50 protein-coding genes and 1 riboswitch (2 of these 51 cut by a window edge) are annotated in these 57671 nt (G+C 63.1%); of the genes, 21 read left to right on the top strand and 29 right to left on the bottom strand.

Annotated features, from left to right (window positions below; translation table 11 throughout):
* On the top strand, positions 1-442 hold the 3' portion of the coding sequence (locus tag AMK05_RS25580; RefSeq protein WP_064842236.1) for a methionine ABC transporter ATP-binding protein. The gene continues 647 nt to the left of window position 1, outside the view; the window shows 442 of its 1089 coding nt (coding positions 648-1089); its start codon lies off the left edge, out of view; it ends in the stop codon at positions 440-442.
* Positions 423-1076, top strand: coding sequence for a methionine ABC transporter permease (locus AMK05_RS25575; protein WP_064842233.1), 654 nt, complete (start codon positions 423-425; stop codon positions 1074-1076). Before AMK05_RS25580 ends, AMK05_RS25575 begins: the two co-directional genes overlap by 20 nt.
* A gap of 1 nt (position 1077) precedes the next feature.
* On the opposite strand, the gene AMK05_RS25570 is transcribed toward AMK05_RS25575, so the two are convergent.
* The gene (locus AMK05_RS25570; protein WP_064842231.1) at positions 1078-2436 is read right to left on the bottom strand and encodes an LLM class flavin-dependent oxidoreductase; all 1359 of its coding nucleotides are present in this window, start codon (positions 2434-2436) and stop codon (positions 1078-1080) included.
* Positions 2437-2534: 98 nt separating this feature from the next.
* Here AMK05_RS25570 and scpA point away from each other — a divergent pair, with 98 nt between their 5' ends.
* Positions 2535-4673, top strand: a complete 2139-nt coding sequence (gene scpA / locus AMK05_RS25565) for a methylmalonyl-CoA mutase (RefSeq protein ID WP_064842229.1) — start codon at positions 2535-2537, stop codon at positions 4671-4673.
* A gap of 62 nt (positions 4674-4735) precedes the next feature.
* On the opposite strand, the gene AMK05_RS25560 is transcribed toward scpA, so the two are convergent.
* A complete protein-coding gene (locus AMK05_RS25560; protein ID WP_064842226.1) occupies positions 4736-5896 on the bottom strand; it encodes a fumarylacetoacetate hydrolase family protein in 1161 nt (386 codons plus the stop codon).
* A 364-nt stretch (positions 5897-6260) separates the two neighbouring features.
* On the opposite strand from AMK05_RS25560, the gene AMK05_RS25555 reads away from it, so the two are divergent.
* From AMK05_RS25555 to AMK05_RS25545, 3 genes are read left to right on the top strand one after another with little or no spacing between them, the layout of a single operon-like run.
* Positions 6261-7271, top strand: a complete 1011-nt coding sequence (locus AMK05_RS25555; protein WP_064842224.1) for a Gfo/Idh/MocA family protein — start codon at positions 6261-6263, stop codon at positions 7269-7271.
* A 10-nt stretch (positions 7272-7281) separates the two neighbouring features.
* On the top strand, positions 7282-8376 hold the full coding sequence (locus tag AMK05_RS25550; RefSeq protein WP_064842222.1) for a Gfo/Idh/MocA family protein: 1095 nt from the start codon (positions 7282-7284) through the stop codon (positions 8374-8376).
* Between the two features lie 16 nt (positions 8377-8392).
* Entirely contained in the window at positions 8393-8788 is a 396-nt protein-coding gene (locus AMK05_RS25545) for a VOC family protein (protein ID WP_064842219.1), read from the top strand.
* Positions 8789-8898: 110 nt separating this feature from the next.
* On the opposite strand, the gene atzF is transcribed toward AMK05_RS25545, so the two are convergent.
* The 8 genes from atzF to AMK05_RS25505 all read right to left on the bottom strand — a co-directional run bounded on the left by atzF (position 8899) and on the right by AMK05_RS25505 (position 19813).
* Positions 8899-10704 (bottom strand): allophanate hydrolase, encoded by a 1806-nt coding sequence (gene atzF, locus AMK05_RS25540; RefSeq protein WP_064842217.1) that lies wholly within the window; start codon positions 10702-10704, stop codon positions 8899-8901.
* A 1-nt stretch (position 10705) separates the two neighbouring features.
* Complete coding sequence (gene uca, locus AMK05_RS25535) at positions 10706-14245, bottom strand: urea carboxylase (protein ID WP_064842215.1); 3540 nt, start codon at positions 14243-14245, stop codon at positions 10706-10708.
* A gap of 3 nt (positions 14246-14248) precedes the next feature.
* Entirely contained in the window at positions 14249-14899 is a 651-nt protein-coding gene (locus AMK05_RS25530; RefSeq protein WP_064842333.1) for an urea amidolyase associated protein UAAP2, read from the bottom strand.
* A 12-nt stretch (positions 14900-14911) separates the two neighbouring features.
* A complete protein-coding gene (locus tag AMK05_RS25525; RefSeq protein WP_064842213.1) occupies positions 14912-15733 on the bottom strand; it encodes an urea amidolyase associated protein UAAP1 in 822 nt (273 codons plus the stop codon).
* Positions 15730-16560: an ABC transporter ATP-binding protein gene (locus AMK05_RS25520; protein ID WP_064842210.1), complete on the bottom strand. Its 831-nt coding sequence runs from the start codon at positions 16558-16560 to the stop codon at positions 15730-15732. The genes AMK05_RS25525 and AMK05_RS25520 overlap by 4 nt, the downstream gene beginning before the upstream one ends.
* Positions 16557-17375: an ABC transporter permease gene (locus AMK05_RS25515; protein WP_064842207.1), complete on the bottom strand. Its 819-nt coding sequence runs from the start codon at positions 17373-17375 to the stop codon at positions 16557-16559. Before AMK05_RS25515 ends, AMK05_RS25520 begins: the two co-directional genes overlap by 4 nt.
* Before the next feature lie 63 nt (positions 17376-17438).
* Positions 17439-18512: a putative urea ABC transporter substrate-binding protein gene (locus tag AMK05_RS25510; protein WP_064842205.1), complete on the bottom strand. Its 1074-nt coding sequence runs from the start codon at positions 18510-18512 to the stop codon at positions 17439-17441.
* A gap of 76 nt (positions 18513-18588) precedes the next feature.
* A riboswitch (guanidine-I (ykkC/yxkD leader) is annotated at positions 18589-18697 on the bottom strand.
* Positions 18698-18892: 195 nt separating this feature from the next.
* Positions 18893-19813: a helix-turn-helix domain-containing protein gene (locus AMK05_RS25505; protein WP_064842202.1), complete on the bottom strand. Its 921-nt coding sequence runs from the start codon at positions 19811-19813 to the stop codon at positions 18893-18895.
* An 86-nt stretch (positions 19814-19899) separates the two neighbouring features.
* Here AMK05_RS25505 and AMK05_RS25500 point away from each other — a divergent pair, with 86 nt between their 5' ends.
* From AMK05_RS25500 to AMK05_RS25480, 5 genes are all read left to right on the top strand, one after another.
* Positions 19900-21174, top strand: a complete 1275-nt coding sequence (locus AMK05_RS25500) for an extracellular solute-binding protein (protein WP_012560129.1) — start codon at positions 19900-19902, stop codon at positions 21172-21174.
* 82 nt (positions 21175-21256) lie between these two features.
* Positions 21257-22117, top strand: coding sequence for a carbohydrate ABC transporter permease (locus AMK05_RS25495; protein WP_064842199.1), 861 nt, complete (start codon positions 21257-21259; stop codon positions 22115-22117).
* A complete protein-coding gene (locus AMK05_RS25490) occupies positions 22114-22950 on the top strand; it encodes a carbohydrate ABC transporter permease (protein ID WP_064842197.1) in 837 nt (278 codons plus the stop codon). Before AMK05_RS25495 ends, AMK05_RS25490 begins: the two co-directional genes overlap by 4 nt.
* 12 nt (positions 22951-22962) lie before the next feature.
* A complete protein-coding gene (locus AMK05_RS25485; RefSeq protein ID WP_064842195.1) occupies positions 22963-24045 on the top strand; it encodes an ABC transporter ATP-binding protein in 1083 nt (360 codons plus the stop codon).
* Between the two features lie 35 nt (positions 24046-24080).
* Positions 24081-26084: an aldo/keto reductase gene (locus AMK05_RS25480; RefSeq protein ID WP_064842192.1), complete on the top strand. Its 2004-nt coding sequence runs from the start codon at positions 24081-24083 to the stop codon at positions 26082-26084.
* Positions 26085-26123: 39 nt separating this feature from the next.
* Here AMK05_RS25480 and cydX read toward each other — a convergent pair whose 3' ends face one another.
* From cydX to AMK05_RS25445, 7 genes are all read right to left on the bottom strand, one after another.
* Positions 26124-26246, bottom strand: coding sequence for a cytochrome bd-I oxidase subunit CydX (cydX, locus tag AMK05_RS25475; protein WP_064842190.1), 123 nt, complete (start codon positions 26244-26246; stop codon positions 26124-26126).
* Between the two features lie 13 nt (positions 26247-26259).
* Positions 26260-27414 (bottom strand): cytochrome d ubiquinol oxidase subunit II, encoded by a 1155-nt coding sequence (gene cydB, locus AMK05_RS25470; protein WP_064842188.1) that lies wholly within the window; start codon positions 27412-27414, stop codon positions 26260-26262.
* A gap of 6 nt (positions 27415-27420) precedes the next feature.
* A complete protein-coding gene (locus tag AMK05_RS25465; protein WP_064842186.1) occupies positions 27421-29001 on the bottom strand; it encodes a cytochrome ubiquinol oxidase subunit I in 1581 nt (526 codons plus the stop codon).
* Positions 29002-29078: 77 nt separating this feature from the next.
* Positions 29079-30770 (bottom strand): amino acid ABC transporter ATP-binding/permease protein, encoded by a 1692-nt coding sequence (locus AMK05_RS25460; protein ID WP_064842183.1) that lies wholly within the window; start codon positions 30768-30770, stop codon positions 29079-29081.
* A complete protein-coding gene (cydD, locus tag AMK05_RS25455) occupies positions 30767-32506 on the bottom strand; it encodes a thiol reductant ABC exporter subunit CydD (RefSeq protein ID WP_064842181.1) in 1740 nt (579 codons plus the stop codon). Before cydD ends, AMK05_RS25460 begins: the two co-directional genes overlap by 4 nt.
* A gap of 4 nt (positions 32507-32510) precedes the next feature.
* Positions 32511-33089: a GbsR/MarR family transcriptional regulator gene (locus tag AMK05_RS25450; RefSeq protein ID WP_064842178.1), complete on the bottom strand. Its 579-nt coding sequence runs from the start codon at positions 33087-33089 to the stop codon at positions 32511-32513.
* Positions 33090-33376: 287 nt separating this feature from the next.
* Entirely contained in the window at positions 33377-33976 is a 600-nt protein-coding gene (locus AMK05_RS25445; RefSeq protein ID WP_064842176.1) for a HupE/UreJ family protein, read from the bottom strand.
* Between the two features lie 290 nt (positions 33977-34266).
* On the opposite strand from AMK05_RS25445, the gene AMK05_RS25440 reads away from it, so the two are divergent.
* On the top strand, positions 34267-35298 hold the full coding sequence (locus tag AMK05_RS25440; protein ID WP_064842174.1) for a hydroxyacid dehydrogenase: 1032 nt from the start codon (positions 34267-34269) through the stop codon (positions 35296-35298).
* A 20-nt stretch (positions 35299-35318) separates the two neighbouring features.
* Here the strand turns inward: AMK05_RS25440 and AMK05_RS25435 are convergent, their stop codons facing one another.
* Entirely contained in the window at positions 35319-36320 is a 1002-nt protein-coding gene (locus AMK05_RS25435; protein ID WP_064842172.1) for a Tim44 domain-containing protein, read from the bottom strand.
* A gap of 83 nt (positions 36321-36403) precedes the next feature.
* Positions 36404-36862 carry a YbaK/EbsC family protein gene (locus tag AMK05_RS25430; protein WP_054184262.1) on the bottom strand — a complete coding sequence of 153 codons (459 nt, stop codon included), beginning with the start codon at positions 36860-36862 and terminating at the stop codon, positions 36404-36406.
* Positions 36863-37108: 246 nt separating this feature from the next.
* Between AMK05_RS25430 and AMK05_RS25425 the strand changes: the two genes are divergently transcribed.
* Genes AMK05_RS25425 through AMK05_RS25395 form a run of 7 tightly spaced genes read left to right on the top strand, consistent with a single transcriptional unit; the run spans position 37109 to position 44293 of the window.
* Positions 37109-38455, top strand: coding sequence for an extracellular solute-binding protein (locus AMK05_RS25425; protein ID WP_064842170.1), 1347 nt, complete (start codon positions 37109-37111; stop codon positions 38453-38455).
* Positions 38456-38515: 60 nt separating this feature from the next.
* The gene (locus AMK05_RS25420) at positions 38516-39817 is read left to right on the top strand and encodes a carbohydrate ABC transporter permease (RefSeq protein WP_064842167.1); all 1302 of its coding nucleotides are present in this window, start codon (positions 38516-38518) and stop codon (positions 39815-39817) included.
* A 2-nt stretch (positions 39818-39819) separates the two neighbouring features.
* On the top strand, positions 39820-40662 hold the full coding sequence (locus AMK05_RS25415) for a carbohydrate ABC transporter permease (RefSeq protein ID WP_064842165.1): 843 nt from the start codon (positions 39820-39822) through the stop codon (positions 40660-40662).
* Positions 40662-41717 (top strand): ABC transporter ATP-binding protein, encoded by a 1056-nt coding sequence (locus AMK05_RS25410; RefSeq protein WP_064842163.1) that lies wholly within the window; start codon positions 40662-40664, stop codon positions 41715-41717. Before AMK05_RS25415 ends, AMK05_RS25410 begins: the two co-directional genes overlap by 1 nt.
* Complete coding sequence (locus AMK05_RS25405) at positions 41717-42496, top strand: glycerophosphodiester phosphodiesterase (RefSeq protein ID WP_064842161.1); 780 nt, start codon at positions 41717-41719, stop codon at positions 42494-42496. Before AMK05_RS25410 ends, AMK05_RS25405 begins: the two co-directional genes overlap by 1 nt.
* On the top strand, positions 42480-43484 hold the full coding sequence (locus tag AMK05_RS25400) for a LacI family DNA-binding transcriptional regulator (protein WP_064842159.1): 1005 nt from the start codon (positions 42480-42482) through the stop codon (positions 43482-43484). Before AMK05_RS25405 ends, AMK05_RS25400 begins: the two co-directional genes overlap by 17 nt.
* A complete protein-coding gene (locus AMK05_RS25395; protein ID WP_064842157.1) occupies positions 43484-44293 on the top strand; it encodes an inositol monophosphatase family protein in 810 nt (269 codons plus the stop codon). Before AMK05_RS25400 ends, AMK05_RS25395 begins: the two co-directional genes overlap by 1 nt.
* 26 nt (positions 44294-44319) lie before the next feature.
* Here AMK05_RS25395 and AMK05_RS25390 read toward each other — a convergent pair whose 3' ends face one another.
* From AMK05_RS25390 to AMK05_RS25380, 3 genes are all read right to left on the bottom strand, one after another.
* Positions 44320-45960 carry a GGDEF domain-containing protein gene (locus AMK05_RS25390; RefSeq protein ID WP_171899856.1) on the bottom strand — a complete coding sequence of 547 codons (1641 nt, stop codon included), beginning with the start codon at positions 45958-45960 and terminating at the stop codon, positions 44320-44322.
* A gap of 209 nt (positions 45961-46169) precedes the next feature.
* Positions 46170-47033: a glycerophosphodiester phosphodiesterase gene (locus AMK05_RS25385; RefSeq protein WP_064842155.1), complete on the bottom strand. Its 864-nt coding sequence runs from the start codon at positions 47031-47033 to the stop codon at positions 46170-46172.
* Positions 47034-47169: 136 nt separating this feature from the next.
* On the bottom strand, positions 47170-47922 hold the full coding sequence (locus tag AMK05_RS25380) for a GntR family transcriptional regulator (RefSeq protein ID WP_064842153.1): 753 nt from the start codon (positions 47920-47922) through the stop codon (positions 47170-47172).
* Positions 47923-48178: 256 nt separating this feature from the next.
* Here AMK05_RS25380 and AMK05_RS25375 point away from each other — a divergent pair, with 256 nt between their 5' ends.
* Both AMK05_RS25375 and ligM read left to right on the top strand, forming a co-directional pair.
* Positions 48179-49057: a methylenetetrahydrofolate reductase gene (locus tag AMK05_RS25375; protein WP_064842150.1), complete on the top strand. Its 879-nt coding sequence runs from the start codon at positions 48179-48181 to the stop codon at positions 49055-49057.
* A 50-nt stretch (positions 49058-49107) separates the two neighbouring features.
* Positions 49108-50511: a vanillate/3-O-methylgallate O-demethylase gene (ligM, locus tag AMK05_RS25370; protein ID WP_064842148.1), complete on the top strand. Its 1404-nt coding sequence runs from the start codon at positions 49108-49110 to the stop codon at positions 50509-50511.
* A 72-nt stretch (positions 50512-50583) separates the two neighbouring features.
* Here the strand turns inward: ligM and AMK05_RS25365 are convergent, their stop codons facing one another.
* The 7 genes from AMK05_RS25365 to AMK05_RS25335 all read right to left on the bottom strand — a co-directional run.
* A complete protein-coding gene (locus AMK05_RS25365; protein WP_064842146.1) occupies positions 50584-51678 on the bottom strand; it encodes an aminotransferase class V-fold PLP-dependent enzyme in 1095 nt (364 codons plus the stop codon).
* An 11-nt stretch (positions 51679-51689) separates the two neighbouring features.
* A complete protein-coding gene (locus tag AMK05_RS25360) occupies positions 51690-52469 on the bottom strand; it encodes an ABC transporter ATP-binding protein (protein ID WP_064842144.1) in 780 nt (259 codons plus the stop codon).
* Positions 52466-53263 (bottom strand): ABC transporter ATP-binding protein, encoded by a 798-nt coding sequence (locus AMK05_RS25355; RefSeq protein ID WP_064842142.1) that lies wholly within the window; start codon positions 53261-53263, stop codon positions 52466-52468. Before AMK05_RS25355 ends, AMK05_RS25360 begins: the two co-directional genes overlap by 4 nt.
* Positions 53260-54093 carry an ABC transporter permease gene (locus AMK05_RS25350; RefSeq protein ID WP_064842139.1) on the bottom strand — a complete coding sequence of 278 codons (834 nt, stop codon included), beginning with the start codon at positions 54091-54093 and terminating at the stop codon, positions 53260-53262. The genes AMK05_RS25355 and AMK05_RS25350 overlap by 4 nt, the downstream gene beginning before the upstream one ends.
* Complete coding sequence (locus tag AMK05_RS25345; RefSeq protein WP_064842137.1) at positions 54090-55079, bottom strand: ABC transporter permease; 990 nt, start codon at positions 55077-55079, stop codon at positions 54090-54092. The genes AMK05_RS25350 and AMK05_RS25345 overlap by 4 nt, the downstream gene beginning before the upstream one ends.
* Before the next feature lie 40 nt (positions 55080-55119).
* Positions 55120-56730, bottom strand: coding sequence for an ABC transporter substrate-binding protein (locus AMK05_RS25340; protein WP_064842135.1), 1611 nt, complete (start codon positions 56728-56730; stop codon positions 55120-55122).
* A gap of 124 nt (positions 56731-56854) precedes the next feature.
* Positions 56855-57671 carry the 3' portion of an LLM class flavin-dependent oxidoreductase gene (locus AMK05_RS25335; RefSeq protein ID WP_064842133.1) on the bottom strand. It continues 581 nt past the right edge of the window, so the window shows 817 of its 1398 coding nt (coding positions 582-1398); its start codon lies off the right edge, out of view — the gene reads right to left on this strand; it ends in the stop codon at positions 56855-56857.

Below are 57671 nucleotides of genomic sequence, written 5' to 3'. Positions count from 1 at the left end.
CGAGATGGAAGTGGTACGCGGCATCGCCGATCGCGTCGCGGTCATCGATGCCGGGCGGATCGTCGAGGAGGGCCAGGTCTGGTCGGTCTTTGCCGATCCGCAGGAAACGATCACAAGGAGCCTGCTCGGCGGCATCCGCCCGCAGCTTCCCGATCATATCGCCGGCCGGCTGTCGGCGACATCAGGCAGCGAGGCGATCCTCAGTGTCGATCTGGCCGGGCCTGAAGCGCAAGGCGCGCTGTTTGCCGAACTCTCGGCGGCGCTGCCACATTCCTTCCGCCTCGTGCATGGCGGCATCGACCATATCCAGAACCAGCCGGTTGCGCGGTTCTTCATCGCCGTTCCCGCACGCGACCCCGCGCTTGCCGGAAAGGTCGAACAATTTCTGACGGCCCGGTCCGCCCGGGTGGAGGTGCTTGGCTATGACACCGATCATGCTTGAACTGCTGATCCGCTCGCTTTGGGAGACGGTTCTGATGACCGTCGCCTCCGGCGTGATCTCCCTCGTCGCCGGCCTGCCGCTCGGTCTTGCCCTTGTCGCCACGGCACGCGGCGGCATCGCTGAAAATCTCTGGATCAACCGTGTGCTCGGCGCTGTTGTCAACGGCTTCCGCTCGGTGCCCTTCATCATCCTGCTGGTGGCGCTGATCCCGCTGACGCGGCTGATCGTCGGCACGGCGCTCGGCACCTGGGCGGCCATCGTGCCGCTCGCCATCGCCGCCACACCCTATTACGCCCGCATCGCCGAAGTGTCGCTGCGGGAGGTCGACCGCGGGCTGATCGATGCCGTGCGCGCCATGGGCGGCAACCGCTGGACTATCATCCGAGAAGTGCTGGTGCCTGAAGCGCTGCCCGGCATCGTCGCCGGTTTCACCGTCACGCTGGTGACGCTGATCGGCGCTTCGGCGATGGCGGGTGCGATCGGCGCCGGCGGCCTCGGCGACCTCGCCATTCGTTACGGCTATCAGCGCTTCGAAACCGCCGTGATGATCGCGGTGGTGGCCGTCCTCATCGTCCTCGTCTGCGGCATCCAATGGTTTGGCGACCGGCTTGTCGCCAAGCTGGATCGGCGATAGTTCAGCGGCGGAAGCGCGCGGCGGGATGGGCGGCGGGCAATCTGCCATTCCCGCCGCCGAAAAGCTTCTGCCGCAACGGTCCTTCGGCATAGTCCGCTTTGAAGAGGCGGCGCTCCTGCAGCACCGGCACCACCAATTCGACGAAATCGCGCAGGCTCTCCGGCGCCACCGTCCGCGCCAGGTTGAAGCCGTCGATACCGCCTTCCTCGATCCATGTCGCAAGATGGTCGGCGATCTGTTCCGGCGAGCCCACCATCGGCTTCATCCGGCTGCCGAGCACCATCTGGTCGACGATCTCCCGCTTCGTCACCGGCTTTGCCGCCTGCTTGGTGATTGCGGCAAGCGCCGATTGATTGGCGTTGGTCGAACTCTGGTCGATGACGTCATCCAACCGGTATTTCGCCAGGTCGATGCCGATGGAGGCGGAGTAATGCGCAAGCGAAGCCTCGACGCTCGCATAGCGGCGATACTCCTCCAGCCTGTCCTGTGCTTGCCTCTCCGTCCGCCCGACGACAACGCTGATCAGGTTCAGGATCTTCAATGCGGCTCCGCCGCGGCCGAACCTCTGCGCCTTCGCCCGAAGCGCGTCGACAGTCGGCCGGGCCGCCCCGGGGTTGGGGCTGGCGATGAAGACACATTCGGCGTGGCGGGCGGCAAAGTCCTGGCCGCGGGCCGAAGCGCCGGCCTGGAAGAGCAGGGGCGTGCGCTGCGGCGAGGGCTCGCAAAGGTGAATGCCCTCCATCCGGTAATATTTGCCGTCATGATGGACGGCCCGCACTTTGGAGGGATCGGCATAGATGCCGCCCGCTTTGTCGCGCAAAACCGCATCGTCGTCCCAGCTGCCCTCCCAGAGCTTGTAGAGGATCTCGAGATAGTCCTCGGCCGCGTCGTAACGCGCATCATGCTCCGGCAGCCTGTCGAAGCCCATGTTGCGGGCGGCGCTGTCGAGATAACCGGTGACGATGTTCCAGCCGATCCGCCCCTTTGTCAGGTGATCGAGCGTCGACATGCGTCGCGCCAACAGGAAGGGCGGCTCGTAGGTGGTGTTGACGGTGACGCCGAAACCCAGATGTGTCGTCACATGGGCCATCGCCGAAATCGGGATCAGGGGGTCGTTGACCGGGATCTGCGCCGCCGTCTCGATCACCGGAGCAGGGCTGCCCTTATAGACGTCATAGACGCCGACGATATCGGCGAGGAAGATGCCGTCGAGCTTGCCTTGCTCGGCGGTCCTGGCGAACTCCGTCCAGTAATCGAGATCGGTATAGCGCATCGATTGGTCACGCGGATGCGTCCATAGGCCGTGGTTGATATGCCCGACGCAATTCATGTCGAAGGCATAGATCTGCATTGTCTTCATGGGACGGCTCCTCAGCCGGGAATAAAAATTCAAGGATTTGTATCGCACGGCGATCCTGTGAAGTGGTAGGCTGCCGATGAAAAAGCCGGAGGAAACGCATGACGAAGAAGACATTGCCGGATTGGACGGAGCTTGCGCAAAAGGAATTGCGCGCCTCGCCCGAGACGCTGACCTGGCAGACGCCTGAGGGTATCGCCGTCAAACCGCTCTACACGGCAGAGGATCTTGAGGGCGCCGAACACCTCGGCTCGCTTCCCGGTTTTTCACCTTTCACCCGCGGCCCGCGCGCGACGATGTATGCCGGCCGGCCCTGGACGATCCGCCAATATGCCGGTTTCTCGACGGCGGAGGCGTCGAACGCCTTTTACCGGAAGAATTTGGCCGCCGGCCAGAAGGGCCTGTCCGTCGCCTTCGATCTGGCCACCCACCGCGGTTATGACAGCGATCATCCACGCGTCGAGGGCGATGTCGGCAAGGCGGGTGTGGCGATCGACAGCGTCGAGGACATGAAGATCCTGTTCGACGGCATTCCGCTTGCCAACATGTCGGTGTCGATGACCATGAACGGCGCCGTCATCCCGATCCTCGCCGCCTTCATCGTCGCCGGCGAGGAGCAGGGCGTTTCGAAGGCCGATCTGTCGGGCACCATCCAGAACGACATCCTCAAGGAGTTCATGGTCCGCAACACCTATATCTATCCGCCGGAACCCTCGATGCGGATCGTTGCCGATATCATCGAATATACGGCAAGGGAGATGCCGAAATTCAACTCGATCTCGATCTCCGGCTATCACATGCAGGAGGCGGGCGCGACGCTCGTCCAGGAACTCGCCTTCACGCTGGCCGACGGCCGCGAATATGTCAGGGCGGCGATCGCCAAGGGCCTCAATGTCGACGATTTCGCCGGAAGGCTGTCCTTCTTTTTCGCGATCGGCATGAACTTCTTCATGGAGGCGGCGAAACTGCGCGCCGCACGGCTGCTCTGGACCCGGATCATGGAGGAGTTCGAGCCGAAGAAGGCATCCTCGCTGATGCTGCGCACCCATTGTCAGACCTCCGGCGTCTCGCTGCAGGAGCAGGACCCCTATAACAACATCATCCGCACCGCCTTCGAGGCGATGTCGGCCGTGCTCGGCGGCACGCAGTCGCTGCACACCAATTCCTTCGACGAGGCGATCGCGCTGCCGACGGAATTTTCCGCCCGCATCGCCCGCAACACGCAACTGATCCTGAGCCACGAGACCGGCGTGACCAAGGTGGTCGATCCCTTGGCAGGCTCCTATTACGTCGAAAGCCTGACGCAGGAACTCGCCGACAAGGCCTGGGCGCTGATCGAGGAGGTCGAGGCCCTTGGCGGCATGACCAAGGCCGTTAACGAGGGCCTGCCGAAGCGGCTGATCGAGGAAGCGGCCGCACGCCGCCAGGCCGCCGTCGACAAGGGCGAAGAGGTCATCGTCGGCGTCAACCGTTACAGGCTCGACAACGAACAGCCGATCGACATTCTGGAGATCGACAACAGCGCGGTGCGCATTGCGCAGATCAAACGCATCGAGGAAACCAAGCGACGGCGCGATGGCAAGGCCGTGCGCGAGACGTTGGCTCTCCTGGCCGAGACGGCGCGCAGCGGCCGCGGCAACCTGCTCGAAGCCGCGATCGAAGCGGCGCGGGCCCGGGCCACCGTCGGCGAAATATCCGACGCCATGCGCGCTGCCTTCGGCGATCATGCCGCAACACCCGAGGTCATCACGGGTGTCTACGGCGAGGCCTATAGTGACGAGCCGGAACTTGCCGTCCTCAAGGAGCGTATGACGGGGGTCACGGAAACGATGGGGCGCCGGCCGAAAATCATGGTCGCCAAGCTCGGCCAGGACGGGCACGACCGGGGCGCCAAGGTGATCGCCTCGGCCTTCGGCGATATCGGCTTCGATGTGCTCGCCGGCCCGCTGTTCCAGACGCCTGACGAGGCCGTCGAAATGGCGCTTGGCGAAAAGGTCAATGTCGTCGGCGTCTCGTCCTTAGCGGCAGGCCACAGGACGCTGCTGCCGCAGCTGATCGACAGGCTGAGAGCGCAGGGCGGTGACGATATCATCGTCGTCTGCGGCGGCGTCATTCCGCGGCAGGACTATGAGTTCCTGCACGAACACGGCGTTGCCGCCGTGTTCGGCCCAGGCACCAACGTCCTGGAGGCGGCAAACTCCGTCCTCGACTTGCTGGAAGGCAGGCGGCGGAATCAGTAGCTTAAGCACTTCAGGAAAGATGCAAAAGCGGTTTTCCGCCGGAAATACGAAAAATCAAAAGGTTAGAGCAATCCGCGCTTCGCCAGGTTGCCCATCAGCGCCGCAATGCCGAAGGTCCAGGGCGGGCATTCGGTGGAGAGGCGCACGGTGTTGACGAGGGCGCCGAGGCCAGCCGAGGAAATCTCGACGACATCGCCGATCTTATGGGTGAAGCCCTGCTTCGGCGCATCGCGGTCCTGCGTCGGCGCAAACAGCGTGCCGAGAAAGAGCATGAACCCGTCGGGATATTGATGATGGGGCCCAAGCGTCTGTTTGACGAGATCGGTCGGATCGCGGCTGATCTGCGACATCGAGCTCTTGCCGTTGAGTACGAAGCCATCCCGGCCAGTGACCTTCAGGTCGAGTTCGGCCTTGCGCACGTCGTCCAGGCCATAACCGGCATCGAACAGGCGGATGAAAGGACCGATCGAGCAGGAGGCGTTGTTGTCCTTTGCCTTGCCGAGCAACAGCGCCGAGCGGCCCTCGACATCGCGCAGATTGACGTCGTTGCCGAGCGTCGCACCATGGATTTCACCGCGGCTGTTGACGGCAAGCACGATTTCCGGCTCGGGATTGTTCCAGGTCGAGATCGGATGCAGGCCGACATCCGCACCCCAACCGACGGAGGACAGCACCGGCGCCTTGGTGAAGACCTCGGCATCGGGCCCGATACCGACTTCGAGATATTGCGACCACATGCCTTCGTCGATCAGCGCCCGCTTGACCTTGGCCGCTTCCGGCGAACCGGCCTTGAGATTGGTGAGACTGCCGCCGATCAGCGTGCTGACGCGCTCGCGGATCGAGGCGGCGCGCTCGGGACTGCCGGCGGCCTTTTCCTCGATGACGCGCTCGATCATCGACTGGGCGAAGGTGACGCCGCAGGCTTTGACTGCCTGCAGGTCGGCCGGCGCCAGCAGACGGGGACGCGCTTCATCCGGCATTCCCTTGCTGTTGGCGGCGATCTCCTCCAGCGAGCCGATCGCCTTGCCGCCTGCAGTGCGGACAAAGCCGGCGGCATCCTCTCGCTCGAGCAGGGCACTCAACGTCGGCGCGTCGCGCGAGGTAATGTCGACCAGCATCCCCTCGCGAAGCGTTACGATGCTCGGGCCGGCAGCCTCGGGGCTCCAGACGCGGCCGACAAAAAGACCAGCCGATGCAGCGGCATCGAGAAGGGGATGAGTCATGGTGATCCTCCGTCACAGGCAAGCGGGGCGTGTGCTTTGAAAATTTCCGAGATGGTGCCGCCCCCCAAGCGGGCAGCGGCTGAAATCGACCACATTCGCGCATACGGGGCAAGAGATGCTGGAGAAAAAGACTTTCGTCCAATCGGATCGAATGAGCGGCGTGTCGGCAAAAAGGCGCCAGAACTCGATAAATAACTATTTAGATACAAAATATCTGTTTAATTTCAAATGTTTACATATGTAGACGTGCACTTTCAACCTCTGCCTTGCCTTGACAGGAGGCAAGTTTCGTTATCTGTTTTGCTCGATATGAAGGATGCCGCCTTCAGCCGGCGCTCAAAAATCCCGGGAGGATATTGCAGCGATGTTGAGATTTGCCGTCGTCGGAATCGACCATGGGCATACGTTCGATCACGTGAAGGGATTGCTGGCCGCAGGCGGCGAATTCGTCGGCTATTGCCCGCAGACCTCGGTGCCGGCATTGCGCGAAGCCTTCGAAAAGACCTATCCCGACGCGCCGCAGATCGACCGGGAGAAGCTTTTCGACGATCCGTCGATCGACGTCATCTGCATTGCCGCGATCCCGCGCGACCGCGCCGGGCTTGCCATCCGCGCGATGAAAGCGGGCAAGGACGTGATGACCGACAAGCCGGGGGTCACGACCTTCGCCCAGCTTGAGGAGGTCAGGCGTACTGTCGCCGAGACCGGCAAGATCTTCTCGATCTGCTTTTCCGAGCGCCACTGCGTGCGCTCCGCCGTCAAGGCCGGCAAGCTCGTCGCCGAGGGCGCGATCGGCAAGGTAATCCAGACGCTCGGCGTCGGCCCGCATCGCCTCCAGCTGCCGACCAGGCCGGACTGGTTCTTCGATCCCGAAGCCTTCGGCGGCATCATCGTCGACATTGCCTCGCATCAGGTCGATCAGTTCTTGTTCTATACCGGATCCACATCGGGCGAAGTCATCGCCAGCTCGATCGGCAATTTCGGCATGCCCGACAAACCCGCCTTCGAGGATTTCGGCGAAGTGCTGCTGCGCTCCGACAGAGCGGCGGGCTATATCAGGGTCGACTGGTTCACGCCGGAGGCTTTGCCGACCTGGGGCGACGGTCGCCTCACCATCCTCGGCACCGAAGGCTATATCGAGCTGCGCAAATACATCGACATTGCCGGCCGGCCGGGCAAGGATCACCTCTTTCTCGTCAACGGCAAGGAGATGACCCATATCGATTGCAGCGGCGAAAAACTCGATTATTTCGACGCTTTCACCGCCGATGTCGGCAGCCGCACGCAGACGGCGATGACCCAGGATCACGTTTTCGAAGTCTGCCGCCTTTCGCTCGACGCCCAGTCGAAAGCCGCGCGCATCGGCGCTCGCTGAGGAGGATATCATGACCAGGAAACTACGCGTCGGCGTCATCGGCGCAGGCATTGCCGCGCGGCATCTGGCCGGTTTCGGCTGGAACAAGGATCTCTTCGACGTCCCCGTGCTCTGCTCGCTCGATGAGGAGCGCGGCAGGGCGCTGTGCGAGGAATACGGCATTGGCGAATATACCCAGGATGTGGATTCGCTGTTTGCTCGCGACGATCTCGACATTATCGACATCTCGACGCCGCCGAGCTCGCATTTCGAGCTTTGCCGCAAGGGCATCGAATCCGGCAAGCATGTGATCTGCGAGAAGCCGCTCTTCGGCTCGATCGCCGAGGTCGACGAGATGGAGCGCATCCTCGCGCGCTTCCCCGGCAGGAAGCTGATGCCGATCTTCCAGTATCGCTACGGCTCCGGCCTGCAGAAACTGAAGCTGTTGATCGAAAGCGGCTTGGCCGGCAAGCCGTTCCTGACGACGATCGAGACTCATTGGTGGCGCGGGCCGGATTATTACGCCGTGCCGTGGCGCGGCAAATGGGCGACCGAGCTCGGTGGTGGGCTTCTCGGCCACGCCATTCACGCCCATGACATGCTGAATTATGTGCACGGCCCCTGCGCCGAGGTGTTTTCCTATGGCGCGACACTGGTCAACCCGATCGAGGTCGAGGATACGGCGGCTCTTTCGGTGAAGATGCAGAACGGCTCGCTGGCGACGCTGTCGATGACACTCGGCTCGCGCAAGGAGATTTCCCGTCTGCGCTTCTGCTTTGGCGATCTCGTCGCCGAGAGCATCCTCGAACCCTATACGATGGGCCGCGATCCCTGGGTCTTCACCGCGGGAACCGAGGAGCACCAGGCGAAAATCGATGCGGCGCTCTCAGCCTATGTGCCCGGCGAGGATGGCTACACCCGCCAGTTCGAGCTCTTCCATAAGGCGATCATCGAGGACAAGGAGCCGCCGGTGACGCTGCAGGACGCCCGCAATTCGCTGGAGCTGGTAACGGCCGCTTATTTCTCGCAGCGCACCGGCCGGCCGACGCCGATGCCGATCGCCGCCGATCATCCGCTCTACCGATCCTGGCTTCCGGAAGAAGAACGGGGTTCGGCTGCGAGTTGAACGAGGGAGGTCGCTCATGCTGAAATCCTTCGAGCATGTCGGCATGACGGTCAGCGACATGGACCGCACGGTCGATTTCTACTGCGGCCTGCTCGGCCTGCACTTGCATCTGCGCAAGCTCATGGCTGACGGCGCAGAGATCGCCTTTATCGACGCCGGCGGCGGCATGCTCGAAATCGTCGCGCCGGCGGGTGGTGCAGCAAGGGCGGTGGATGTGCCTGATGGTACGGCCGGCCTGCGTCATCTGACCTTCCTGTTCGACAGCGTCGACGAGACCTTCGCCCGGCTGGAAAAGGCCGGTGTCGAAATCAAGGAACGGCCGCGCCTGGCTGTTAACACCGAGGTGCTGCACAAGGTCGCCTTTCTGCGCGATCCCGACGGTATTCAGATCGAACTTGCAGAGAAGCGGTAAGCCCTCAGCGCTGGCCGGGTCTGCCGATCGCCCTGGTTCGCGCGATCAGCCCCGTCAGGAGAAGCGCAACCAGCTGTTTGAACATCGTCGCCATTTTTCGCTCCTCACGCTCAGCTCGCCAATCTGGCGCTGATATAGCTCCGCCAGCCGCCGAGCGAGGTGATGTCTTCGGCGCCGTTCACCGCATGTGCCTCGCAGAGAAAACCGGAAACACTCGTGCCATCGTCAAGCGCCACCTTTCCGATGCCGAGCGGCGCCGGGATCTTTTGGACAAAGTGCCCGAAGGCATCGGCCGGCAGTGCCCAGACCTCAACCTCCAGTCCGGCGCCCTTGCGGCCAGGTTCCCGGATGAGGCCTGGTTTCGGCGGCACCGTGTCCGGCAGCACGAAGAGACGGTATTCGCCAGATGTGCTGCAGGTCTTGACCAGCCGGGCGCCGACGACGGTCAATTCATGATTGAGCGGCATGCCGGTCAGATGCGCGCCGACGACGACGATCTCGACGAAGCCGTCATCGACAGCCGCAACGCGGCTCGCCTCAGGGATCGCCGCCTGCCGGTCGATACCCATGCCGGCGGCGGCGGCGCGATGCAGCGCATCGGCAAGCGGCGCCAGCGCGTCATCGGTGAAAGCAGGCGCGATCACTGTCACACCGCCCGGCAGGCCACCCTTTCCGAAGCCGGCCGGAACGGCGATCGCCGCGCAATCGAGCAGGTTGACGAAATTGGTGTAGCGGCCGAGACGGCCGTTGAGCACGACGGGATCGGCCAGCATGTCGGCGACCGTGTAGGTGGTCGGCGCGGTCGGCAGCAGAAGCACATCAGCCTTTTCCCATTCGGCCTCGGTTTTTCGGCGCAGTTCTTCCAGCCGATATCGGCCATTGAAAGCGTCGACCGCTGATTTGCCCCTGGCCCCCTCGATAATCCCCCGCACCGTCGGGTCGAAATCGGCAGCATTCGTGGCGAGGAAGTCCTCGACCGCCGCCAGGCGTTCGGCGACCCACGGCCCGTCGTAAAGGAGGGCGGCGGCCTCGCGGAAAGGTGCGTAGTCGAAAGCAACGATGGTCGCGCCGAGCGCTCTGGCCCGCTCGATCGCCTGGTCGTAAAGCGCCTCCACCTCCTTGTCGCCGAAGAATTCCCGTTCCGCGCCGGTCAGGACGCCGATGCGCAACCCCGACACCGGCAACTTCGCCGGCTTGGCTCGACGCGAGAAAGGATCGGCGGCGTCAAACCCCTCGGCAACCTTGCGGATCGCAATGCCGTCGCCGACGGTCGACGCGAAGATCGTGATGCAGTCGACACTCCTGCAGGCCGGAATGGCGCCGGTATTCGAGAGCAGCCCCGGCGTCGGCTTGATGCCGACCAGGTTGTTGAGCGCCGCCGGCACGCGGCCGGAGCCTGCCGTATCCGTGCCGAGTGCGAAGGCGGCGAGGCCGGAGGCAACCGTAACCGCTGATCCCGAGCTCGAGCCGCCGGATATATAGGCCGCATCGAAGACCGAACGTGGCGCCCCATAAGGCGAGCGCGTGCCGTTGAGGCCGGTCGCGAACTGGTCGAGATTGGTTTTGCCGATCACGATGGCGCCGGCTGCCTTCAATCTGGCAACGACGGTGGAATCGACGTTCGGCCGATATTCATAGGCAGGGCAGGCGGCGGTCGTCGGCAGGCCGGCGGCATCGATGTTGTCCTTCACCGCGAACGGTACGCCCCAGAGCGGCAGGCTGTTTGCCTCAGGCGCGCGCGCCATCAGCGCTTTGGCGGCAGAGCGCAATTCGTCATCCGGCACCGGGGTGATAAAGATTGCCGGATCTTCCGAGGCGGCGCGGCGGGCAATCACCTCTTCGACGATGTCGAGCGGCGTCAGGCCGGATCGATAGGCTGAACGAAGGCTTGAGAGATCGAGAATGGTCGGCAGCATGTCAGCATTCCTCCAGGACGACGATGATATCGCCGGCTTTGACGTTTCTACCCGGCACGGCGCGCAGGTCGCGGACGCGGCCTGCCGCATGGGCGGTGACGTTGATTTCCATTTTCATCGATTCGATGATGGCAAGTGTGTCGCCGGCCGCAACCGGGGCGCCCGGCTCGACCAGCAATTTCCAGATATTGCCGGGCACGGCGCTGGCGACGCCGAAGCATCCGTCGGGAATATCTGCGTCCGGATTTTCGCTCGTGCCTTCACCTGCGACGAAGCTGTCGAGCCCGGCTTCCTTCCAGTGCTGGCGTTCGGCATCGAAGGCCGCCTGCTGCGTCGCCTTGAAGCGGCTGATGGATGCCGCACTCGCCTGCAGCTCCTTGTCGTAGGCGGCATAAGAGAACTCCGTCTCTTCGATCCTGACAGGATAGCCGCCATGCGGGAAGGCGGCGCGCGCCTCCGTCAGCTCTTGATTGCTGACCGGGAAGAAACGGATCTGGTCGAAGAAGTTCAGGAGCCAGGGCTTGCCCCTAGCGAAGGCCGGCGTTTCCCGCCATGTGTTCCAGACCTGGATGGTCCGGCCGAAGAGCTGATAGCCGCCCGGTCCTTCCATGCCGTAGATGCACATATAGGCGCCGCCGATGCCGACCGCGTTTTCCGGCGTCCAGGTGCGGGCGGGATTGTATTTGGTCGTGACGAGACGATGGCGCGGGTCGATCGGGGTCGCAACCGGAGCCCCGAGATAGACATCACCGAGTCCCAGGACGAAGTAGCTCGCATTGAAGACGATATCGCGGACGGCCTGTTCGTCGGGAAGACCGTTGATGCGGCGGATGAACTCGATGTTATCGGGGCACCAGGGCGCGTTTGGGCGGACGAGCTCCTGATATTTGCGCATCGCAAGCGCCGCATCCGGATCGTTCCACGACAGCGGCAGATGCACGATCCGGCTCGGCACCTTGACATCCTGTGCCGCCGGAAGCGTCGTCTCGATCTCGGCGAGCAGCCCGAGCAGGCGCCGGCGCGTCAGCTGCGTGCCGTCATAATGGATCTGCAGCGAGCGGATGCCTGGCGTGAGATCGACGATACCAGGCAAGCGGGCATCGACGACGGCCTGCATCAGCAGATGAACCCGCAGTCGCAGCGCAATATCGAGCGACATCGGCCCATATTCGACGAGCAGATTGTCGTCGCCCTGGCGGCGATAGGCGACCGAGACCGGGCCGTCATTGCTGACGCCGACGATCGGCGAACCCGTCTCTTCCGCAGTCCGCCACACCGCCGGGCCGGCGATCGGGTCTTGCGGCCGGGCCACCGCATGAAAACGGATCCGGTCGCCCGGCTTGAATTGCCCCATCTTCCATTGCTCGTCGCGGGCGATCACCGCCGGGCAGACGAAACCGCCAAGGCTCGGACCGTCAGGCCCGAGAATGATCGGCATATCGCCGGTGAAATCGATCGCGCCGATCGCATAGGCATTATCGTGCAGGTTGGACGGGTGAAGCCCCGCCTCGCCACCGTCACGGCGTGCCCAAAGCGGGGCGGGGCCGATGAGGCGCACACCGGTGCGGGCGCTGTTGAAATGCACTTCGTAAGCTGCGGAGAACAGCGTCTCGATATCACTGTTCTGAAAGAAATCCGGTGCGCCATGCGGACCGTAGACGACGCCGACTTCCCATTCTCGGGACAAGGCAGCCGGCTCCGCTGCAGGTTTGGCCGGTTCCACCGGCGCCTGCCGGGCGAAATGCAGCACATGCCCCGTCTTCAGCGTACCGGTGGCGTTGCCGCCGAATTGGCCAAGGCCGAAAGTCGCCCGTGAACCAAGCACGACAGGCGCGGCAAAACCGCCGGCAACGGCAACATAGGCGCGTTGCCCCGGTCCTTCAATCGTACCCACCGACAGAACCTGACCAGCCCGGATCAGGACCGGCTCGTCGTGGGGAAGCCTGACCCCATCGCACGTCATCGCCATCCGCGCCCCGGCAAGGGCGATCGTTTGGTCGGCATAAAATCGCAGCGTCGGACCGGAAACCGTCAGTTCCAGCGCGGCCGTCTCATCGGCATTGCCAACCAGCCGGTTGGCATGGCGGAAGGAGCGCTCGTCCATCGGCCCGCTTGGCGGCACGCCGACATGCCACAGGCCGAGCCGGCCCGGCAGTTCCTGAATGCTCGATTGCGCACCGGGTGCGATAACCTCGACGATATCGGGAATGAAGGCGAAGCCGCGTAGCGCCGTCGTCGCCACCTTACCGCCGGCAAGCAGTTCGGAAGCGGCAATCGCCCTGAGATAACCGAGATTGGTTTCGATGCCTGATATCGCTGTCGCGGCAAGCGCTGCCTTCAGCTTCTCGATCGCCGCCGGCCGGTCTTCCGCTGTCACGATCAGCTTGGCAAGCATCGGGTCGTAGAATGGTGTCACCTCGGTTCCCGTCTCGATCCAGCCGTCGACACGGGCATCGTTGGGAAAGACAACCTCGGTGAGCAGGCCGGCGCTCGGGCGGAAATCGGCATGCGGCATCTCGGCATAGATGCGCATTTCGATCGCCGCACCATTCGGCGTCAGGTCCCCAGCGCCCGAGAGCACGTCCTCGCCCGCCGCCTGCCGGATCATCCACTCGACGAGATCGATGCCGAAGACGGCTTCGGTGACGGGATGCTCGACCTGAAGTCGGGTGTTGACCTCGAGGAAATAGAATTCCTCGCGATGGGGATCATAGATGAATTCGACGGTGCCGGCCGATTCATAGGAGACCGAAGCTGCCAAATCGACCGCCGCCTTGTGCAGCCGCGCCCGTGTTTCCGCGGACAGGCCACAGGCAGGCGTTTCCTCGACGACCTTCTGGTTTCGCCTCTGCAGCGAGCAGTCGCGCTCTCCGAGCGCGATCACTGTGCCCTTGCCGTCGCCGAAGATCTGCACCTCGACATGGCGGGCTTCGGCAACGAAACGCTCGATATAGACACGCGCATCGCCGAAGCTGGCGCGCGCCGTTCGCTGTACGCTTTCGAAAGAGGCCTTGAGACCGGCCGCATCGGCGCAAAGCTGCATGCCGATGCCGCCGCCGCCCGCCGTGCTTTTCAGCATGACGGGATAACCGACGGTTTCGGCCGCCAAGAACGCCTCTTCGACACTTCGCAGCAGATCGGTGCCCGGCAGCAGCGGCACGCCGCTCGCTTTCGCCAATTCACGCGCCGTGTGCTTCAGACCGAAAGCCGACAGATGCTCCGGTCGCGGGCCGATGAAGGCTATGCCTTCCGCGGCGAGCCGCTCGGCAAAGCCGATATTTTCTGAGAGGAAGCCATAACCGGGATGCACAGCCTCGGCGCCCGTCGCCTTGCAGGCGGCGATGACCGCATCGACGTTGAGATAGCTTTCTCCAGCAGGCGCCGGGCCGAGGCGCACGGCTTCGTCGGCGAGCAGCGCCGGCGTCGAGAAGCGATCGGCATCGGAATAGACGGCAACCGAGGCGATGCCCATCCTCTTCAATGTCCGGATCACCCGGACGGCGATTTCGCCACGATTGGCGATGAGAATCTTAGCGAACATCGATCAGCCCTCGCCGTCCCAGATCAGCACGCGGATCGGTGTCGGATCGAAGCCGTTGCAGGGATTGTTGACCTGCGGGCAGTTGGAGATGACGCAGAGCACGTCCATTTCAGCCACCAGTTCGACATAGTCGCCGGGCGCGGAAATGCCGTCGACGATGGTCATCTCGCCATTAGGCTTGATCGGGACATTCATGAAGAAATTGATGTTCGGCACGATGTCGCGCTTGCTCATGCCGTGCCGGGTCACCTCGAGCACGAAATTGTCGCGGCAGGCATGCAGGTATTTCGTGCCATGGCCGAAGCGCACGGTGTTGCTTTCGCAGGAGCAGGCGCCGGCGGAGGTATCATGCCGGCCGCAGCTGTCGGCCGTCATGACAAGCATGACGTTGCCCTCATTCGAGACGATCTTCGTGCCGGCGCCGATATAGGCACCGCCCTGTGCCCGCATCGTGTCCTGATTGGAATAGCGCTCGGCAAAATCATCGGCGCGATAAAACAGCGTGTCGATCGCCTGCTGGCCGTAGCTGTCTTCGATGCGGATCGTCTGACCCTTGCGCACGATGCCGGACCACGGCGCTTCGGCCGGGACGAAATAATCCTGCACGGCGGTTTCGAGGCTGCGTGAAGCTGACGTCTTGATGAAATCGGTCATCGTCATTCCTCCTCAGGCCAGCATCGAGGCGTTGTTCTCGAAGCCGCGAACGGCTTCGGCAGTTGCCGTACGCGACAGGTCGTCGGCCGCGGGCGCGGCGGCACGAAAGCGCGTGACGATGACCGGCTTCGGCGCATAGACCGGATCGGGATCGAGCGGGTGCGGGCAATTGGAGAAGCCGACGATCATGTCCATTTCGGCGCGCAGTTCGGCATAATCGCCGCTGTTGGAAAGTCTGCCGCGCCAGTGGAAGCCACCGTCATCGTCGACGCGGACGGGGGCGAAGAGATTGAGGATCGCCGGGATGTCGCGCCTGGTGAGACCGAGCTTGCCGGCGACGAGCACGAGATTGTCGCGGGTGTTGCGGGTCTTGACGCCGGGATATTTTGCGGCGTTCGAGGCCGCCGTCGAGCCGCCCATCAGGCAGTCATGGGCACCGGAACTGTCTTCGATCAGCGAAAACATCACCCGGCCCATATCCGAGAAGATGACGCGTCCCTTGCCGAGGGCCGTCGTCCACTGCACCTTGACCGTATCGACGAGATTGAGCCTTTCGCTCGCATCAGCGGCGTTCCAGGCGACGAGCGCCACGGTCGATCCGCCGTCGCCCTGGTCGATACGGAGCGCTTCGCCGCGCTTCAGCGCGGTCAACCAGTACCAGCCGCCTGGGATGGTTTCCTGGTGGATGATCGCCGCGACATCGATGGCGGGGGCGGGGAGGGCGCTCGGCGCCGGCAGAGCCTTCGGCGCGAATTCCAGCCCCTTCTTCTGATGTTCCTCGTAACGCTGCCGGTTGGCTGATATTTCTTCGGGCGAACGCCTGACATGCATCATGATTTTTCTCCTGACGGACTGGAAGCCGGGTCGTCCCGGCGATGGCCCAGAGAAATGACCGGGCCGTCCCGGTCGGGGCTGAAGATGGACGGCGCGCCGGCAAGCCGGGGCGGCCAGATGGAAATGTCCTTGGTGATGGTCGCGCCGTAACGCTCCTTCTCCTCCGGACGGTCACGCCTGCGCTCGAAGGCGACGACGCGCGTCGCCAGCGTGAAGGCCTCACGCATATCGTGCGTCACCATGACGACGGTCATCTGCGTTTCGTGCCAGAGCCGCTTCATCAAGGTATGAATTTCGGCACGGATGCCGGGATCGAGCGCGCCGAAGGGCTCGTCGAGCAGCAGCACTTTCGGCTTCATGATCAGCGCCTGCGCCAGCGCCAGGCGTTGCTGCATGCCGCCGGACAGCTGTGCCGGGTATTTGTCCTCGGCGCCGGCAAGACCGACTTCGCCGATCAACCGCCGCGCCTCGTCGACGGCGCTGCGGCGGGCAGCGCCGAACAGTTTTGCCTTGTAGCGCGCAGCAGAAAATTCGCGGCCGAGCAGTACATTGCCGAGCACGGTCAGATGCGGGAAGACCGAGTAGCGTTGGAAAACGACGCCGCGATCCGGCCCTGGCTCGAGCGGCAGCGCTTCGCCATCCAGCCGAATGGCACCCCGCGTCGGTCGTTCCTGGCCAAGCAGCATGCGCAGGAAGGTCGTCTTGCCGCAGCCGGACGGACCGACAAGCGCGACGAAGGCGCGCGGGGCGACGGTCAGCGACACGTTCTCAAGCACGATCTGGTCGCCATATTCCTTCCAGACCCTTTCGATCACTAGCTCGCTCATGCCTGCTTCTCCACCTCAGACCAGGGGAAGAGAGCAATACGGATGCGATCGAGGATGTAATTCATGATCACGGCGAGCAGCGTGATCCAGACGACATAAGGAAAGATCACGTCCATGGAGAGGTAGCGGCGCACGAGGAAGATGCGGTAACCGAGGCCGGAATCCGACGAGATCGCCTCCGCCGCAATCAGGAACAGCCAGGCCGGGCCGAGCTGAAGCCGGAGACAGGTGATCAGTCGCGGCAGGATCTGCGGCAGTACGACGCGAAGGCCGATCTGCCAGGATGAGCCGCCGAGCGTTTCAGCCTTGACGATCTGTTCGCGCGGCAGCTCCAGCGCCTTCATCGCCAGGTCGCGGATCATTGTCGGCGCAACGCCGATGGCGATGAGCGCGATCTTGGAGGCTTCCCCAAGCCCCATGGCGATGAAGAGGATCGGCAGCAGCGCCAGCGGCGGCACCATCGAGATGACGGCGACGAAAGGAGAGAGCAGCGCCCTCAGATAAGGCAGCATGCCGATCAGCATGCCGATGACGAGGGCAGTGACGGTGGAGATGCCGAGACCGGCAAACAGCCGCACCAGGCTCGCCGCCGTATCAGACCAGAGCAGGTATTCGCCGGTGCGCGGATCGGCGACGAAGACCAGGCGATTGATCGCATCGGCAAAATCTGCGAAGCCCGGCAGCAATTTGTCGTTGGCGTTTTCCGCCAGTCGCGCCGCCGAGCCGAAAGCATAGGCGACGATCAGCAGCACGAAGGGCAGCAGCGTCAAGGCAAGCTGCGCACCCCCGCTCGGCCTCGTGTTGATCCAACGCATGAGAGAAGCTCCGCTGATGAAGGATGGCGGCGTGGACAAGCCACGCCGCTGCTCGAAGATTGCTCAGAGCGAAGCGTCGGCGGCCGCCTTCATGTAGGTCTCGGTAAAGCGCAGCTTGATGTTGCCGTTGTCGCCGAGAACCTTGCCATCCGGCATTTCGATGCCGATCACATCAGCGGACGGCGCGCCGCTGCCGAGCAGACCCTTTTCGAACAGGAAGGTGCGGACGAGATCCATCGTCTTCGGCAGGCTGCCCGACGCGGTAAAAGCAACCGCATCGGCCGGCTTGGCAAACAGCTTAGTGGCGGCAAGCTGGGATTCGAAGCCCTTGAGATCGGTGCCCGATGCCTGGCCCATCGCCTCGCGCGCAGCCTTGCCGTCGGCGCTGTCTGATGTCAGCAGCGCTGCCGTCTCATACCAGATGCCGGCAAGCGCCTTGCCGAAATTCGGGTTGTCCTTCAGCACGCCGGTGTTGGCGACCATCAGGTCGATGATTTCGCCCGGCACCTGCGAACTGTCGAACACTTTCTTGGCCGTGGGATCTTCGAGGATGGTCGAGACCAGCGGATTCCAGGTGACGACAGCCGTTACGTCAGCCGTCTTGTAGGCAGCGACCATGTCGGCATCGGAGGTGTTGACCACTTTGACGTCGCGCTCGGTCATCTTGGTGCTTTCGAGCGCCCGGGCCAGCAGATAGTGCGAGACGGAGAATTCGACGAGATTGACGTTCTGGCCCTTGATGTCGGCAAGGCTCGCCTTGTCTTTCAGGATGACCGCGTCATTGCCGTTCGAAAAGTCGCCGACGATCACGGCTGTGGTATCCACGCCGCCGGCGGCCGGGATCGACAGTCCGTCCATATTGGTGAGAGTCACGGCATCGAAGGCACCGGCCGTATACTGGTTCATCGATTCGACGTAGTCGTTGAACTGGGTGACCTCGATCTTGATGCCGTATTTGTCAGCCCATTTCTTGACGATGCCGTGATCGGCGGCATAGCCCCAAGGCATCCAACCGACATAGATCGACCAGGCAACCTTGAAATCGGTCTTCTGTTCGGCTTTTGCGATGGAGCCGAGGCCCAGCGCCAAGGATGCCGTCAGTGCGGTGATGGAAAGAAGTTTCGAAAAAGTCTGCATTGAAATTCCCCTTTTGCTTTTCATCAAAAAGGGATCGGCAAAGAACCATCGTGCCGCCAATCCCTTGGCTTACGAGGTCTCCCGGGTTTTTATCCCGCCGTGCACCCGGCAGGATGTCTCCCCTGCCGGTGGCAGCTCTCGGACCAGTCACGCCTTGCGACGCCGGAACCCTAGCCACCAACTCTGCAAATATCGAAGCAAGCGGCGTGCCAGGTTCCAAATCATTGATTTCACTGGAGGCATCATGGCGCCGCCCGTGGCGCCATCGCATTGCGCATGCACTTGCGCAAAAAATGTGCGCAGCCTGCCGTCACCATAGGCTGTTTTTTTGCTCGGAAGAAGGAGGAGCGCGCGCAGCGAACCTGAAACGTTGCGACGCTTCAGTTCCGGAAGGCGCCGGCGGGCACCGTCGTCACGAGCCGGATATCGCGGCGGAAGTCCGATGGCGACATGCCGGCGATGTGGCGGAAGGATTTGTTGAAGGCGCTGATCGAGCCGAAGCCGCTGTCCATTGCCACCGTCAGCACATTGGCGCCTTCGCTCATCAGCATCGCCTGGGCGCGCGACAGCCTGAGCAGCGTCACATATTTGCTGAGCGTCATGCCGGTCGATCGCTTGAACAGGTTCATCGCATATTTCGGATGCAGGTCGGCGGCACGGGCGATATCGACCGAATCGATGTCGTGCAGGAAATTGGCGGCGATGAAATCGCACATGCGCGCAACGCTGCGCGAGGAATTCGGATGCGGCTGATCGCCTTCCAGGCTGGCGACCGTCTTCGATGTCGTCATCGAATAGGGTTCGAGCGCGATGCGCTCGATGCGGAGCAGCAATTCGTCGACCGCGTGCTGGGCCTTGGCGGAATCGCCGGACTTGGAATAGCGGAACCAGCGGGCAAAATTCTCGTTGTCGGCGGCATCGGTCGCCGAGGTCAGCAGCGTCTCGCCCTTCATCAGCCGGCTGGAAATACTGATCGGCAGACGCAGCCGGAAAAAATAAATGAGCGGCAGATGGGCGCCGGCATAGAGCGAATCATCCGAGGATTCGTCCATCTGATGCGGCTGCCCCCCCCAGAAGAGGCACATTTCGCCGGCGTTCAGCCGAAATTCGTGGTCGCTCATTCGATAATGGACAGTGCCCCGCATGACGAAGTTGACCTCAACCTGCGCATGCCAGTGCGGCATGGCCATGACGAGCGGATGGTCATGAAACATCTGCAGCGCCGTCGGCGAACCCTCGATGCTGCTTGCGCCGGGCTGATAGATTGCACTCGTGCCGACCTTACTTTCCGCCAAATCCATATTCCCTTTTTAGGAGACAGCCGCTCCCTTGCAGTTAGTCTAACCGCGTTCGTGAAAGATCGGCAATTGAAAAGGGAGGATTTTCAATGCGCTTCAAACTTCTCGCTGCGACCGCAGCTGTCGCACTGCTTGCTTCCGGCTCCGCATTCGCTGAGTCGGCCAATCTCACTATCTGGAGCTGGAATGTCGCCGCATCGGCCTTGAAGTCCACGCTTCCGGGCTTCAACAAACAGTTTCCCGATATCAAGATCACTGTCGAGGACCTCGGCAACAGCCAGGTCTTCGACAAGACGCTGGCTGCCTGCGCCGCCGGCGGCGACGGCCTGCCTGACATCGTCAGCATCGAAAATTTCGAGGCTGAAATCTTCTGGAGCCGTTTCCCGGATTGCTTCGCCAATTTGAAGGAGCTCGGTTACACCCCCGAGATCCAAGCGAAATTCCCTGACTTCAAGCGCACCGAGCTCGAAGTCGGCGACGTCGCCTATGCCATGCCGTGGGATTCCGGTCCTGTCGCCGTCTTTTACCGCCGCGACATGTACGAAAAGGCCGGTGTCGATCCGAGCACCATCAGCACCTGGGACGATTTCATTGCTGCGGGCAAGAAGATTTCCGCCGCCAATCCCGGCGTCGTCATGGCCCAGGCCGACTTCAACGGCGACAGCGAATGGTTTCGCATGATCGCCAATGAACAGGGCTGCGGTTATTACTCGACCGACGGCCAGAATATCACCATCAACCAACCGGCCTGCGTCGCCTCGCTGCAGAAGGTGAAGGAAATGAAGGATGCCGGCACGCTGACGGCAGCCAACTGGGATGAAAAGATCCAGGCCAATACCGCCGGCAAGGCCGCGAGCCAGCTCTATGGCGGCTGGTATGAAGGCACCGTGCGCTCGACCTCTCCCGATCTCAAGGGCAAGTGGGGCGTCTACAGGATGCCGAGCCTGACGGCCGACGGCCCGCATGCGGCCAATCTCGGCGGTTCGTCGCTCGCCATTTCGGCAACCTCGGCAAACAAGGAAGCCGCCTGGAAATTCGTCAACTACGCCCTCGGCACCAATGAGGGCCAGATCACCATGCTGAAGGAATTCGGCCTGGTGCCGTCGCTGCTCTCGGCTGAGAAGGACCCCTTCATCAGCGAACCGCAGCCGTATTGGGGCGGCCAGAAGGTCTGGGCCGATATCCTGGCGACGCTGCCGAAGATCGTGCCGAGCCGCGGTACCGCTTTCCAGAGCGATGCCGAAGCCATCTTCAAGGCAACGCAGACCAAGTTCTTCGCCGGCGGTTATCCGGACGCGAAGGCAGCCCTCGATGACGCCGCCAAGCAGATCGCTTCGGCGACCGGGCTTCCAGTGGCGCAATGAATGACGATGCCGGGCGCTTCAGCGCCCGGCTTTCTCCCGGCTTGCAAGGCGGCCGGTCATTCGTTCGTGAGGAGGAGGCTTGATGCCGTTCAGAACCCGGAGCGCTTATGCGTTCCTTGCACCCTATCTGCTGGTCTTTGCCACCTTCTGGGTCTGGCCGATCATCAATTCGTTCCTGATTTCCTTTCAGAACACCCGCATCAACCCATGGAAATACAGTTTCCAGGCCAATTGGGGGCGGCTGTTCTACGACCCGGCCTTCTATAATGCGCTTTATAACACGCTGATTATCCTGGTGATCCAGGTGCCGGTCATGATTGGTCTTGCGACTGTCATGGCCGTGATGCTCAATTCGCCGCTCTTGAAAGCGCGCCCGCTCTTCCGCTTTGCTTTCTTCGCGCCCGTCGTCGTCGGCGAGGTCGCCTATGCAGCGGTATTCCGGCTGATGTTCAGCCTCGATTTTGGCATCATCAACAAGCTGATCTCCGCCGTCGGCTTCAGCCCGGTGTCCTGGTTCGACAATGCCAATGCCGCCATGGCGCTGATCATCCTCGCCGTCACATGGCGCTGGGCGGGCTATAACGCCATCATCATCCTTGCCGGCCTGCAGTCGATTCCGGACGATGTCTACGAGGCAGCGACGCTCGACCGGGTGAGCAAGGTACAGCAGTTCTTTCATATCACCTTGCCGCTTCTGAAACCGATCATCCTCTTTTGTGTGGTGCTCTCGGTGATCGGCACCATGCAGCTCTTCACCGAGCCCTTCCTGATTACCAATCGCGGTGGTCCGGGCGGTGGCACGGAGACCCTTGGCTTGTTGCTCTACCGCCAGGGCTTCACCTCGCTGAACTTCGGCTACGCCTCGGCGATCGCCTATACGATGGCGGCGCTTGCCGTGGTCATCTCGCTTCTCAATCTCTGGGTCGGGAGGGATCCGAAATGAAATCCAGGTCGCAATCCCTTCTCATGCGCCGGATCGCGTTGCACGCCGCACTGGCGCCGCTTGCAGTAATCTGGCTATTTCCGCTCTGGATGATGTTCGTCTTCTCCACAATGCCCGATAACGGCATCTTCAGCCCCGACATCGTGCTCTGGCCATCCACCAACTTCATCGAGAATTTCAAGAACCTGCAGGCAGACACCGATTTCGTCGGCGCCATGGTGATCTCCGTCGGCGTCGCGATTATCTATACTTTCCTGTCGGTGATGCTGACCTCGATGGCCGGTTGGGCGCTGGCGCGTTATCGTTTCGTCGGCCGCTCCATCGTCATCGCCATCATCATCGGCACGATCACGCTGCCTTTCTCCGTGGTCGTCATCCCGCAATTCATCATGGTTGCGCGCGAGTTCCGGCTTGCTAACACCTGGGTGGCACTCATCGTGCCGCCACTGTTCAACTCGCTCGGCGTGCTGTTCATGCGGCAATCCTTCTCGATGATGCCGGGCGAGCTTTTCGATGCGGCCCGCGTCGAGGGCGTCAAGGAATGGCAGATCTTTCTGCGCATCGCCTTGCCGTTGGCGCGCCCGACCATGGCGGCCTTGGCGATCATCCTCTTCCTCGCCTCGTGGAACAACTACCTCTGGCCGCTCCTCATCAATTCCAAACCGGGAATGATGACGGCGCCCGTGGCATTAGGAACGCTGATCGGCCTCACCAAGGTCTCCTGGGGCGGCATCATGGCTGGAGCGGTGCTGCTAACGGCGCCAATCCTCGTCATCTTCGTGGCTCTCCAGCGCCATTTCATCGCCGGCATCGCCGCCGGCGCAATCAAGTAAACGGGAGGCTGCATGGCAGAGCTTTCACTCAGCAATATCGTCAAGCGCTTCGGCGGCTTTGAGATCATCCATGGCGCCAATCTTGAGGTCAAGGACGGCGAATTCGTCGTCTTCGTCGGCCCCTCCGGCTGCGGCAAGTCCACGCTGCTGCGGATGATTGCCGGTCTCGAGGACATTACTTCAGGCGAGCTTCAGATTGGTGGCAGGGTCGTCAATGACGTCGAGCCCGCCGATCGCGGCATCGCCATGGTCTTCCAGTCCTATGCGCTCTATCCGCACCTGACCGTCGAGGAAAACTTGAGCTTCGGCCTGCGGATGAACGGCAATCCGAAGGCCGATACCGAGCGGCGCGTGAGCCATGTCGCCGAGATCCTGCAGATCACCGAGCTGATGAAGCGGCGGCCGAAGCAGCTTTCCGGTGGCCAGCGCCAGCGCGTTGCAATCGGTCGCGCCATCGTCCGCGAACCGGAGGTGTTCCTGTTCGACGAGCCCTTGTCAAACCTCGATGCCGAACTGCGCGTGCAAATGCGTGTCGAGATTTCCAGGCTGCACAAGAAACTCGGTACGACGATGATCTACGTCACCCACGACCAAACGGAGGCGATGACGCTCGCCGACAGGATCGTCGTGTTGCGCGCCGGCAATATCGAGCAGATCGGCGCCCCGCTCGATCTTTACGACGATCCCGCCAACCAGTTCGTCGCCGGGTTCGTCGGCTCACCGAAGATGAATTTCCTGAAGGCAGTGGTGGTCGAGGCCCAGCCGGGCAGGGCGGTGATCGCGCTGGAAAGCGATGCCAATATGCGCCTGCCGCTGCCCGTCGCCGCTCCGATCGAGACAGGTGCAAAGGTGACGCTCGGCATTCGTCCCGAACATTTCGTCGATGCCGGCATGGGTGACGCTGATCTTACCGTCGCCATCGACGTCGCCGAGCATCTCGGCAACACCAGCTACATCTATGCCGCCATCGGCAGCGAGCAGCTGATCATCGAGCGGCCGGAATCGCGCACCGCCGGCAATCGCGAGACGCTGACCGTCGGCCTTCCCGCACGCCACACATTCCTTTTCGACGGCGCCGGCAAACGGCTTCGCTAAACCCCTCCCAAGGCAGAAAGACGAAAGAGGCTTCCATGACTTCCGATCAACCGATCCGCTGGGGCATCATCGGCCCCGGCACCATCGCCCGCACCTTTGCAGACGGCGTCGCCCATTCGTGCACCGGCAAACTGGTGGCGATCGCCACCCGCAATCCTTCCAAGCCGGGACTGGCAGAAAACTTCCCCGGCGCCCGCATCGTCAACGGCTACGAGGCGCTGCTTTCGGACCCCGAGGTTGATGCGGTCTATATTTCCGTGCCCCATACCGGCCATGCCGAATGGGCGATCAAGGCCGCGCGCGCCGGCAAGCATATCCTTGTGGAAAAGCCGATCGCGCTTTCCGCCTATGATGCCGAAGCCGTTTATTACGAGGCCAAGAAGGCCGGCGTCTTTGCTGGCGAAGCCTTCATGTACCGCGTGCATCCGCAGACGGAGAAGCTGGTCGAGATCATCAAGAGCGGCGTCATCGGTACCATCCGCATCATTCGCTCGAGCTTCGGCTTCAATATGGGCAGCTACAGGCCGGAGCACCGGCTGTTCGCCAACGATACAGCCGGCGGCGGCATTCTCGATGTCGGCGGCTATCCGGTCTCGATGGCGCGGCTGATCGCGGGCGCGGCGGAAGGCAAAGCTTTCCTCGAACCGGAAAAGGTCTCCGGCGTCGCTCATCTCGGCGAAAGCGGCGTCGATGAATGGGCTTCGGCCGTGCTCAAATTCCCGAACGAGATCATCGCCGAAGTCTCCTGCTCGATCATGGCGCAGCAGGACAACGTGCTGCGCATCATCGGGTCCGAAGGCCGGATCGAAGTCGCCGACTTCTGGTTCGCCTCCGGCCATAAGGGCGGCATCGGCAAGATCGAGATCTTCAAGGGCGGCAAGCAGGAAACAGCCGAGATCAAGGAAGATCGCTGGCTCTATTCCTTCGAAGCCGATGCGGCGGGCGATGCCATCCGCGCCGGCAGAACCGAATTCAGCGCCCCCGGCATGAGCTGGGCGGATTCGATCGGAAACCTGCGCGTGCTCGACCAATGGCGCGCCTCGGTCGGCCTCGAATACGGCGTCGAGAAGGCGGCGAAGCGCACGGCCAACATTGCCGGCGGCGCGGTCACGCGCGGCAACAGCATTCCGCAGCGCCAGATCCCCGGCATTTCCAAGCCGGCCTCGGTGGTGACGCTCGGCTTCGAGTTCTTCCCGAACTTCGCCGCCGCCTCGCTGACGCTCGACGCCTTCTACGAGGCCGGCGGCAATGCCTTCGACACGGCCTATGTCTATGGCGCGGGCAAGACGGAGGCAATCTTCGGCGACTGGCACACGAGCCGCAAGGTGCCGCGCGAGGAGATCGTGCTGATCGGCAAGGGCGCGCATTCGCCGCTCTGCTATCCCGATATGATCGCAAAGCAGCTCGACCAGTCGCTCGCCCGGCTGAAGACCGATTATGTCGACATCTATTTCATGCATCGCGACAATACCGACGTACCGGTCGGCGAGTTCGTCGATGCCATGGATGCCGAGGTCAAGCGCGGTCGCATCCGTGGCATCTTCGGCGGCTCGAACTGGACACGCGCGCGTTTCGACGAGGCGATCGCCTATGCCGAAAAGACAGGCAAGGCGGCGCCGGCCGCGCTCTCCAACAACTTCTCGCTCGCCGAGATGCTCGATCCGATCTGGGCCGGTTGCGTCGCCGCCTCCGACGACGACTGGAAGAAATGGCTGAACGAGAAGCAGATCCCGAATTTTGCTTGGTCGAGCCAGGGCCGCGGCTTCTTCACCGACCGCGCCGGCCGCGACAAGCGGGATGACGAGGAGATCGTGCGGGTCTGGTATTCCGAGCGCAATTTCGGCCGCCGCGACCGCGCCATCGAACTGGCCAACAAGCTCGGCCGCAACCCGATCCACATCGCGCTCGCCTATGTGATCGCCCAGCCCTTCCCGGTCATCCCGCTGATTGGGCCGCGCACCGTTGCCGAGCTGGAGGACAGCCTGTCGGCGCTGGACATCCGGCTGACGGCCGATCAGGTGAAGTGGCTGGAAGGCTGATAGAAAGGGGGCGCGGGCTCGAACCGCGCCCCTCTTGATTTACTTCAGCCCTTCGGACGCCTTCTTTCGGGCTGCGTCGTCCATCAGCTCGTACCACATGGCGTTGAGAACAGCGAAGGCGGCGGCCAGCGGCAGGCCGAGGATCCATGCGAAATACCACATCGTTTCATCTCCCTCAGTAAGCGTGGCTGTTCTTGTCGGTGACGGATTTCTCGTCGACCTTGCCCCACAGAACCTTGTAGACCCAGGCGGTGTAGGCGAAGATGATCGGCAGGAAGATTGCCGACACCACCAGCATGATGAACAGCGTCATATGGCTGGAGGATGCATCCCAGACCGTCAGGCTCGATCGCGGATCGAGCGAGGAGGGCAGGATGAACGGGAACATCGAGAGACCGACCGTCGAGATGATGCCGAGGATCGCGACCGTGCTGAAGAGCAGTGTCATCACCTCGCGCCTTGCCCGCATCGCAATGAAAGCCAGTGCGGCGCCGGCAAAGCCGAGAACGGGTGCGGCGATCATCCAGGAATGGGCGGTGTAATTGGCCAGCCATACGCTCTTTTCGATCACCACCGTTTTCAGCAGGGGATTGGAAGGCCCGATCGGGCTGATATCGCTGGTGATGCGGTAGCCGCCGACACCGACCCACAGGAAGAGGCCGCCGAGGGCAAACAGCACGATGGTAACAAGGGCGGCGATGCTGCCATAGCTTCTGGCCCGCTCGGCAACCGGCCCGCCCGCCTTCAGCACCAGCCAGGCCGCACCGTGCATCGTCAGCATGGCGACGGAGAGCAGGCCGCAAAGCAGTGCAAAGGGATTGAGCAGGGCGAAGAACGAGCCTTCGTAGAAGATCCGCATATCGTCGGCAAAACGGAAGGGCACGCCCTGCAGCACGTTGCCGACGGCGACGCCGAAGATCAGCGACGGCACGAAGCCGCCGATGAAGAGCGCCCAGTCCCAGCCGTTGCGCCAGCGGGCGCTTTCCCGTTTCGACCGGTATTTGAAGCCGACCGGGCGCAGGATGAGCGCGAAAAGGATCGCGAACATCGCCAGATAGAAGCCCGAGAAGGAGACCGCATAGAGCGGCGGCCAGGCGGCGAAGATGGCGCCGCCGCCGAGGATCAGCCAGACCTGGTTGCCTTCCCAGGTGGCGCCGATGGTGTTGATCACCACGCGCCGTTCCGTATCGGTCCTGGCGACGAAGGGCAGAAGCGTGCCGACGCCGAGGTCAAAGCCGCCTGTCGTCGCAAAGGCGATCAGCAACACGCCGAGCAGCAGCCACCAGATGAGGCGCAGCGTTTCATAATCGATGAGTTCGTGAAGGATCATGATAGGTTACTCTGCGGCTGGGACGAGGGTTTCGGAAATCAGCACCGCTTCCGGCTCGTCATCCGGTTCCGGGCCTTGGGCGATCGCCTTGATCATCAGGTTCATCTCGATGACGATCAGCACCGTGTAGAGCGCGGCAAAACCGATGATCGTCAAAAGCACGGTACTCGCGCCGAGACTGGAGACGGCAGCCGCCGTCGGCAGCACGCCTTCGATCACCCAGGGCTGGCGGCCGAACTCGGCGACGACCCAGCCGAGCTCGATCGCGACAAAGGGCAGGGGGATCGCCAGCACCGCAATCCTCAGCAACAGCGGGTACTTGTCGAGATGGCGCCGGGCCGACAGCCAGAAGAAGGTTGATGTCAGCAGGATGAAGAAGATGCCGAGGCCGACCATGATGCGGAAGGACCAGAAGAGTGTCGGCACATGCGGGATCGTATCGCGCGCGGCCTGCACGATCTGCGCATCAGTCGCCTGGCGCGGATCGTCGACATACCGCTTCAGAAGAAGGGCGTAGCCGAGATCATGGCCGAGATCCTCGAAGGAGCTGCGCACCTCCTGCGCCACCTGATCCTGCGCCGGGACCGCGCGGATCTGCATCAGCGCGTCGTAAGCCTTGATGCCGTCACGGATGCGGACCTCGGCCTGCTGTTCGAGCTTGTCGATGCCGGGAATCTCTGTTGTCAGCGAGCGTGTGCCGATCAGGCCCATGACCCAGGGAATGTGGACGGCGAAATGCGTCTCGCGCGCCTCCTGATCCGGGAAGCCGAAAGCGGTGAAGGCGGCCGGCGCCGGCTCGGTCTTCCACATGCCTTCGATCGCGGCGAGCTTCATCTTCTGGTTTTCGGTCGCGAGATAACCGCTCTCATCGCCGAGCACGACCACCGAGAGTGCCGAGGCGAGGCCGAAGGAGGCGGCGACCGTCATCGAGCGCTTGGCAAGCTCGATATGCCGGCCCTTCAGCAGATACCAGGCCGAGACGCCGAGCACGAAGATCGAGGCGCAGACATAACCGGCCGACACCGTATGGACGAATTTCGCCTGGGCGACCGGGTTGAAGACGACGTCGTAGAAGCTTGTGATCTCCATGCGCATCGTCTGCGGATTGAGCGCCGATCCCACCGGGTTCTGCATCCAGCCATTGGCGATGAGGATCCAGAGCGCGGAAAAATTCGAGCCGAGCGCCACCGCCCAGGTGGCGACGAGATGGCCGACCTTCGACAGCTTGTCCCAGCCGAAGAAGAACAGACCGACGAAGGTCGCTTCGAGGAAAAAGGCCATCAGGCCTTCGATCGCCAGCGGCGCGCCGAAAATGTCGCCGACGTAATAGCTGTAATAGCTCCAGTTCATGCCGAACTGGAATTCCATGACGATGCCGGTGGCGACGCCGATGACGAAATTGATGCCGAACAGCGTCCCCCAGAATTTCGTCATCTGCCGCCAGATCTGGCGGCCGGTCATGACGTAGACGGTTTCCATGATCGCCAGGAGCACGGACAGGCCGAGCGTCAGCGGCACGAACAGGAAGTGGTAAAGCGCCGTCAGCGCGAATTGAAAGCGCGATAGCGCAACGATATCTAGTTCCATTGTCTTTCTCCCACGGTCCCACGGGGTACGGAGCATTCCCAAGCGCCGGGTGGCGGTTGAGGGCATGCGGCTTTCGCTCAATCCGGCCGAAGCCGGTCGAGTGCCTTTTCGAACGCCGCCTCTCCGCGGCGCGAAACTTCTGTGATACGGCCGCCTTCGATGACGGCGATGTGGTCTGCGATGGCAGCCTCGCGGCGGATATGGGTGGCGATGACCAATGCGCGGCCGTCTGCCATTGCCGACAGGCGGCCGAGCACGTCGCGGGCGGTGGCGCCGTCGAGGCCCTCCGTCGGCTCGTCGAGCAGCCAGAGCGACGTGTCGCACAGGAAGAGCCGGGCAAGCGCCAGCCGCCGCGACTGACCGCCGGAAAGGCCGAGACCGCCTTCGCCGAGCGGCGTATCGATCCCTCGCGGCATGGCCTCGACATCGGCAAGCAGACCGGTGGCAGCCAGCGCTTCGCGAAGACGAGCTATGCTGGCATCCGGCTCGGCAAGGGTGAGATTGCCGCACAGGCTGTCCTCGAAGAGTTCCGTCCGCTGGGTCAGCAAGGTCGCCCTTGTTGCCGCAACACGCCCCGCGCTCGCCGGCAGTTCGCCGGAAAGCAGGGCAAGCAGGCTCGACTTGCCGGCGCCGCTGCCGCCGACCACGGCCAGCCGCTGGCCTGACCGGAGCGTCAGGTCGATGCCTTGGAGTGCCGGCACGGCGGAATTTTCATGGAAGGCGGATACATCCTTCAGCGAAAAAGCATATCCCGGCAGCGCCGCCGCCAAGGGTTCGGATGCCCGCGCGACGGCAAGCCGCGGCGCGACCCGCTTTGCCGCAAGCAGCGTCCGCCCCAGTTCCAGTGCGCCGCGGCGCAGTGCCGCGAAGGGTTCGGTCGCCGCGAAGGCGACCAGCAGGCCGAGGGCTGCGACGGGAGCGGTAATCGCCTTCGTCTCCGCAAGAGCGGCGACGGCAAGCAGCGATGCCGTCAACAGCAGGGTGGAGACCAGGCCGAAGCCGAAGGTCAGGCCGGTCTCGACGCGGTTCAACCGATCGTCGGCGCCGCCGGTGTAATGGTCTGCCACAGCGATGGCCTGCCTTTGCGCCGCAAGCCGGCCGGCCATCAGCAGGTCGGTCTGGCCGGCGACGAGATCGATCGTCCGCGACCGCAGCGCCTCGATGCCATGGGCGCGCCGGCGGGCATATTTGCGCGCCGCCCGGGCGGCGATCAAGGGCAGGCCGAGACCGGCACCAATGAGAAAGAGACCGGAGAACAGGCCGAACAGGGGATGGATGAGCCCCAGCACGAGGCTTGCCGCAAAGGTGGCGCCGATCGCTACCGCGGCCGGCACGAGGATCCGGAGATAGAGGGAGTCGAGCGCATCGATGTCGGCCGTCAGCCGGAAGAGCAGCCGTGCCGGACGATGCAGGAGCATGCGCGCCGCGCCCGGTTCGGCGAAGCCGCGAAACAGTCTTTCGCGAAGAGCCGCGAGAACGCCGAGCGTCGCATCATGGGTCGCAAGCCTTTCCCCGTAGCGTGCCACTGTCCGGACGATGGCAAGCAGACGGATGCCCGCCGAAGGCGCAAAGACGTCGAAGGTGATGGCAACGGAGGCCGATAGGCCGGCAAGCGCGGTGGCGGTGATGAACCAGCCGGACAGGCCGAGCAGGGCGATGCCCGCCGTAACTGTGGCCGCCGAAAGTGCGGCGCCGAGCAGCAGCGCGCGCCGGCGCTCCGCAAAAAACAGACGCAGGATCGGCTTGAGGTCTGCAGCGAACGTGCTCATTCGGCGGCCTCCCGGATCATGATATCGGCGTCGATGCGGATGCTGCGATGCATGCGCGCGGCCAGAAGCGGATCGTGGGTGGCAACGATCAACGTGCGCGCCCTCGCAAGCGAAAGCAGGCTCTCGGTCACTTCGGCGGCAGTGGCGGCATCGAGATGCGCGGTCGGCTCGTCGGCGAGGATGATCCTCAGACGCGGATTGCAGGCCGCCCGCGCGATTGCCAGCCGCAACGCCTCGCCGCCGGAAAGCCCGATACCGCCTTCGCCGAGGGACCGGCCGCCATAGGCCTCAGCCACCTTTCCCAGTCTCGCGGCATCCAGAGCGTCGGCCACATCGCCGCGCAGCACGCCGGGTCTGCCGAGCGCGGTATTCCCCGTTATGGTGCCGACAAAAATATGCGGCTTCTGACCGATCCACGCCATGCCGTCCCGCAGGCTGACGGCAGTCTCATCCGCGAGCTCGACGCCGCCAATGACGATACGGCCGCCGGTAGAGGGCGCCAGCCCCGCCATCAGCGACAGAAGCGTCGATTTGCCGGAACCGCTGACGCCAAGAAGCGCCAGATGTTCCCCGGCAGCGATATCGAGGTTGAAACCGTCGTGGATCAACGGTTCGTCGGCGCCGTAGCGGAAGGCGAGATTTTCAAGGCGGATGGCCGGCGCTTCGGCGGCGGCAAGGACCGCTGGCGCGATTTCGGCCGTTCCTCGAATGGACAGGCCGCCGCCTCCAGCCAGAGCATCCAGCGCTTTCATCGCCGCTTCGCCGGCCGCGCGATCGTGCCAGACGGCCGATAGCTCGCGCAATGGCTCGAAGAAGGCCGGCGCCAGCAGCAGGATGAACAGCCCCTCGGTCAGGTCGAGCCGGCCTGCCCAGGTGCCGAAGCGGATCTCGCCGAGCAGGCTGAAACCGACATAGACGGCGATCATCGCCACGCCGAGCGCGGCGAAAAGTTCGAGCACGGCCGAGGAGAGAAAGGCGATCTTCAGCACCGCCATGGTGCGCGCACGCAGCGATTCGGCCTCGCGTCGAAGCCTGAGCGCGGTGGCCTCCACCGCGTCGAGCGCGCGGATCGTCGCCAGTCCGCGCAGCCGATCGAGCAGGAAGCCGTTGAGGCCGCCGGTGGCAACAAGCTGTTTTTCGCTGGCCGCCTGGGCGCGCCAGCCGATCAACGCCATGAAGATCGGGATCAGCGGCGCGGCAAACAGCAGCACCAGCGCGGCGACCCACGAAACCGGAAGGATGACGGCAAGAATGATCAGCGGCACAAGGCTCGCCTTCACCCGCGCCGGCTGGAAGCGGGCGAGATAGGGCACGATGAGTTCGGCCTGCTCGCCGATGACGCTCGCGGCTTTGCCGGAGGCCGGCCGGCCACGATCGATCGGCGACGACAGGGAAAGGGCGGCCGCCGCGACCTGCCGCCTGCGGCTGAGTTCGGCGCGCGCGGCACGAAAGGCGAGGCGGCCGCCGGCCGCGTCGAGACCGCTTCTTGCCAATCCGAGGGCGAGGATACCGAGAGCTGGCCAAAGAACGTCGTGCAATCCACCGCCATCGGCAATGCGGCCGACTGAGAGGGCGAGCAAACCGGCCTGCGGGATCCAGATGGCGGCGGCCAGCGACTGCAGCATCGCCGCCCTGCGCAGCCCGGCATTCGCCGCGTCACCGCGGGGCAAAACGGCATCGCCATCCGGCGGTCGCGTCTCTGGTCTGTCTGTCGCGTCGAAGAAAGCAGTGCCCATGGCGCTAACTCTTGTTCGCTGGATTCGGCCGGCGGCTGCGGCCGAGCGAAACGACCCGGTCCTTGGCCTCCAGAAGCTTTGTCACTTTCGCGCCCAGCGAGAGTAGCGTTGCGAGCCTTTCGGTTTCAAGTTGTTTTACGTCTTCATACCAATGTGTCAGTTGCTCGATCAGCGTGTGCATTTCGCTCATGCGCTGCTGCGCATGGCGTTCGGCCTCGCTGGCGGGACGCTGCATCAGGATTTCGCGCAGAACCGACAGCGTCGGATCGACTTCGCGCTTCTTCCGTTCCTCGGCAAGCGTCCTCAAGATCAGCCAGACATCATCAGGGGTGGTGAAGAAATCGCGGCGATCGTCCGGCTTGTGTTTGAGAAGGACGAGATTCCAGGCCTGCAATTCCCGCAGGCTCATCGAAACATTGGAGCGCGAGATGTTGAGGGACTCGGCGATCTCCTCGGCGCAAAGCGGCGACGGCGAGACGAATAGCAGGGCATAGATCTGGCCGACCGTGCGGTTTATTCCCCAGCGGGAGCCCATTTCGCCGAAGTGGAGAACGAAGGACTGGACGAGAGGCGGAAGGTTCATCGTTGTTTCCCTTGCGTCTGTGATTTCAGAAATTTCTGAAATTACTATACTCACTGCTACACCTCGCCGACAATCGGCAAGGCGGCCCTGCGTCAATTTGGATGTCCGTTCGTCGATCGTGCTTCAGATATAACCCGACGCAACATCGCTGGATTTGATCTGGATCAATTCCAGCGCATTTTGCGGCAGTGACGCGAAAACGCCCGGCAATGCGTTACCGGGCGTTCCAATTGAACTGCGATGATGGATGCGACCGCCGCCGCTGGCGGGGCGGCGCCGGAAGGCGGTTAGATCACGCCGGCCAGGATGCCGACACCTGCTATGGCGGCAACACTGCCGGCCGCGCGCGTCACGAAAGCGCCCTGACGTTCGCCGGCACGGCCGATGATATAGCCGAGACCGAGGCCGGCTGCATGGAGAAACGCGGTCGCGATCATGAAACCGGCAGCATAAGCGGCACCGCCGGCATCCTCCGGCATCTCCGCCCCGTGGGCATGCCCGTGAAAGATCGCGAAAAGGCCGACGACACCCATCGCAAGGGCGGTCGGGGCTTTGACGTTGAGCGCAACGATCGCGCCGAGGACGACGACGGAAAGCGCAATGCCGGTTTCAACGAAAGGAACATTGACGCCGGCAACACCGAGAGCACCGCCGAGCGCCATCACCAGAACGAAGGTCGTCGGCACCAGCCAGGTGGCGCGGCCGCCGAGCTGAAATGCGAAAACGCCGACCATCACCATGGCGAGGATATGATCGAGGCCGGAAACGGGATGACTGAAGCCGTGCACAAAGCCGGAGGTCTGGCCAACACCGGTATGCGCATAGGCGACGGCTGGAAGCGCGGCGGCAGCCAAGGCAAGCAGTCCGCTCTTGAGTGCTGATTTCATGGTTCATTTCCTCGTGAGTTTTTGAAATCCGGTCGCCGAACACAGGCCCGGGTCCAAGTCGCGCGCATCACGCTAGTTCAAAGATTTCGCGCCGTCAACGAAAATGCCGTGAAATATCAAGCCGATTCAATTGCTTATCTGATAGGCAGATGCCGCTTTCGATAGCGCCACCCAACCCTCGCCGAGCACCTTCGCGCTTGAAACAGTTTCTTCCGCGCGCTGGAAAGAGCCAGGCACAGCGGCTATCAATCCAACCGAGGCGGCGCATCGCCGCGATGGAGGAGATGCCCATGATGAAGACCGAACGGCCGCTGGCGATCAGCGCGCCCGAGCCGCGCACGCTCGATCTGATCTTCAGCGATCCGGCGCGCGCCGAACTGCATGCGAAATACGAAATCGTCGAGGCCGATCCCGACAATATCGCCGGCCTCGGCGACGAGGTTCTCGGCAGGACGCATTATATCATCGGCCAGCCGCCGCTTTCGGCGGAAACGCTGGCCAGGATGCCGGCCCTGCGCTCGATCCTCAACGTCGAAAGCAATCTGATGAACAATATGCCCTATGACGTGCTCTTTGAGCGCGGCATTCATGTCGTGACGACGGGCCACGTCTTCGCCGAACCGGTCGCCGAAATCGGTCTCGGTTTCGCGCTGGCCCTGGCGCGTGGCATCGTCGATGCGGACGTTGCCTTTCGCCAAGGCACCGAACTCTGGGGCGGGGAGGGCAATGCGAGTGCCCGGCTGATCGCCGGTTCCGAGATCGGCATCGTCGGCTTCGGCGATCTGGGCAAGGCGCTGCGCCGGCTGCTGTCCGGCTTCAGGGCGCGCATCAGAGTGTTCGATCCCTGGCTGCCCCGCTCGATCCTCGAGGAAAACGGCGTCGAGCCGGCGAGCCTGGAGGATGTGCTGACGAAGAGCGATTTCGTCTTCGTCGTCGCTGCCGTCACCAGTGAAAACAAGGGATTTCTGGGCACGGAGGCCTTCGCCGGCATGCGCCGCGGCGCGGCCTTCATCCTGCTCAGCCGCGCCGACGTCGTCGATTTCGAAGCGCTGATGGCTGCCGTCGCGTCTGGTCATATCGTCGCAGCAAGCGACGTCTATCCTGAGGAGCCGCTGCCGGCCGACCACCCGGTGCGGAGCCTGAAAGGCTTCATCCGCTCGGCGCATCGGGCCGGCGCGCTCGACAGCGCCTTCAAGAAAATGGGCGACATGGTGCTTGAGGATATGGACCTGATGGATCGCGGCCTGCCGCCGATGCGCTGCAAGCGGGCGGAACGTGAAACGGTTTCGCGCATGCGCTCCAAACCGGTGGCGGTGAATTAAGCCGGCAGACGCGTGGCACCTCAGGCGGCGCGCTGCTCGCTTCCCTGGATTGCCGCCAGCTTCCAGTCGGCGCCGGGCTTGCGCACGAAGGTCCAGACCTCGGTGCTTTCGCTCGGGCGGCGGTCGTCGCCGGAAACGACGCGACCGCTGTCGCGTTCGACCATGGCATCGATCGAGGAGTAGCGCATGGCGAGCGTCGCATATTCCTGGCCGTCTTCGCGCCAGGCCTCGGCAATGTCGCCCTGCAGCAGCTTGACGTCGGAGACCCGGTTGCGCACGCCGTTGCTGGCGTTTTCGCCGAGTTCCTCGGCAAGATAAGACATCGCCTCGGGCGTCGTCAGCCGGCGCAACGCGGCGTAATCCTCGGCACCGTAAGCGGTCTGAACGTCGGTCAGCAATTCCTCGAACTGATCGAGATCGGCCTGCGCCAGCCCGATCTCGTCGCTCGGCCGGTTGCCGCGCGAGGAGGAAGCTGAACCGGAACCGATTGTCGGGATCTGGAAGGAGGAATTGTTGGCGGGCGACATGCTATAGGACCGGCTGAAGGAGCCGCCTTGGCCACCGGCGCCGTAGGAGGGCTGACGGCGGTTGGCGAAATAGCGCATGGCCAGCATGACGGCACCACCGATCAGCGCGATCTGCAGCAGCATGCCGAGGAAGCCGAAGCCGCCGCCGAAACCGTGACCGAGCAGCATGCCGAGCAGGCCGCCGGCAATCAGGCCGCCGATCATCGAACGGCCGAAGCCGCCGAAAAGACCGGGGCGCTGGGCGCCGAAGGGCTGCTGCGCGGTCGCTGGCGCGGTGGTCTGCGGACGCGGCGTCATCGACCGTTCGATCGGCGCGGCGGGGGCCGGCGCGGTTTGGGTGACAGGCGGCGCCTGGAAGGTGCGGGTACCGCGGCTTCCGAAACCGCTGCTGCCGGCCCGGCGCGCTTCTGCATCGCCAAGGGAAGCAAAAACTGTAGCGCTCGTCAGAGCGGCAATGGCCGCGAACTTGGCAAAACGCGAAATGGCACTCGGCATTCCTGATCTCCTGTCATGCGCAGTCACGGCATGTCGGGATAGGATATAGGTACTCTTTCGCAGGTTTGAAGTTCTTTCGCCGCTTACTGGCAGACATCGACCCAGCTGGCGCCGGTCAGCTCGGCCAGCCGACCGGTTTCGATGCGCACCGCCGAATTCGTCGAGCCGGCGGCCGGCACGACTTCATCGAAGCGTTTCAGCGAAATATCGCAATAGATGGGCAGCGGCGACGGCAGACCGAAGGGGCAGACGCCACCGACCGGATGGCTGGTGACCGCCACCACCTCTTCGGCGTCGAGCATCCGCCCCTTGGCGCCGAACGTATCCTTGAATTTGCGATTGTCGAGCCTTGCCGTGCCGCCGGCAACGACCAGCATCATCTGCTCGCCGACGCGCAGGCAGATCGTCTTGGCGATCTGGGCAGGCTCGACGCCATGGGCCTCGGCGGCAAGGGCCACCGTCGAGGAGCTCTCGGCGGTTTCGATGATGTCGATATCGGGTGCATGCGCACGGAGGAAGGCGCGGACGGATTCTAGGCTCATATGCCATGCTAGACCAGCAAACGCGCGATTTGAAGCTCAAAATCCACCCGCCGAAAACCGCCGCTTGCAAGTCTGACAGACATCGTCATAATAATTTTGCACACGTGCTCAATTTTGTCATTCGGCCGTTACATCAAACCCCTAGAGCGGACATCGTCACGTTTTCGTGGGGTTTCGGAGCGGCCATCATCAGCAGTGCTGACCCGCCAAGAGGCTTCACACTGCTCTTCTAGGGAGACGAAGAAGATGACCATCTTGCCGACACTGAAATCCCTCACCATTGCTGCCGCCATCCTGGCTTCAAGCTCTGCAATTGCGCTTGCCAAGGACGTTCACATCAGCGTCTGGGCCGGCGGCACCGGCCCGAACGACATCTATCGCCTCGACGCCATCGAGATCGCAGCCCAGCAGTTGCAGCGCGAAGCCGCGCTCAAAGGCGAAGACCTGAAGATCACCGTCGAGAAGAAGCCCTATTCCGCCTGGGAGGACTTCAAGCAGGCGCTGACCCTTGCCGCCGAAGCCAAGACCGCCCCGAACATCGTCGTCAGCGGCCATGAAGACATCGCACCCTGGTCGCAGGCAGGGCTCATCGTCCCGATCGAGGATTATGTCGATCTCGACTCCTGGCCGCTCAGCGACATCTATGAAAACCTGCTGCAGATCGCCTCTTACAACGGTACCGTCTACGGCATTCCGCAGGATGCCGAATCCCGCCCGATGTTCTTCTGGAAGCCTTATATGAAGGCGATCGGCTACAGCGACGCCGATCTCGATGCGCTGCCGCAGAGTGTCCAAGACGGCAAGTACACCATGAAGAACCTGCTCGAAGACGCCAAGAAGATGCAGGACAAGGGCCTGGTCCAGCCCGGCTACGGCTTCTATCCGCGCACCAGCAACGGCCCCGACTACTGGCAGTTCTACACCTCGTTCGGCGGCACGATGGAAGAAGACGGCAAGCTCGTTTTCGACAAGGCGGCGATGACCCGCACCTATCAGTTCTTCGCCGATGCCGTGAAATCAGGCGTCACCAAGAAGAACCACATCGGCATGCCTGGTGATCAGTGGTGGAAGGAAGTCGCCACCGGCAAGGCCGGCATCTGGGACGGCGGCACCTGGCACTATGCCCGTCTCGTCAACCAGGAAGGCCTCAAGGATTTCTTCGGCAACGTGATCTTCACGCTGATCCCCGCCGGCGAAGGCGGCAAGGCCAACACGCTGACCCATCCGCTCGTCTACCTCCTGACCGCAGGTCACGATCAGGAAGACACCGAGATCGCCGCCCAACTGGTCAAGATCGCCTCCGAGCCGCGCACCAACGCGCTGCATGCGGTCAAATCCGCCCATCTCGGCATCTCCAAGTCGGAATCCACCGTCGATTTCTACTCGGCCGACCGCTGGACCCGCGAAGCCACCGAGCGCCTGCTGCCGCATGCCAATGCGATGCCGAACAATTCCGATTTCGGCAAATATTGGAACATCATGTGGAAGAACCTCGAAGCGTCCTGGACCGGCGCCAAGACCGTCGACGCCGCCGTCGGCGATGCCGAGAGCGAGCTGAAAAGCACGCTCGGCGACAAGATCGTCATTCGCTGAAACACGCCTCCGGGTGGCGGCAAACCCCGCCGCCCGGTCGGTTCCGCGAGGAGGCCTTCCATGAAATCGTCCAGAACGCTCGGACTGGTGATGATCGCCCCTGCGGCGGTCATGATCGTGCTGTTCTTCCTGATGCCGGTGGTTCTGACGGCGGTCTTTTCGATGACCAACATGACGACGGCGACCGGCATTTCTGGCGGCGTCTACCAGATTGCGCCTAACTCCCTGATCGCACTGAAATCGGCGATGCCGGAGATCGCCACCGAGATGGCCGAGCCACGCTACACCATCGACGAGGCAGGCCTGAAGGCCGTCGAGGGACTCGGGCTGGCGCCGGGAATTGCCGCCGAATTGCGCGCCAAACATACTGGCGAGGTCTTCCCGGCACGCCGCGATGTCGAGCGAATGATCAAGGATCTGGCCGAGCGGCCGTCGACACGTGAGGTCAAGCAGATCTCCGAACAGTTCAACCGCTCCGTCCTCAACACCCGCTTCGACAGCAAGGGGCAGCTGTTTTCGGCGCTGGACGGTCTGGGTTTCCAGCTGACGCCGGAGCAGAAGGAAATTGTCGCCAAGACCACCTATACCGGCTGGACATGGACATCAGACAATTTCTCACGCATGGCCAGGTCTCCCGACATGGCGCGTGTGCTTTTCAACACCGTGCTCTATGTCGCGCTGGTGCTGACCCTCTTCAACGTCGGTTATGCCCTGCTGCTCGCCATCTTGACGCATTATATGCCGCCGACGCCTGCCTCGATTTTTCGCGGCATCTGGCTCCTGCCGCGCATCACGCCCGTGGTCATTTACGTCCTGCTGTGGAAGTGGCTTGCCTGGGATAGCGGCTTCATCTCTATCCTGATGGGCAAATTCGGCTACCCCCCGAAGAACTACCTGCTCGATACCGCCTATAATGCCTGGTTCTTCGTCGTGCTGATCAACGGCTTCATCGGCGCCTCGATGGGCATGCTGGTGTTTTCCTCGGCGATGAAGGCCATTCCGAAGAGCCAGTTCTATGCAAGCGAGGTCGACGGCGCCTCGCGCTGGCAGCAGATCCGCTACATCATCCTGCCGCAGATGCGCTGGCCGATCCTCTTCGTCACCTGCTACCAGACGCTGTCGCTGCTTGCCTCCTTCAATGAAATCCTGCTCGCCACCAATGGCGGACCGGGCAACGCGACCGAGGTCTGGGCGCTTTCCGCCTATCACACCGCGCTCAGGAATTATGCCGGCAACCTCGAATACGGGTTGGGCGCGGCCATGGCGCTGGTGCTCGTCGTCATCGGCGTGGTGCTGTCGCTCCTTTATCTGCGCGTCTTCAACTATGGCACGCTTGTCGCCCAGCCCCTGATCGAGGACTGACCATGGCCGAACAATCGCAGCCCTCGGCAAATTATCGCAGCTGGCCCGTCATCACGGCGCTGACCATTGTAAGCCTGCCGCTGCTCCTGATGTATCTTTACCTCTTCCTCGACACCGTGACGGTGAAACAGCCGGATGCGCTGCTGCCCTCCGGCTTGACGCTCAATCACTGGCGCTTCCTGTGGCAGACGACGCCTGGTAAGGCGAATATCTGGCATGTGACGCTGAATACGCTGCTGTTTTCGGCCTGCACCACCAGCCTGGTGCTCATCGTCTCGTCGATGGCCGGCTACGTGCTGTCACGGCTCAACGTGCCGGCGCGCGGTTTCTTCCTTGCCGGCGTCATGGTGCTGCATGCCTTCCCGTCGGTGACGCTGATCATCGCCATCTTCATCGTGCTGCAGATGATCGGCCTCTACAATTCGCTGATCGGCGTCATTCTGGTGAAGGCGGCGATCGACCTGCCGCTCGGCATCTGGCTGATGAAGGGTTTCTACGACACCGTGCCCTGGGAAATCGAAATGGCCGGCGTCGTCGACGGCGCCTCGCGTTTCCGCGTCTGGCGCAGCCTCGTGCTGCCGCAGGTCAAGCCAGGCATCATGGCGCTCGCGCTGTTTTCCTTCCTCGCCGGCTGGGGCGAGTTCATCCTGCCGCAGGTGCTGGCGCCGGGCAACGACGTGCAGGTGCTGTCGGTCTATCTCGCGGGTTTCCTGTTTGACGACAACAATTACGATTTCAATATGTTCAAGGCGGTCGGCCTGTTCTATCTCGTTCCAGTGCTGATTGCCTACGCGCTCTTCAACAAATATCTCATGAACATCTACGGCGGCGGGAGCAAAGGCTGATGCGCATTCTCCTCGACAATTTCTCGAAGAGCTTCGGCTCCACCAAGGTCATCGAAAACATGCAGCTCGAAGTCGGCGACGGCGAGATGCTGGCGCTGCTCGGCCCTTCCGGCTGCGGCAAATCGACAACACTTTTTGCGGTCTGCGGCATTCACCGGCCGACCAGCGGGCGCATCCTCTTCGGCGACCGCGACGTCACCGACCTGCCGAGCCAGGCCCGCAATGTCGGCGTCGTCTTCCAGTCCTACGCGCTCTACCCGCATATGACCGTCGCTGAAAACATCGCTTTTCCCCTGAAGGTGAAGGGCGTGCCGGCCTCAGACATCCGCAAGGAGGTCGAGCGCATTGCCGCACTTGTCCATATCGACAATCTCATCGAACGACGGCCGGCGCAGCTTTCCGGCGGCCAGCAGCAGCGCGTGGCGCTGGCGCGCGCGCTGATCCGCAAGCCGGATGTGCTGCTGCTCGACGAACCGCTCGCCAATCTCGATGCCAAGCTGCGTCTCGAAATGCGCTCGGAAATCCGCCGCCTGCAGCGCGAGACAGGCATCACCGCCATTCTCGTCACCCATGACCAGGTTGAGGCGATGAGCATGTGCGACCGCATCGCCATCATGAAGGAAGGCGAGATCGTCCAGATCGCCACGCCGGCCGAAATGTACAATGATCCGAAGACCGCCTTCGTCGCCGGTTTCCTCGGCAATCCGCCGATCACTTTCCTGCGCGGCGTCGTCGACAAGGGCGCCTTTAGAATCCCGGAAAGCGAAATCCGCGTGCCTTTGCCTGATACCGTCGGTGCCGCCGAGGGTACGAAGCTGATGCTCGGCGTCCGGCCGGAGCATTTCACCCCGGCAGGCGACGTCACCGTGTCCGGCAAGGTCACCTTCGCCGAAACGCAAGGGCGCGAGAACCTCTACGACGTGGCTCTGGCCGGCGGGCCGCTGCTGCGCTCGATCCAGCCGGTGCGCAACGATATCCATGTCGGCGATGATGTCCGTTGGGCGATCGACAGCCGTGGCGTCTTCGTCTTCGACGAAAATGGCAGGAGGCTCTGATGGCTCGCGATTTCCAGGCATTTTTCGAGCGTTACGGCTGGCCGACGGCCAAGGGCCGGCTTCCCTTCTGCATCGGCCATCGCGGCGCCAGCGGCCACGAGCGCGAAAACACGATCGCCGCTTTCCGGCGCGCAGCCGATCTTGGCGCGGAAATGTGGGAACTCGACACGCAACTGACCAAAGACGGCGTCGTCGTGGTTTCGCATGATGACCATCTCGAGCGCGTCTTCGGCATCGACCGCCGCATTTCCGAGATGACGGCCGCCGAACTTGCCGCCCTTGACGGTGTCGACGTGCCGCCTTTTTCGGAGGTCGCCGCTCTCGGCCGCGAGACCGGCACCGGTCTCTATGTCGAGCTCAAGGCACCCGGAACCGGCTTGCTCTGCTGGCGCCATCTTGCCGAAATGAACCAGCGTTTCGCCTGCCTCGGCTCCTTCGACACAGTGCAGGTGCGTGAACTCCGCGACGCCGGCTGCGACTTCCCGCTTTCGGTGCTGATCCGTGTCGGCCACGATCCGCATGCGCTGGGTGACGAGGCCGGCGCCGATATATTGCATCTCTGCTGGGAAAGGGCAGGCGAGCGGCCGCAGGATCTGGTAACCGAGGGCTTGATGCGGCGCGCCTTCGAGGCGGGCCGCGAGGTCGTGCTCTGGCACGAGGAACGGCGGAGCATTCTCGACGACATCATGAAGCTTCCGGTCCTCGGCATCTGCACGGATCTTCCGGATCTGATGCGACCGTCGACAGAGAGGGAAAAGGTAGTTGGCAGACAGGGATAAGGGACCGCGCAAGGTAACCTCCTTCGACGTGGCGCGTGTGGCCGGCGTGTCGCGCGCCGCCGTGTCGCGCGCCTTCACGCCGGATGCCAGCGTCTCGCCGAAGACGCGCGAGAAGGTCTTCCAGGCCGCCAAGGATCTCGGCTACCGGGTGAACTATCTTGCCAGAAGCCTCACCAACAAACGTTCCGATCTCGTCGGCGTGGTTGCCGCCGGCCTCGACAACCCGTTCCGGACGCTACAGATCGAGAACCTGGCGAGAGTGCTGATCGCCCGCAATTTCCGCCCCATCCTGCTGCCGACCTCGCAGGAGGCGGACACCTCGACGGTCATCGGCCAGTTGCTGCACTATGCCGTCTCCGGCGTCATCGTTACGTCGGACGCGCCGCCGACCGAGATCTGCGAGCAATGCGCGGCCGAGGGCGTGCCGATCGTATTGATCAACAAGGGCAACGATATCCCTTTCGTCGACCGCATCATCTCCGACGACCGCATGGCCGGCTATCTCGCCGCCGCCCATCTGATCGACGGCGGCGCGCGAAAGCCCGCCGTGATGGCCGCTCCCGCCATATCCTATACGGCGCGCCGGCGCAGCGAGGCCTTCATCGCGCGCTGCAAGCAGTTGGGCGTCGAGGCGCAGCTGCTGCAGATCAGGATCAACGACTACAAGAGCGGCTACGATGCGGCCGGCGAGTTTGCCGCATCCGGCATCGACGGCTTGTTCTGCGCCAATGATTACATGGCCTGCGGCGTGGTCGACCGGCTCATGCAGGGCCGCAGCCGCGACGATGCGCCGCCGCTCCCCATTATCGGCCATGACGACATTCCCCAGGCAGCCTGGACCGCCTACGACCTCACGACCATCCGCCAACCCTGCGACATCCAGGCCGAACAGACGGTCGACCTGCTGATGAGCCGAATTGCCGAACCGGACCTGACGGCGCGCGTCGAATTCACGCCGGTGACACTGATACGAAGAAGGACTGCCTGATGACTTCCGCATTCGATGCCGCCGCCATCCGCACCCGGGCGGAGGTCGCAATCTCAGTCGCCCTCGAGACCGGACGGGAAGCGGCCCGGTTCCGGCGCAGCTCGAACCCCGGCACGCTGGCCGTCGAGAACAAGGGATTGCAGGATTTCGTCACCATCGCCGACAGGCAGGCCGAACAGGCGATCCGCGACGGGCTGCTTTCACATTTTCCGGGCGATACGTTCATGGGCGAAGAGAGTGGCGGGCGATCGGGCGAGGGCGGCACCTGGGTCGTCGATCCGATCGACGGCACGACCAACTATATCAGGGGCTTCCGGCATTGGGCCGTCTCGATCGCCTTCGTCGCCGGCGGCAGGATCGAGATCGGCGTGGTCTACGATGCCACCGAGGACAAGGTCTTTCACGCCGTCCGCGGCGGCGGCGCCTTCAAGGACGGGCTGCCGATCCATGCGGCCGCAACCACCGACCCGGCCAGTGCGCTGGTCATTCTCGGCCATTCCCGCAAGACCAGCTTCGACGACCATCTGGCGCTCTCCAAGCGGCTCCACGAACGCGGCATGGACTATCGCCGCACAGGCGCGGCGGCGATCGACCTCGTTCGCGTCGCGGAGGGCGCGGCCGATCTCTACTACGAACGCCATCTCAATGCCTGGGACATGCTCGCCGGCGCGCTGATCGCCGAAGAGGCCGGCGCCACGGTGGCGATGCCTGATGTCGACAGACTGCTTGCCAATGGCGGACCGGTCATCGCCCACTCGCCGGGGCTTGCCGCTGAATTCGCCTTCATCCTCGACATCGAGGGACTATAGTGCAAGTTGCACCAAAGCTTGCAGCGCTACGCAGCAACGCGATTGCGACCGGTCTTTTTCGCCGTGTAGAGGTTCTGGTCGGCGATCGCTAAAATCTCGCTCGGAGAATTGGCAGACAGCGTGCCGGCAACGCCGATGCTGATCGTGACGCGCAGCCCGTTGCAGATCTCCGACCAGTCCCATTGCTCGACGGCCGCACGCAGTCTCTCGCAGACATCGGCGGCCCCTCGGGGAGAGCCGGCCAGCAGGACGACGAACTCCTCGCCGCCGAAGCGGATCGCCTGGTCGGTAATCCTGAGCTGGTTGCGCAGAATCGTCCCGATGGCGCTCAGAACCTGGTCGCCGATCATGTGAGAGAAGTTGTCGTTGACCGATTTGAAGTGATCGACGTCAAGCATGGCGATGGAATAGGGACGCTTCTCGGACGTCAATTCCTTGAAGCGGCTGTCGAGATATTTGCGGTTATAGAGCCCGGTCAGCGCGTCCAGATAGACGGCACTGGCAAGGATATCGGTTTCCTCCTGCAGTTTCTGATAGGAGGCCTCCAGCGTATCGGCGCGCTTTGACTCGGTTTCGGCAACTTCCTTGAGCCGCTTGGTTTCATAGTAGATTTCGGCCAGGCGTGCGCGCTGCTGGGTCCTCTCGGCGCTGTTCTGCAAATATGCCTGGTGGTATTTCTTATGCGCCTCCAGCGCCAGATCGAACTGTCCCAGCCCTTCATGCGCCTGCGACAGGTAAAAATAGATCTGAATGTAGGAATCGAAACTGCCACCCTCGCTGATCAATGCCATTGCCTCGAGCAGCAGCGACCGGGCTTCTTCGAATTTTCCGTAACTATTGTAGATCTGGCCCAGGGTGTAGAGATACTGCTGCCTGTCCCTGACATAGCTGTTTTCCTGAAACAGCTGGTAGCGCTCCATGCACTGGAGCGCCTTCTCATGCTCGCCGAGGTGACTGTAATAATCGGCATTGTTGCCGAGGCAGATGCGCGCCGCCCAGCTGTCGCCGATCTCGATTGCCAGATCCAGCGCCTCATCGGTCAGCTCAAGCGCTCTCGTCAGCAGCCGGCGTCCTTCTTCCGTCTGGCCGAGTGCTTGGGCAATATATCCGCCTTCCGAATGGGCGCCGCCGAGATTGACGAGCCACCAGCATTCATAGGTCTTGTCGCCGATCGATCTGGCAAGCTCGACGGAGCGCTCGCTCATCAGGATGGCCCGGTCGGGCTGCTTGTTGTACCAGAAGATAATGCCAATGACGTTGGTGGCGAGGCTTTGCGCTTTCGGATCCGCGGTCCTGTCGGCGAGATCCAGCGCACGAGTGGCCTCTTCGATTGCTTCCTCAGGCAGGCCCAATTCCAGTAGCAACCATCCGAAATAGGCCCGGGCATAGGCTTCCTCATTGGGTTCCCCGGTCGATTTCCAGAAGTCAACCGCCCGGCGGACATGTGTCAGCCCGAGTTCGGCCTTGCCGGTTTGAAAACAGTACCAGGCAATGTCGGTATCGCATTGAGCGGCGAGCCGATCGTCGCCCCGCGCCCTGGCATCGGCAAGAATTTCGCCGGCCAGTGCGAGTGCCTCGATCGAACGGCCCGTGCACCCGAGGTGCCATGCTTCCTGTAAGCTGGGATTTGCTTGTTGAGTAATTGCTACAGTATCAACAACTTGCATATCGAGCACCAACGTTTGACTGTCGGATGGGGATAACATCAGAAGTTTAAAATGATGCAAATTGTGCAAGACATGCGGCAAGCCCTGAAATAATGCAGGTCGCCCGGAAGCGTGGCGCGGTTCCGGGATAACGACGTGCATCAAAACAAAGAACTAAAACGCGTCGAAAGCCGCCTATACCTTTCGGAATCAGGCGCCGACGCCCGCGGTTAACCAGCCATGCGCCGATCCCAGGCACGTTCGGTCGCCGGCGCCTCGTCGGTGGTGACCTGATCCGGCTTCAGGGCCATCAGCGCCTGGAAGTTTCGCCATTCCTCGTCGCTGAAACCGGCCTCGGGATCCTTGAGGGTAAACGTCCAGGCATCGACGCGCTTGCCTTCGTCCTGGCAGAGCGCGATCATGTCGAGACCTCCCTTGGCAGCCTCAAGGATCAGCGGCCAGTGGAGATAGATCGTGTCCGGTTCGGTCGGGCCGCGCAGGTCGGCGCGCAATGCAAGCTCGACGGCCTTCCAGCCGCTCGCCTGCCTGATACCGTAGAGCTTGTCTGTGGGATCGATGCCGCGCAGGAGATGCGGCAGCTTCTCCTTGACGGCGACGATGAGGTCGAGACTGCCGGCGCTGACGATCACAGAGGCGGCGATATCGCGGAAATGCGCGGTAAGGTGCGCGATGCCCTTCGCGCCGATCGCTTCATAATCGTCCTTCATGTCGAATTGCAGCAAGGCGGCAGGATGCGTCGATTGCATCATGGCGGCGAGATCCTCGCTGAGGATCAGCGGCCGGTCGCCCTCCTTCATCCTGATATCGCCGAGGTCGCCGAGGCTCTTTTCGGCGATCGGCCCATGTCCCGTCGTTTCTCCGTCGAGCTCCTCATCGTGCAGCACGACGAAACCGCCATCGGCGCGCACCCGCATATCGAGTTCCATCGAGGCGCCGGCTGCAAAACCCTCCGCCATCACGTCGGCCGAGAACAGCGGATCGGCAAATCGCTTGCGCAGCCGGTGCCATTTCAGGCGGGTGCGATGCCCCTCATGCGAAATCTCCAGGCCCTGCGCGTCCAGCAATCTCGTCATCTTCTTCCGATCTCCGCGATGCTACTCTCCTGCCTTGACGAGCCGTGATTATCAAGGGCCGAAGACGGGCTCTCATCGGAGTTGCGACATTCTCGTCCGGCCGAGTCCGGCTGGCGGCTTGGCCACCGGCCGCGTCTCACGTCGATATCAGTGTCAGTCCCGGAACGCGGGTGATCAGGCTGCGATCCTCTTCCATGACGAATTCCAGATTGTGCCGCGCGAGGCGCGCATGTTCCCGCGTCAGCGCCTCGGCGCGAGTGCCTTCGCGCATCTCGATCGCCGCAACGATGTCGCGGTGCTGACGCTGCGCATGCACCAGCGACAGGCGGAAGGCGAGCACATCCTCCTGCTTCTCCAGAAAGGCGCTCGGCGAGGCGAATGGCAGCTGTGCCGCCCGTTCCACCTCGCGCCGCATGGTCTCGCTGCCGGCAAGACCGGCGAGCATGGAATGGAATTCCGCATTGAGCTCGACATACTGGGCAAACAGCATGTCCTCCGGCCGATCGCGAAAGCATTTGTCGAGCTCGAGCACCAGTCCCTTGATCGCCTTGAGCTTGGCAGGCGTGACGCCGCGTTCGGCGGCGAGACGCGCCGCCGTGCCTTCAAGCACGCCACGCAACTCGATGGCGTCGAAAACATCCGCCGTGGTGAAACCGCGCACGGCATAACCGCCGGAGGGGATCTGCTCGAGCAGGCCTTCCTGTTCGAGACGGGCAAGGGCCGCGCGCAGCGGTGTGCGCGAAATGCCGAGCTTTTCGGCGAGCCAGACCTCCGACAGACGCTCGCCCGGCGAGACACCGCCGCCGAGCACGAGATCCCGCACGCCGAGAAGGCCTTTCAAGGCCTGGCTGTCGCGCTTGCGATCCACGCTTCCCTTTTCCGCGGCCATTTCTCATCCCTATTCCGGCGCTGGGCCGTCACGCGTCGCGGACGAAATCCCGCCCTCCAAATGGAGTACGATATGTATACCGTCTCGTGTCAAGCGCTTATTTCATAAGCGTCTACATATCAATATATAACTAAAAAGTTATCTATATGGTCATCATTAGTGAATTTTCCACGATATATGTTATGCCACTTGCTGACAGCGTAATTTTCGGCCTATCTCTGTATACAGAGTGCGTGCAGGATGAGGAGAGAAGCTTGTGACAATTGCGCCGCAAAGCGAGATCAGGGAGAAGGCACCTCTTGCCGACCTTCTTTCGCATTATTCCATCGAGGTGACGTCGCGCGACCTCTCGTCGCTGCAGAGCATGACCGCGACCCTGCGTCCGGGCTCCGAGGTCTTCATCGCCCATCTTCCAAAGGAGGATATCGGGCTTCTGGTCAGGGCCGCGGCGGGTTTGAGAGACGCCGGCTTCGTGCCGGTTCCCCATATCGTCGCCCGCAATATCCGCAACCGCCTGGAACTTGACACCATGCTCGCCCGGCTGTCCGAGGAGGCCGGCGTCCGCCACGCGCTCGTCCTCGGCGGCGATCGGGACGATGCCGCCGGGGCCTTCGGCTCCGCGCTGGACCTGATCGAAACCGGGCTCTTCCAGACATATGGCGTCGGCCGCATCGCCATCGCCTGCTACCCGGAAGGGCATCCGCGGATCGCCGGCGCCGTGCTCGACACCGCGCTGACCGCAAAGGTCGATGCGGCTGCCCGTGCCGGGCTCGATGTGTTATTGGTGAGCCAGTTCCTGTTCGATCCGCAGCCGCTCCTCAGCTTTGCGCGGCGGCTGCGCGAACGGGGCGTGGCGGCGCCGCTCAGGGTCGGCATCGCCGGACCGGCCAGCCGCACGAAGCTTCTCAAATACGCGCTTCGCTGCGGCGTCGGCGCATCCTTGCGGGCGCTGCGCGAAAGAAGCGAGATCGCCCGCAACGTGCTTTCGGGTGAAACGCCGGAAGAGCTGCTGATCGATATCGCCGCAGCGCAGGCCGCCGAACCGGATCTCGGCATCGGCGGCGCGCATTTCTTCACCTTCGGCGATCCGGCCCAATCCATCCGCTGGGCAGAGCAGCAGGAAGCCTCTGACTGAAACCGGCCGCAAGGCCTCGACCATCATCTTCGTTCAATGGGAGGAATATCATGACGAAACAGAGCCTGGAGCAGAAGCTGAGCGCCGTCGGCAACACGGTGAATATGCTCCGCAATTCGCCGATCGGCGCCTATATCTATCCCGTCGTGCCGCCGGAATTCAGCAACTGGCGCGACGAACAGCGCGCCTGGCGCGAAACCGCCGTGCTCTTCGACCAGTCGCATCATATGGCCGAACTGATGATCGAGGGGCCGGATGCGCTGAAGCTCATCTCCTATCTGGGCATCAACAGTTTCGCCAATTTCCCGGTCAACCGCGCCAAGCAGTTCGTGCCGGTCAGTCATAGCGGCCATGTCATCGGCGATGTCATTCTCTTCCATCTGGCCGAAAACCAGTATCTGATCGTCGGCCGCGCGCCGACGATCAACTGGGTGGAATTCCACGGACGGACCGGCGGCTACGACGTGAGGCTCGACCGCGACGACCGTTCGCCGTCGCGACCGGGCGGCAAACCAGTCGTGCGCCGGCGCTACCGCTACCAAATACAGGGGCCGAACGCCTGGAAGATCCTCGAAAAGGTCAATGGTGGCCCCCTCGCCGACGTCAAGTTCTTCAATATGGACACGATGAACATCGGCGGGCGCCGTGTGCGCACGCTGCGCCACGGCATGTCGGGCGCTCCTGGCCTGGAGATTTTCGGGCCCTATGAAGAAGGGGACGAGATCCGCAACGTCATCCTGGAAGCCGGTGAGGAATTTGGCCTGCGCCAGGTCGGCGCCCGTGCCTATGCGACAAACACGCTGGAATCCGGCTGGATTCCCTCGCCGCTGCCGGCAGTCTATACCGACGAGCGCATGAAACCCTTCCGCGAATGGCTGGGCGCCGATAGCTATGAAGCAACCGGCTCGATCGGCGGCAGCTTCGTCTCCGACAATATCGAGGATTATTACCTGACCCCGTACGAACTCGGCTACGGCCCGTTCGTCAAATTCGATCACGACTTCATCGGCCGCACCGCGCTGGAAAAGATCGCCGACAAGCCGCATCGCAAGAAGGTGACATTCGCCTGGAACCAGGACGATGTCGCCAAAGTCTTCCAATCGCTGTTCGACCCTTCCGGCGATAATTATAAATATATCGACCTGCCGCTGTCGAACTACGCTTCATCGAGCTACGACCAGGTGATGAAGAACGGCAGGACGATCGGCCTGTCGATGTTCTCAGGCTACAGCCACAACGAACGCACCATGCTTTCGCTCGGCACCGTCGAGCCGGACGTACAGGTCGGTGATGTGCTGACCCTCGTTTGGGGCGAACCGGATGGTGGAACCCGGAAGACCACCGTCGAACGTCACAAGCAGATCGAGATCCGGGTCAAGGTCGCGCCGGTCCCTTACGCGCGTGACGCCCGCGAGGCCTATGCCGACAGCTGGCGCACCCGGCAGACGGCGTAATCCAAGGCCGGACCGCCTGGCCATCCACGCCGGGCGGTCCCCTGCCGCCTTGCCGATTCCGACCGCATTCTCTCAGCGGCTGTAAACCACGGATACCGCCTCCGCGGCGGCGGCGATATCTGAGGGATGGCCGGCCTGCCTGAGAGCCGCGCCATAGGCCACGACATTCGAGAGCACCGTATGGAACGAGGCGCGCGGGCCTGTGTGGTTCAGCCGCACGAGGCCGGCCGGCGTGGTTCCGACACCTTCGGTCAACTCCACTCCCAGCCGTCCGGCGGCTGCGATCAGCGCAGCCGGCGCCAAGCCCTCCGGCACCGGCACCGCGGTCACCAGGTTCGAGGCCTTTGCTGCCGAAACCCGAGCCGAAGCGCCGAGCGCGGCTAGTCCCGCCCGTGTCGCCGATGCAGCCAGCGCATGGCGGGTAACGACATTCTCCAGGCCTTCGGCCTCGATGCGGTCGAGTGCGGCCTCCAGCGCGAAGAATTCCAATGGTGCCGGCGTTCCCGGCAGAGCCCGCCGGCCGCCATCGACCCATGTTCTGAGGTCGGCCAGCGACAGGATTGAATCGCGCGGGGCGCCGTCGCTCAGGATCAGATCCCAGGCGCGAGGGCTGAGCGAAAGCGCCGACACGCCGGCCGGTCCGCCGAGCGCCTTCTGCGGGCCGATCACTGCGATGTCGATGCCGAGATGCTCGACGTCGAGCCGATGGCCGCCGACCGAGGCGACCGCATCGACGACAGTGACGATGCCGCGGGTGCGCGCCAGCGCCAGGATCTCCGGCAGCGGGTTCAGAATGCCGCTCGCCGATTCCGCGTGAACCACAGCCAGCACATCGATCTCGGAACCGGCCTCGAGCGCCCGGGCGACTGCTTCGATCTCGATCGGCAGGCCGGGTTCGGCAACGATATCCTGGACCGCTGCACCACCCCGCCGCAGCCATTGCCCGAACCAACCGCCATAGGGACTGGTGACGATGTTGAGGGCGGAAAGGCCGGGGCGCGCAAGGCTGACCGCGACGGCTTCGAGCGCCACTACCGCCTCGGCCTGCACCAGCACGACGTCGCTGCGGCTGCGCAAGATGCTGCCGATCCTGTCGGCGAGGACGACATAGCGCTCCGCAGGATAGGAGGGCACGCCGTGCAGGGGATTCCAACCAAGATCGGACATGGGCTTCTCCTTCAGGACGGATCGGTCACCAGACGAGGGACGGCGGCAACAAGCGCGCGGGCGGCCTCGGATTGCGGCGCTGCAACGACTGTCGCCGCCGGACCGGTCTCGACGATCCGGCCACCATCCATGACGGCGATGCGGTGGGAGACGGCGCGGACCACGGCAAGATCGTGCGAAATGAACAGACAGGCAATGCCCTGTTGCTTCTGCAGATCGACCAGAAGTTCGAGGATCCGGCCGCGCACGGTGACGTCGAGCGCCGAGACCGCCTCGTCGAGCACCAGCAGCGACGGCCTTGTCGCGATCGCCCGGGCAATCGCCACGCGCTGACGCTGGCCGCCGGAAAGCGCGCGGACCGGCCGGGCGGCGTGATCGGCGGTGAGGCCGACACGTTCGAGAAGCATTGCGATCTCGCCGGCACGCCGGTCTTTCGACACGATGCCGTGGATGCGCAAGGGATCGTCGAGCACCGAGCCGACATTCGCCAGCGGGTTGAAGGCGGCCAGCGGATCCTGGAACACCATCTGCAGGCGCGCGCGCCTGCGGCGCAGGGCAGCACCTTTCAGCGTCAGCCAATCCTCTCCCTCGAAACGGATCGCACCGGCATCACAGGAGAGAAGCCGCAGCAGGATGCGCGACAATGTCGATTTTCCGCTGCCGGAGGCGCCGACCAGACCGAGCGTTTCGCCAGCTGCGATCGCCAGCGACACATTGTCGAGGGCGACAACCCGGCGGCCCGACGACGAAAAGCCTTTCGAGATGTTTTCGATGGAAAGCAGCGGGCTCACGGCGCTACCTCTGAAATCAGCGGTGGTGTCGCCAGGTCGCGATGGCTGGCAATGAGGGCCGCGGTATAGCTGCTTTCGGGCGCCGAAACCACCGAACGGACGGGACCGGCCTCGACGAGGCGTGCATCGCGGAAAACGGCGATCCGGTCGACGAAGGCGGAAGCGAGCGCGATATCGTGGGTGATGAACAGCAGCGTCATGCCGTCCTCGCGCACCAGCCCGTCGAGCAGGTGGACGATCTCGGCCTGGACGACGACATCGAGGGCGCTCGTCGCCTCGTCGGCGATCAGCAGCGCAGGCTTGGCAGCGATTGCTGCTGCGATCGCCACCCGCTGGCGCTGGCCGCCGGAAAGCTGATGCGGAAAGGCCCGCATCGCCTTGCCGGGCTGTGGTATGCGCACCCGTTCGAGCAGTTCTTCGGCTCTGAGAGAGGCATGTTTCCAGCTGGCGCCGAGATGACGCCTGGCGCCCTCGGCAATCTGCTCGCCGACCGTCAGGACGGGATTGAGGCTCGTGCCGGGATCCTGGAAGACGAAACCGAAATCGCGCCCCGGGCGGGGCGGGTGGCCGAGGGCGGGCCAGACCATCTCGCCGGCGACTTCCGTTCCCTCGGGCAGCAGGCCGGCGAGCGCGCGGGCAAGCGTGCTCTTGCCGGAGCCGCTTTCGCCGATGACTGCCAACCTTTCGCCGACGGCGATATCGAGATCGATACCGTCGAGCGCGGCAGCAGCATTGTTTTTGCCGCGCCCATAGGTGACCGAAAGCTGCCGGACGCTGCAGAAGATGCCGCTCATGCCGCCCTCCCGCCGTCATTGCCAAGCGCCTTACCAAGACCTTCGCTGAACAGATGGACGCCGAGCACGGTCACGGCAAGTGCTGCGCCCGGGATGACGGAGAGATAGGCAGCCGAGCGCAGCACACTGCGGCCCTCGGCGATCATCGAACCCCAGGTGGCGATATTCGGATTGCCGAGGCCAAGGAAGGACAGCGCGGCCTCGGTCAGGATCGCGCCGGCGACGATGGTGGCGGAAAGCGCCAGCACCGGCGGCAGCGCATTCGGCAGGATTTCCCGGAAGGCGATTTCCGCGGGATGCATGCCGATCACCCTTGCCGAGGCGACGTAATCCTGTTCGCGAATGGAAAGCACCTGCGCCCGTGTCAGCCGCGCCGGATCGGCCCAGGCGCCAAGCGCGATGGCAAGCACCACGACCGATGTCGAGACGCCGATGGTGCTGACGAAGGCGAGGGCAAGCAGGAAGGCCGGCACGATCTGGAAGGCGTCGACCACCCGCATCAGCGCCTCATCGACGATCCCGCCGGCAAAACCGGCGACCATGCCGACACAGACGCCGAGGATCATCGCCGAAAAGGCCGCCGCAAGGCCCACGGCAAGCGAGGTGCGCGCGCCATATAGGAGGCCGGCGAGCACGTCGCGGCCCAGCCGGTCGGTGCCGAGCGGAAAGGCCGGATCGGTGAAGGGCGGCAGCAGCGCCCGGCCGGCGATCCTGAGTGGATCGCCCGGCGAGACGATGGGGGCAAGCAGCCCGAACAGAAGCAGGATGACAAGGATCGCAAGCCCGATCACTCCTTCCGGTGTGCTGAGGATGCGCCGGAGACGGCTCATGCACCACCCTCCGAAGCGCCGATGCGCGGGTCGAGCCCGGCATAGACGAGATCGACGAGGAAATTGACCGCAATGACAAGCACGGCGCTGGTGAGGATGATCCCCATCAACAGCGGCGCGTCGCGGCCGTTGACCGCTTCCTGCGCCAGGCGCCCGAAGCCGGGGACCGCAAAGACACTCTCGATCACCACGCTGCCGCCGAGCATGGCCGCCGATTGCAGCCCGAGCATGGTGACGAGCGGCAGCAGCGCATTGCGCGCGACATGGCGCAGCACGATGCGGCTGCGCGACAGGCCTTTGGCGCGGGCAAAGAGGACGAAATCTAGTCTCCACACCTGCCCCATGCCGGCCCGCATCACCCGCAGGAACAGGGCGAGATAGATCAGGGCGAGCGCACCAACCGGCAGAACCAGATGGTCTGATATGTCGAGCGCGCGGGAAAAACCGGTTTTTCCCGAAGCGATCGTCTCGATACCGGCGATCGGAAACCAGCGCAGCTTCACCGAAAAGGCGATGCTGAGGACGAGGCCGAGCCAGAAACTCGGGATGGCGTAGACGATCAGCGAACCGATCGACAGCATCCGGTCGCGCACGGACCCCGGCCGCGCGCCCGCAAGGATGCCGAGCGCCGAGCCGAAGCCGAAGGACAGCGCCGTAGCGCTGCCCATTAACAGCAGCGTATTGGGCAGGCGCTCGGCGATAAGCGCGCCGACGGGCCGGTCGAAGGCGACCGACCAGCCGAGATCGAGCCGCGCCAGCGAGGAGAGATAAAGCCAGAGGCGCGCCAGCATGGAGTGGTCGAGACCGTAGCTCTCACGCAGCGACTGCCTGAGCGCCGCATCGCCGCCGCCGATCGAGCCGAGATAGGCATCGACGGCATCGCCCGAGGCGGATTCGAGCAGGAAAAAGGTGAAGATCACCACGATCAGCAGCACCGGAAGGCTGCTGATCGCCCTGCGCCGCAGGAGGAGGATTGCAAGTTTCACGCCGGACAGAGCCTCCGGAAGAGAATTGCCGCCGATCCTATCACGATTGCAAGGCGGTATCGCCCCAGTTCGAGACGGCCCAGCGCGGATTGTCCGAGACGTTGAGCACCGTGTCGCGGGCGACGGTGATGAAGCCCCATTCCGCGACGTTGATCAGCGGCAGATCGGCGACGACGAGCTGTTGGAACTTGCGATAAAGATCGGTGCGCGCCGCCGTATCGACGGTCTCGGAGGCCTGCTTGATAATCTTGTCGAGCTCCGGATTGGCGTAACCGCCCTGGTTGGAGAAGGGCACGCCATCCGGTGTGCCGGACTGAACGAGAATGGTGGTGGAGATCGCCGGATCGCCGCGGAAGACCGGCGGGCCGACGGCAAGGTCGAAATCGTGATCCGTATAAACCGCCTTCAGGTGCGCGGCCGCATCGGCATTGACGATCTCCGCATCGATGCCGATCACGGCGAGCGCCTGGCGAAGGTATTCGCCGAACTGCCGGGTCTCGTTGAAATAGGGCGCGGGGCGAAGCTTCAGCTTAAAGCGGTTGCCGTCCGCTCCTTGTTTGTACCCCGCCTTGTCGAGAATATCGTTGGCGGCGGCCGGATTAAAATCATAGGTCGCGACATCGGATGTATAGAATTCCGGCGCATTCTTCGGCACCGGGCCTGTGGCGGCGCCGGCATAGCCGAGGAATATCGTGTCGACCACGAATTTCTTGTCGATCGCCTGCGCAATCGCCTGGCGGACCCTGAGGTCGGCGAGCTCCTTGCGGCGATGATTGATCTCGACGACAAGCTGATAGGTCAAGGCCTCGTAACCTTTCGAAATCACCTTGATGCCGTCGACCTTGGAGATGCGGTCGAGATCGGCCAGCGGCACGGCCGAGAAGGCGGCAAGCTGGATTTCGTCGGCTTCGAGTGCGGCACCCGCCGAGGCGCGGTCGGGCAGCACGCGGAAGACGATCTCGTCGAGCTTCGGCTGGTCCTTGCCCCAATAATTCTCATTGCGCGTCAGCCGGTAATATTCGCCGGGCTTGTATTCGGCGAATTTGAACGGGCCGGTGCCGACGAGTTTGTTGTTGGCCGGATTGGCGGCGATGTCGGAACCGTCGAAGATGTGCTTGGCGACGACGCTGGTGACGACGGGCAGGGCATTGCGGATCAGCTGGAACGGCGTCGGCTTGGAGAAGCGGAAGATGGCGGTGTAATCATCCGGCGTATCGACGGCTTCGAGATTGGCGAAGACCAGGCGGCCGAGATTCTGCAGCGGCTTCCAGATCTTGAGGGCGGAGAAGGCGACATCGACCGAGGTGAACGGCTTGCCGTCGTGCCAGGTGACGCCGTCGCGCAGCTTGAAGGTGACGGAAAGGCCGTCGGCCGAGCCTTCCCAGGAGGTGGCAAGCCGCGGCGCAAGCCCGTCCTTGCCGTCGAACGAGGCTTCGGCCAGCGGTTCGATCACCTTGCTGGCGATGAAAAAGACCCCGTTCGAAGCGACGATGGCAGGATTGAGGTTCTTCGGCTCGGAATCGGCCGCAACGACCAGCCGGCCACCGGCGGGCGCGGCCTGCGCCAGCGCCTGACGGGCCAGCGCCGTCGAAGCCAGCAGCAGGGCAGTGCCCTTCATCAGCGTGCGCCGTGAGATAGATGGTACGGTCATGACCCCTCCTGATCGATCGAATTGCGAGCGCCCCTATTCAGGGCGAAACGCCAATAGTCATAGAAGTTAAATTCGAAATGGCAGAGCTCTGCGAGATATTTTTTGTCACCCAGCCATTATTTGCTCAGCCGTTTGCGGCGAGGCGTTTTGGCTCGCTAAAGAGATCGCGATAGGCGGCACCCGGATGCGGAGCGACGAGCCGCGGTCCTGCTCCCCCGAGCTTTTCCCGCAGCGTGCCCTTGGCATATTCCCGCTTGTAGACGCCGCGCTTCTGCAGTTCAGGCACCAGCAGATCCACAGCATCCTCGAAACTCTCGGGCGTCACGGCATAAGCGAGGTTGAAGCCGTCGACATCGGTATCCTCGATCCATTCCTGCATCAGATCGGCGACGGTCTGCGGCGAGCCGACGAAAACCGGGCCGAAACCGCCGACACCAACCCAGTCGGCCATTTCACGCACCGTCCATTCCTTGGTCGGATCGATGGTGGTGAAGGTTTCGACGGCCGATTGCACCGCATTGGTATGACGGTGACGCAGCACCTCGTCCGGCCCGAACTGGCCGAAATCGATGCCGGTCCAGCCGGAGATCAGCGTCAGCGCGCCCTCGAAGGAGGCGTATTTGCGGTATTCGTTGAACTTGCGCTGCGCCTCGGCATCGGTCTCGCCGAGGATGACGGTCTGCAGGTTGAAGGCGAGGATTTCGCGCGGGTTGCGGCCGACGCGCTCGGCCGCCTCGCGGACATTGGCGACATAGCGTTTCAGCACCGCCTTCGACGGCGACGCCACGAAGATGCATTCGGCATGGGCGCTGGCGAAATCCTTGCCGCGGCTGGAAGCGCCGGCCTGGTAGAGCACCGGCGTGCGTTGCGGCGAAGGTTCGCTCAGGTGGATGCCGGGCACGCTGAAATGCCGGCCGGAATGGCCGATCGGGTGGACCTTG

It is taken from the genome of Rhizobium sp. N324 (assembly GCF_001664485.1).
Taxonomy (GTDB): Bacteria; Pseudomonadota; Alphaproteobacteria; order Rhizobiales; family Rhizobiaceae; genus Rhizobium.
The sequence above is the reverse complement of the archived record's forward strand: the minus strand, read 5'-3'. Positions and strand labels throughout refer to the sequence as shown.

Coding starts and splice junctions, on each gene's coding strand:
- AMK05_RS25575 (WP_064842233.1), top strand. CDS start 423: ATGACACCGATCATGCTTGAACTGCTGATCCGCTCGCTTTGGGAGACG.
- AMK05_RS25570 (WP_064842231.1), bottom strand. CDS start 2,436: ATGAAGACAATGCAGATCTATGCCTTCGACATGAATTGCGTCGGGCAT.
- scpA (WP_064842229.1), top strand. CDS start 2,535: ATGACGAAGAAGACATTGCCGGATTGGACGGAGCTTGCGCAAAAGGAA.
- AMK05_RS25560 (WP_064842226.1), bottom strand. CDS start 5,896: ATGACTCATCCCCTTCTCGATGCCGCTGCATCGGCTGGTCTTTTTGTC.
- AMK05_RS25555 (WP_064842224.1), top strand. CDS start 6,261: ATGTTGAGATTTGCCGTCGTCGGAATCGACCATGGGCATACGTTCGAT.
- AMK05_RS25550 (WP_064842222.1), top strand. CDS start 7,282: ATGACCAGGAAACTACGCGTCGGCGTCATCGGCGCAGGCATTGCCGCG.
- AMK05_RS25545 (WP_064842219.1), top strand. CDS start 8,393: ATGCTGAAATCCTTCGAGCATGTCGGCATGACGGTCAGCGACATGGAC.
- atzF (WP_064842217.1), bottom strand. CDS start 10,704: ATGCTGCCGACCATTCTCGATCTCTCAAGCCTTCGTTCAGCCTATCGA.
- uca (WP_064842215.1), bottom strand. CDS start 14,245: ATGTTCGCTAAGATTCTCATCGCCAATCGTGGCGAAATCGCCGTCCGG.
- AMK05_RS25530 (WP_064842333.1), bottom strand. CDS start 14,899: ATGACCGATTTCATCAAGACGTCAGCTTCACGCAGCCTCGAAACCGCC.
- AMK05_RS25525 (WP_064842213.1), bottom strand. CDS start 15,733: ATGATGCATGTCAGGCGTTCGCCCGAAGAAATATCAGCCAACCGGCAG.
- AMK05_RS25520 (WP_064842210.1), bottom strand. CDS start 16,560: ATGAGCGAGCTAGTGATCGAAAGGGTCTGGAAGGAATATGGCGACCAG.
- AMK05_RS25515 (WP_064842207.1), bottom strand. CDS start 17,375: ATGCGTTGGATCAACACGAGGCCGAGCGGGGGTGCGCAGCTTGCCTTG.
- AMK05_RS25510 (WP_064842205.1), bottom strand. CDS start 18,512: ATGCAGACTTTTTCGAAACTTCTTTCCATCACCGCACTGACGGCATCC.
- AMK05_RS25505 (WP_064842202.1), bottom strand. CDS start 19,813: ATGGATTTGGCGGAAAGTAAGGTCGGCACGAGTGCAATCTATCAGCCC.
- AMK05_RS25500 (WP_012560129.1), top strand. CDS start 19,900: ATGCGCTTCAAACTTCTCGCTGCGACCGCAGCTGTCGCACTGCTTGCT.
- AMK05_RS25495 (WP_064842199.1), top strand. CDS start 21,257: ATGCCGTTCAGAACCCGGAGCGCTTATGCGTTCCTTGCACCCTATCTG.
- AMK05_RS25490 (WP_064842197.1), top strand. CDS start 22,114: ATGAAATCCAGGTCGCAATCCCTTCTCATGCGCCGGATCGCGTTGCAC.
- AMK05_RS25485 (WP_064842195.1), top strand. CDS start 22,963: ATGGCAGAGCTTTCACTCAGCAATATCGTCAAGCGCTTCGGCGGCTTT.
- AMK05_RS25480 (WP_064842192.1), top strand. CDS start 24,081: ATGACTTCCGATCAACCGATCCGCTGGGGCATCATCGGCCCCGGCACC.
- cydX (WP_064842190.1), bottom strand. CDS start 26,246: ATGTGGTATTTCGCATGGATCCTCGGCCTGCCGCTGGCCGCCGCCTTC.
- cydB (WP_064842188.1), bottom strand. CDS start 27,414: ATGATCCTTCACGAACTCATCGATTATGAAACGCTGCGCCTCATCTGG.
- AMK05_RS25465 (WP_064842186.1), bottom strand. CDS start 29,001: ATGGAACTAGATATCGTTGCGCTATCGCGCTTTCAATTCGCGCTGACG.
- AMK05_RS25460 (WP_064842183.1), bottom strand. CDS start 30,770: ATGAGCACGTTCGCTGCAGACCTCAAGCCGATCCTGCGTCTGTTTTTT.
- cydD (WP_064842181.1), bottom strand. CDS start 32,506: ATGGGCACTGCTTTCTTCGACGCGACAGACAGACCAGAGACGCGACCG.
- AMK05_RS25450 (WP_064842178.1), bottom strand. CDS start 33,089: ATGAACCTTCCGCCTCTCGTCCAGTCCTTCGTTCTCCACTTCGGCGAA.
- AMK05_RS25445 (WP_064842176.1), bottom strand. CDS start 33,976: ATGAAATCAGCACTCAAGAGCGGACTGCTTGCCTTGGCTGCCGCCGCG.
- AMK05_RS25440 (WP_064842174.1), top strand. CDS start 34,267: ATGATGAAGACCGAACGGCCGCTGGCGATCAGCGCGCCCGAGCCGCGC.
- AMK05_RS25435 (WP_064842172.1), bottom strand. CDS start 36,320: ATGCCGAGTGCCATTTCGCGTTTTGCCAAGTTCGCGGCCATTGCCGCT.
- AMK05_RS25430 (WP_054184262.1), bottom strand. CDS start 36,862: ATGAGCCTAGAATCCGTCCGCGCCTTCCTCCGTGCGCATGCACCCGAT.
- AMK05_RS25425 (WP_064842170.1), top strand. CDS start 37,109: ATGACCATCTTGCCGACACTGAAATCCCTCACCATTGCTGCCGCCATC.
- AMK05_RS25420 (WP_064842167.1), top strand. CDS start 38,516: ATGAAATCGTCCAGAACGCTCGGACTGGTGATGATCGCCCCTGCGGCG.
- AMK05_RS25415 (WP_064842165.1), top strand. CDS start 39,820: ATGGCCGAACAATCGCAGCCCTCGGCAAATTATCGCAGCTGGCCCGTC.
- AMK05_RS25410 (WP_064842163.1), top strand. CDS start 40,662: ATGCGCATTCTCCTCGACAATTTCTCGAAGAGCTTCGGCTCCACCAAG.
- AMK05_RS25405 (WP_064842161.1), top strand. CDS start 41,717: ATGGCTCGCGATTTCCAGGCATTTTTCGAGCGTTACGGCTGGCCGACG.
- AMK05_RS25395 (WP_064842157.1), top strand. CDS start 43,484: ATGACTTCCGCATTCGATGCCGCCGCCATCCGCACCCGGGCGGAGGTC.
- AMK05_RS25390 (WP_171899856.1), bottom strand. CDS start 45,960: ATGCAAGTTGTTGATACTGTAGCAATTACTCAACAAGCAAATCCCAGC.
- AMK05_RS25385 (WP_064842155.1), bottom strand. CDS start 47,033: ATGACGAGATTGCTGGACGCGCAGGGCCTGGAGATTTCGCATGAGGGG.
- AMK05_RS25380 (WP_064842153.1), bottom strand. CDS start 47,922: ATGGCCGCGGAAAAGGGAAGCGTGGATCGCAAGCGCGACAGCCAGGCC.
- ligM (WP_064842148.1), top strand. CDS start 49,108: ATGACGAAACAGAGCCTGGAGCAGAAGCTGAGCGCCGTCGGCAACACG.
- AMK05_RS25365 (WP_064842146.1), bottom strand. CDS start 51,678: ATGTCCGATCTTGGTTGGAATCCCCTGCACGGCGTGCCCTCCTATCCT.
- AMK05_RS25355 (WP_064842142.1), bottom strand. CDS start 53,263: ATGAGCGGCATCTTCTGCAGCGTCCGGCAGCTTTCGGTCACCTATGGG.
- AMK05_RS25350 (WP_064842139.1), bottom strand. CDS start 54,093: ATGAGCCGTCTCCGGCGCATCCTCAGCACACCGGAAGGAGTGATCGGG.
- AMK05_RS25340 (WP_064842135.1), bottom strand. CDS start 56,730: ATGACCGTACCATCTATCTCACGGCGCACGCTGATGAAGGGCACTGCC.